At 63.1% G+C, this 56,124-nt stretch carries 53 protein-coding genes and 1 pseudogene (2 of these 54 only partly in view); 38 read left to right on the plus strand and 16 right to left on the minus strand.

Going from position 1 to position 56,124, the window contains the following annotated elements:
- Nucleotides 1-214: the end of a RidA family protein gene (locus tag ABIB91_RS20155; RefSeq protein WP_354164836.1), read on the plus strand. Its footprint begins 245 nt before the window's first position; only the last 214 of its 459 coding nucleotides appear in the window; its start codon lies beyond the left edge, outside the window; its stop codon occupies nt 212-214.
- Between the two features lie 46 nt (nt 215-260).
- On the opposite strand, the gene ABIB91_RS20160 is transcribed toward ABIB91_RS20155, so the two are convergent.
- On the minus strand, nt 261-989 hold the full coding sequence (locus tag ABIB91_RS20160; RefSeq protein WP_354164839.1) for a CBS domain-containing protein: 729 nt from the start codon (nt 987-989) through the stop codon (nt 261-263).
- Between the two features lie 208 nt (nt 990-1,197).
- Between ABIB91_RS20160 and ABIB91_RS20165 the strand changes: the two genes are divergently transcribed.
- Nucleotides 1,198-3,045 carry a PHA/PHB synthase family protein gene (locus ABIB91_RS20165; protein ID WP_354164842.1) on the plus strand — a complete coding sequence of 616 codons (1,848 nt, stop codon included), beginning with the start codon at nt 1,198-1,200 and terminating at the stop codon, nt 3,043-3,045.
- Here the strand turns inward: ABIB91_RS20165 and ABIB91_RS20170 are convergent.
- Both ABIB91_RS20170 and ABIB91_RS20175 read right to left on the minus strand, forming a co-directional pair.
- Complete coding sequence (locus tag ABIB91_RS20170) at nt 3,042-4,013, minus strand: CHAD domain-containing protein (protein WP_354164845.1); 972 nt, start codon at nt 4,011-4,013, stop codon at nt 3,042-3,044. The two genes, ABIB91_RS20165 and ABIB91_RS20170, sit on opposite strands and share 4 nt — an antisense overlap.
- A gap of 12 nt (nt 4,014-4,025) precedes the next feature.
- Nucleotides 4,026-5,558 (minus strand): bifunctional aminoglycoside phosphotransferase/ATP-binding protein, encoded by a 1,533-nt coding sequence (locus tag ABIB91_RS20175; protein ID WP_354164849.1) that lies wholly within the window; start codon nt 5,556-5,558, stop codon nt 4,026-4,028.
- Between the two features lie 194 nt (nt 5,559-5,752).
- Between ABIB91_RS20175 and ABIB91_RS20180 the strand changes: the two genes are divergently transcribed.
- Both ABIB91_RS20180 and ABIB91_RS20185 read left to right on the plus strand, forming a co-directional pair.
- Nucleotides 5,753-6,592 (plus strand): universal stress protein, encoded by an 840-nt coding sequence (locus ABIB91_RS20180; RefSeq protein WP_354164852.1) that lies wholly within the window; start codon nt 5,753-5,755, stop codon nt 6,590-6,592.
- A gap of 69 nt (nt 6,593-6,661) precedes the next feature.
- Nucleotides 6,662-9,355 carry a bifunctional acetate--CoA ligase family protein/GNAT family N-acetyltransferase gene (locus ABIB91_RS20185; protein WP_354164855.1) on the plus strand — a complete coding sequence of 898 codons (2,694 nt, stop codon included), beginning with the start codon at nt 6,662-6,664 and terminating at the stop codon, nt 9,353-9,355.
- A 9-nt stretch (nt 9,356-9,364) separates the two neighbouring features.
- Here ABIB91_RS20185 and ABIB91_RS20190 read toward each other — a convergent pair whose 3' ends face one another.
- Nucleotides 9,365-9,853 carry a phage holin family protein gene (locus tag ABIB91_RS20190; protein ID WP_354164858.1) on the minus strand — a complete coding sequence of 163 codons (489 nt, stop codon included), beginning with the start codon at nt 9,851-9,853 and terminating at the stop codon, nt 9,365-9,367.
- The gene (locus ABIB91_RS20195) at nt 9,854-10,129 is read right to left on the minus strand and encodes a hypothetical protein (protein ID WP_354164861.1); all 276 of its coding nucleotides are present in this window, start codon (nt 10,127-10,129) and stop codon (nt 9,854-9,856) included.
- A gap of 175 nt (nt 10,130-10,304) precedes the next feature.
- Between ABIB91_RS20195 and ABIB91_RS20200 the strand changes: the two genes are divergently transcribed.
- From ABIB91_RS20200 to ABIB91_RS20210, 3 genes are read left to right on the plus strand one after another with little or no spacing between them, the layout of a single operon-like run.
- Nucleotides 10,305-11,441 carry an MlaE family ABC transporter permease gene (locus ABIB91_RS20200; RefSeq protein WP_354164864.1) on the plus strand — a complete coding sequence of 379 codons (1,137 nt, stop codon included), beginning with the start codon at nt 10,305-10,307 and terminating at the stop codon, nt 11,439-11,441.
- A 2-nt stretch (nt 11,442-11,443) separates the two neighbouring features.
- Nucleotides 11,444-12,211: an ABC transporter ATP-binding protein gene (locus tag ABIB91_RS20205; protein WP_219682423.1), complete on the plus strand. Its 768-nt coding sequence runs from the start codon at nt 11,444-11,446 to the stop codon at nt 12,209-12,211.
- 3 nt (nt 12,212-12,214) lie between these two features.
- Nucleotides 12,215-13,318 carry an ABC-type transport auxiliary lipoprotein family protein gene (locus tag ABIB91_RS20210; RefSeq protein WP_354164867.1) on the plus strand — a complete coding sequence of 368 codons (1,104 nt, stop codon included), beginning with the start codon at nt 12,215-12,217 and terminating at the stop codon, nt 13,316-13,318.
- Between the two features lie 6 nt (nt 13,319-13,324).
- Here the strand turns inward: ABIB91_RS20210 and ABIB91_RS20215 are convergent, their stop codons facing one another.
- A complete protein-coding gene (locus ABIB91_RS20215; RefSeq protein ID WP_354164872.1) occupies nt 13,325-13,642 on the minus strand; it encodes a c-type cytochrome in 318 nt (105 codons plus the stop codon).
- A 148-nt stretch (nt 13,643-13,790) separates the two neighbouring features.
- On the opposite strand from ABIB91_RS20215, the gene ABIB91_RS20220 reads away from it, so the two are divergent.
- The gene (locus ABIB91_RS20220) at nt 13,791-14,501 is read left to right on the plus strand and encodes a helix-turn-helix domain-containing protein (RefSeq protein ID WP_354164875.1); all 711 of its coding nucleotides are present in this window, start codon (nt 13,791-13,793) and stop codon (nt 14,499-14,501) included.
- Between the two features lie 497 nt (nt 14,502-14,998).
- Entirely contained in the window at nt 14,999-15,727 is a 729-nt protein-coding gene (locus tag ABIB91_RS20225) for a Crp/Fnr family transcriptional regulator (protein ID WP_007601607.1), read from the plus strand.
- Here the strand turns inward: ABIB91_RS20225 and ABIB91_RS20230 are convergent.
- Nucleotides 15,724-16,500 (minus strand): cyclase family protein, encoded by a 777-nt coding sequence (locus ABIB91_RS20230; protein ID WP_354164878.1) that lies wholly within the window; start codon nt 16,498-16,500, stop codon nt 15,724-15,726. The genes ABIB91_RS20225 and ABIB91_RS20230 overlap by 4 nt on opposite strands.
- Before the next feature lie 324 nt (nt 16,501-16,824).
- On the opposite strand from ABIB91_RS20230, the gene ABIB91_RS20235 reads away from it, so the two are divergent.
- The 4 genes from ABIB91_RS20235 (at nt 16,825) to ABIB91_RS20250 (ending at nt 20,545) form a co-directional block, all read left to right on the plus strand.
- Entirely contained in the window at nt 16,825-17,796 is a 972-nt protein-coding gene (locus ABIB91_RS20235; protein WP_085349491.1) for a TRAP transporter substrate-binding protein, read from the plus strand.
- 86 nt (nt 17,797-17,882) lie between these two features.
- Nucleotides 17,883-18,431: a TRAP transporter small permease gene (locus tag ABIB91_RS20240; RefSeq protein WP_354164881.1), complete on the plus strand. Its 549-nt coding sequence runs from the start codon at nt 17,883-17,885 to the stop codon at nt 18,429-18,431.
- The gene (locus tag ABIB91_RS20245; protein WP_007601611.1) at nt 18,422-19,714 is read left to right on the plus strand and encodes a TRAP transporter large permease; all 1,293 of its coding nucleotides are present in this window, start codon (nt 18,422-18,424) and stop codon (nt 19,712-19,714) included. The genes ABIB91_RS20240 and ABIB91_RS20245 overlap by 10 nt, the downstream gene beginning before the upstream one ends.
- 24 nt (nt 19,715-19,738) lie before the next feature.
- Complete coding sequence (locus tag ABIB91_RS20250) at nt 19,739-20,545, plus strand: SDR family NAD(P)-dependent oxidoreductase (RefSeq protein ID WP_354164885.1); 807 nt, start codon at nt 19,739-19,741, stop codon at nt 20,543-20,545.
- A 9-nt stretch (nt 20,546-20,554) separates the two neighbouring features.
- On the opposite strand, the gene ABIB91_RS20255 is transcribed toward ABIB91_RS20250, so the two are convergent.
- The 4 genes from ABIB91_RS20255 to ABIB91_RS20270 are packed head-to-tail and all read right to left on the minus strand — an operon-like array spanning nt 20,555 to nt 24,824.
- Complete coding sequence (locus ABIB91_RS20255; RefSeq protein ID WP_219682426.1) at nt 20,555-21,253, minus strand: molybdate ABC transporter substrate-binding protein; 699 nt, start codon at nt 21,251-21,253, stop codon at nt 20,555-20,557.
- Complete coding sequence (locus ABIB91_RS20260; protein WP_354164888.1) at nt 21,250-23,385, minus strand: xanthine dehydrogenase family protein molybdopterin-binding subunit; 2,136 nt, start codon at nt 23,383-23,385, stop codon at nt 21,250-21,252. The genes ABIB91_RS20255 and ABIB91_RS20260 overlap by 4 nt, the downstream gene beginning before the upstream one ends.
- Complete coding sequence (locus tag ABIB91_RS20265) at nt 23,382-23,852, minus strand: (2Fe-2S)-binding protein (protein WP_354164891.1); 471 nt, start codon at nt 23,850-23,852, stop codon at nt 23,382-23,384. The genes ABIB91_RS20260 and ABIB91_RS20265 overlap by 4 nt, the downstream gene beginning before the upstream one ends.
- Nucleotides 23,853-23,867: 15 nt before the next feature.
- Nucleotides 23,868-24,824 carry a tripartite tricarboxylate transporter substrate binding protein gene (locus ABIB91_RS20270; RefSeq protein WP_354165200.1) on the minus strand — a complete coding sequence of 319 codons (957 nt, stop codon included), beginning with the start codon at nt 24,822-24,824 and terminating at the stop codon, nt 23,868-23,870.
- Between the two features lie 250 nt (nt 24,825-25,074).
- Between ABIB91_RS20270 and ABIB91_RS20275 the strand changes: the two genes are divergently transcribed.
- Complete coding sequence (locus ABIB91_RS20275) at nt 25,075-27,165, plus strand: molybdopterin-dependent oxidoreductase (protein ID WP_354164894.1); 2,091 nt, start codon at nt 25,075-25,077, stop codon at nt 27,163-27,165.
- 133 nt (nt 27,166-27,298) lie between these two features.
- Nucleotides 27,299-28,081: an enoyl-CoA hydratase/isomerase family protein gene (locus ABIB91_RS20280; RefSeq protein WP_354164897.1), complete on the plus strand. Its 783-nt coding sequence runs from the start codon at nt 27,299-27,301 to the stop codon at nt 28,079-28,081.
- Between the two features lie 48 nt (nt 28,082-28,129).
- On the opposite strand, the gene ABIB91_RS20285 is transcribed toward ABIB91_RS20280, so the two are convergent.
- Nucleotides 28,130-29,239 carry a site-specific integrase gene (locus tag ABIB91_RS20285; RefSeq protein WP_354164900.1) on the minus strand — a complete coding sequence of 370 codons (1,110 nt, stop codon included), beginning with the start codon at nt 29,237-29,239 and terminating at the stop codon, nt 28,130-28,132.
- Between the two features lie 1,623 nt (nt 29,240-30,862).
- On the opposite strand from ABIB91_RS20285, the gene ABIB91_RS20290 reads away from it, so the two are divergent.
- From ABIB91_RS20290 to ABIB91_RS20315, 6 genes are all read left to right on the plus strand, one after another.
- Nucleotides 30,863-31,813, plus strand: coding sequence for an ArdC family protein (locus ABIB91_RS20290; RefSeq protein ID WP_354164903.1), 951 nt, complete (start codon nt 30,863-30,865; stop codon nt 31,811-31,813).
- A 108-nt stretch (nt 31,814-31,921) separates the two neighbouring features.
- Nucleotides 31,922-32,164, plus strand: coding sequence for a hypothetical protein (locus ABIB91_RS20295; RefSeq protein ID WP_354164906.1), 243 nt, complete (start codon nt 31,922-31,924; stop codon nt 32,162-32,164).
- Nucleotides 32,164-33,225, plus strand: coding sequence for a DUF7146 domain-containing protein (locus ABIB91_RS20300; RefSeq protein WP_354164909.1), 1,062 nt, complete (start codon nt 32,164-32,166; stop codon nt 33,223-33,225). Before ABIB91_RS20295 ends, ABIB91_RS20300 begins: the two co-directional genes overlap by 1 nt.
- Nucleotides 33,226-33,556: 331 nt before the next feature.
- Nucleotides 33,557-34,480, plus strand: coding sequence for an SLOG family protein (locus ABIB91_RS20305; protein ID WP_354164912.1), 924 nt, complete (start codon nt 33,557-33,559; stop codon nt 34,478-34,480).
- Nucleotides 34,481-34,614: 134 nt separating this feature from the next.
- Nucleotides 34,615-34,902 carry a hypothetical protein gene (locus ABIB91_RS41720; RefSeq protein ID WP_502916999.1) on the plus strand — a complete coding sequence of 96 codons (288 nt, stop codon included), beginning with the start codon at nt 34,615-34,617 and terminating at the stop codon, nt 34,900-34,902.
- A 748-nt stretch (nt 34,903-35,650) separates the two neighbouring features.
- Nucleotides 35,651-35,971 carry a DUF736 domain-containing protein gene (locus ABIB91_RS20315; protein WP_354164915.1) on the plus strand — a complete coding sequence of 107 codons (321 nt, stop codon included), beginning with the start codon at nt 35,651-35,653 and terminating at the stop codon, nt 35,969-35,971.
- A 96-nt stretch (nt 35,972-36,067) separates the two neighbouring features.
- Here the strand turns inward: ABIB91_RS20315 and ABIB91_RS20320 are convergent, their stop codons facing one another.
- Nucleotides 36,068-36,304 carry a helix-turn-helix domain-containing protein gene (locus ABIB91_RS20320; RefSeq protein ID WP_354128455.1) on the minus strand — a complete coding sequence of 79 codons (237 nt, stop codon included), beginning with the start codon at nt 36,302-36,304 and terminating at the stop codon, nt 36,068-36,070.
- Nucleotides 36,305-36,449: 145 nt separating this feature from the next.
- Between ABIB91_RS20320 and ABIB91_RS20325 the strand changes: the two genes are divergently transcribed.
- The 5 genes and pseudogenes from ABIB91_RS20325 to ABIB91_RS20345 all read left to right on the plus strand — a co-directional run bounded on the left by ABIB91_RS20325 (nt 36,450) and on the right by ABIB91_RS20345 (nt 38,982).
- The gene (locus tag ABIB91_RS20325) at nt 36,450-36,722 is read left to right on the plus strand and encodes a DUF2285 domain-containing protein (protein WP_354128454.1); all 273 of its coding nucleotides are present in this window, start codon (nt 36,450-36,452) and stop codon (nt 36,720-36,722) included.
- 165 nt (nt 36,723-36,887) lie between these two features.
- The gene (locus tag ABIB91_RS20330) at nt 36,888-37,082 is read left to right on the plus strand and encodes a transcriptional regulator domain-containing protein (protein WP_231142577.1); all 195 of its coding nucleotides are present in this window, start codon (nt 36,888-36,890) and stop codon (nt 37,080-37,082) included.
- 169 nt (nt 37,083-37,251) lie between these two features.
- Nucleotides 37,252-37,662 carry a DUF2285 domain-containing protein gene (locus ABIB91_RS20335; protein WP_354236284.1) on the plus strand — a complete coding sequence of 137 codons (411 nt, stop codon included), beginning with the start codon at nt 37,252-37,254 and terminating at the stop codon, nt 37,660-37,662.
- A 133-nt stretch (nt 37,663-37,795) separates the two neighbouring features.
- Nucleotides 37,796-38,077: a helix-turn-helix transcriptional regulator gene (locus tag ABIB91_RS20340; RefSeq protein WP_247412053.1), complete on the plus strand. Its 282-nt coding sequence runs from the start codon at nt 37,796-37,798 to the stop codon at nt 38,075-38,077.
- A gap of 22 nt (nt 38,078-38,099) precedes the next feature.
- Nucleotides 38,100-38,982 (plus strand): annotated as a pseudogene (locus tag ABIB91_RS20345) (replication initiator protein A).
- Nucleotides 38,983-39,569: 587 nt separating this feature from the next.
- Here ABIB91_RS20345 and ABIB91_RS20350 read toward each other — a convergent pair.
- A complete protein-coding gene (locus tag ABIB91_RS20350) occupies nt 39,570-40,619 on the minus strand; it encodes an IS110 family RNA-guided transposase (protein ID WP_354164920.1) in 1,050 nt (349 codons plus the stop codon).
- A gap of 281 nt (nt 40,620-40,900) precedes the next feature.
- Between ABIB91_RS20350 and ABIB91_RS20355 the strand changes: the two genes are divergently transcribed.
- From ABIB91_RS20355 to ABIB91_RS20390, 8 genes are all read left to right on the plus strand, one after another.
- Nucleotides 40,901-41,365, plus strand: a complete 465-nt coding sequence (locus ABIB91_RS20355; protein ID WP_354164923.1) for a DUF2840 domain-containing protein — start codon at nt 40,901-40,903, stop codon at nt 41,363-41,365.
- A complete protein-coding gene (locus tag ABIB91_RS20360; RefSeq protein WP_354164926.1) occupies nt 41,362-41,874 on the plus strand; it encodes a S26 family signal peptidase in 513 nt (170 codons plus the stop codon). Before ABIB91_RS20355 ends, ABIB91_RS20360 begins: the two co-directional genes overlap by 4 nt.
- Nucleotides 41,871-42,758, plus strand: a complete 888-nt coding sequence (locus ABIB91_RS20365) for a lytic transglycosylase domain-containing protein (protein ID WP_354164929.1) — start codon at nt 41,871-41,873, stop codon at nt 42,756-42,758. The genes ABIB91_RS20360 and ABIB91_RS20365 overlap by 4 nt, the downstream gene beginning before the upstream one ends.
- A gap of 199 nt (nt 42,759-42,957) precedes the next feature.
- The gene (locus ABIB91_RS20370; protein ID WP_354164932.1) at nt 42,958-44,022 is read left to right on the plus strand and encodes an IS110 family RNA-guided transposase; all 1,065 of its coding nucleotides are present in this window, start codon (nt 42,958-42,960) and stop codon (nt 44,020-44,022) included.
- Between the two features lie 549 nt (nt 44,023-44,571).
- Nucleotides 44,572-46,335, plus strand: a complete 1,764-nt coding sequence (locus ABIB91_RS20375) for a relaxase/mobilization nuclease domain-containing protein (RefSeq protein WP_354164935.1) — start codon at nt 44,572-44,574, stop codon at nt 46,333-46,335.
- 28 nt (nt 46,336-46,363) lie between these two features.
- On the plus strand, nt 46,364-48,349 hold the full coding sequence (locus tag ABIB91_RS20380; protein WP_354164938.1) for a conjugal transfer protein TraG: 1,986 nt from the start codon (nt 46,364-46,366) through the stop codon (nt 48,347-48,349).
- 6 nt (nt 48,350-48,355) lie between these two features.
- On the plus strand, nt 48,356-48,784 hold the full coding sequence (locus ABIB91_RS20385) for a CopG family transcriptional regulator (protein ID WP_354128445.1): 429 nt from the start codon (nt 48,356-48,358) through the stop codon (nt 48,782-48,784).
- 112 nt (nt 48,785-48,896) lie between these two features.
- Nucleotides 48,897-50,231 (plus strand): MFS transporter, encoded by a 1,335-nt coding sequence (locus ABIB91_RS20390; protein ID WP_354164941.1) that lies wholly within the window; start codon nt 48,897-48,899, stop codon nt 50,229-50,231.
- A 10-nt stretch (nt 50,232-50,241) separates the two neighbouring features.
- Here ABIB91_RS20390 and ABIB91_RS20395 read toward each other — a convergent pair whose 3' ends face one another.
- Nucleotides 50,242-51,561 (minus strand): type II toxin-antitoxin system HipA family toxin, encoded by a 1,320-nt coding sequence (locus ABIB91_RS20395; protein ID WP_354164943.1) that lies wholly within the window; start codon nt 51,559-51,561, stop codon nt 50,242-50,244.
- On the minus strand, nt 51,561-51,812 hold the full coding sequence (locus ABIB91_RS20400; protein ID WP_354128442.1) for a helix-turn-helix domain-containing protein: 252 nt from the start codon (nt 51,810-51,812) through the stop codon (nt 51,561-51,563). The genes ABIB91_RS20395 and ABIB91_RS20400 overlap by 1 nt, the downstream gene beginning before the upstream one ends.
- Nucleotides 51,813-52,249: 437 nt before the next feature.
- On the opposite strand from ABIB91_RS20400, the gene trbB reads away from it, so the two are divergent.
- The 4 genes in view from trbB to trbE are tightly spaced (at most 10 nt apart) and all read left to right on the plus strand, a layout consistent with a single transcriptional unit that may run on beyond the window.
- Nucleotides 52,250-53,164: a P-type conjugative transfer ATPase TrbB gene (gene trbB, locus ABIB91_RS20405; protein ID WP_354165206.1), complete on the plus strand. Its 915-nt coding sequence runs from the start codon at nt 52,250-52,252 to the stop codon at nt 53,162-53,164.
- A gap of 1 nt (nt 53,165) precedes the next feature.
- A complete protein-coding gene (locus ABIB91_RS20410) occupies nt 53,166-53,489 on the plus strand; it encodes a TrbC/VirB2 family type IV secretion system protein (RefSeq protein WP_219685390.1) in 324 nt (107 codons plus the stop codon).
- Nucleotides 53,489-53,752 (plus strand): VirB3 family type IV secretion system protein, encoded by a 264-nt coding sequence (locus ABIB91_RS20415; protein ID WP_354164947.1) that lies wholly within the window; start codon nt 53,489-53,491, stop codon nt 53,750-53,752. Before ABIB91_RS20410 ends, ABIB91_RS20415 begins: the two co-directional genes overlap by 1 nt.
- A 10-nt stretch (nt 53,753-53,762) precedes the next feature.
- Nucleotides 53,763-56,124, plus strand: the 5' portion of a protein-coding gene (gene trbE / locus ABIB91_RS20420; RefSeq protein WP_354164950.1) for a conjugal transfer protein TrbE. Its footprint extends 80 nt past the window's final position; 2,362 of the gene's 2,442 nt are visible here — the first part of the coding sequence; its start codon is at nt 53,763-53,765; the stop codon falls past the right edge of the window.

The raw sequence follows: 56,124 nt of genomic DNA on the forward strand, positions 1-56,124 counted from the left end.
CGCGGAGGCCGGTGCGCGGCCCGAGCATCTGGTGCGCCTGACCTGGTACGTCGTCGACATGGACGAGTACCTGGCGAACCTGAAAGAGCTCGGCAAGGCCTACCGCACCATCTTCGGCGCGCACTATCCGGCGATGGCGCTGGTTCAGGTCGTCCGCCTCGTCGAGAAGGCGGCGCGCGTCGAAATCGAAGCCACCGCCGTCATTCCGCGCTGAACTGCGATCGGTGCGCGCTCAGCTTGCCTTGGTCAGCTTGCCTTGGTCAGCTTGCCTTGGCGAGGTCATCGTCCTCGGGTGAGTTCAGATATATTCCTGACATGGTGTCGACCCAGCAGAGATGGTCATGCACCTTCTTCACGCCGTTGACGTTCTCCGCTGCGACGACCGCGGCCTGTCGCACGCGCTCCTCGGTGATGACGCCGCTGAGATGAACGATTCCGTCGCGGACGATGACGTTCAGCCCGAACGGGCACCAGTCGTTCTTCTCCATGGTATCGATGATGCGGCTGCGAATGTGATCGTCGTCCGCGGTCGGGTCGGGGACGTCTCGGGCGAGGTCCGCCACCGCCTGGAGCAGGTTCGCGCGCGACACGATGCCGACGATCGTGTCGCCGCGGATCACCGGCAGACGCTTCACGTTGTTCCGTTCCATGAGGTCGACGATCTCGGCGAGCGCCGTATCCTCGGTGATGGTCACTGGTGAACGGGTCATCACCTCCGAGACCTTGCGGCCGTGCTCGTGGACGAAGTCGCTGGCCGATTTGCCGGATCCGAGAATGAACCGCAGCCAGCGTCCTCGCTTGCGTCCCGTGCCGATTTCGCTGCGGCGGATGAAGTCGCCTTCCGAGACCACGCCGACCAGCTTGCCGGCATCGTCGACGACGGTGAGACCGCTGACATGCCGCTTCAGCATGATGTTTGCCGCCTCCACGATGCTGGTGTCTGGGGTAACCGAGATGACCGACCGGGTCATGATCTGATGGGCGCGCATGCCGGACTCCGCTGGCTTGTCGAATGTCGATGCGCGGAGCCTAGCTCTGGCGTCGTGCTGCGGCTTGACGCAGGTCAAAGGATGAATCGGGCTCTTCCCGGTTGAGCAATCGTGATCGATGCCCGGACTTGATGCAGCTCAACGCGCATCCGAAGCCTCGCCATATCCTGCTGCCACGCCGCCAAGAAGCGGGCAGGAACATTCAGCCATGAGCGTCGTGCAGATATTTCCAAGACCCGAAGAGCCGTCCGCGCAGGCTCTCTCCGTCAGTCCTGTTGTTGAGCCCGAAGCCTCTACGACGGCCCCGGAAGCCCTGGCTGGAAGGCCCGTCGCCGCCGATTCCCTGCCCGTATCGGAGCCATACCCTCTTGACCGCGCGTTTCATGCGATGCTGGCGCGGTTGACGGGCGGGATTTCGCCGCTGGCCTTGTCGCTCGCCTGGCTCGATTGGAGCTCTCATCTGGCTGCGGCGCCCCAGCGTCAGGTGGAGATGTCGCGCAACATGCTTCGCGACATGGGCCAGTTTGTGGAAGCCGCCGCGCATGCGACGTCGCAAAAGCCGTGGTCCGTGATTGCGCCGCAGGGGCGGGATCGTCGCTTCAGGGGGCCACAGTGGGAGGCCGCACCGTTCAATCTGCTTGCGCAGGCATTCCTGCTCGGAGAGCGCTGGTGGCACGATGCCACGACCGGCGTACGCGGCGTGTCGCACGCAAATGAGGCCATCGTCGAATTTTCGATGCGCCAGATGCTTGACATGCTGGCGCCGTCGAATTTCGCGGCGACCAATCCGCAAGTGCTGGAGAAGGCGTTCCGGAGCGGCGGGGAGAATTTCGTATTCGGCTGGCAGAACTGGTGCAGCGATCTGATGCGCCTGCTCTCCGCCGCAAGGCCAGCGGGTGACGAACAGTTCATCGTCGGCAAGACGGTCGCGGCTTCGCCGGGCAAGGTCGTTTACCGCAATGAGTTGATCGAGCTGATCCAGTACCAACCCACGACTGCGCAAGTGCGACCCGAGCCGATCTTGATCGTGCCCGCCTGGATCATGAAGTACTACATCCTCGATCTGTCGCCGCAGAATTCTCTGGTGAAGTATCTGACCAGTCAGGGTTTCACCGTATTCGCGATTTCCTGGCGAAATCCGGATGCCAAAGATCGGGATGTTGCTTTCGACGACTATCGCAAGCTGGGTGTCATGGCGGCGCTGGACATGATCGGCCGGATCCTGCCGGGCCGGAACACCCATGCACTCGGCTACTGCCTGGGCGGCACATTGCTGTCGATCGCCGCGGCCGCGATGGCACGCGATGGCGACAAGCGACTGTGCACGATCACCCTGCTTGCCGCACAGACGGATTTCACCGAGGCCGGCGAGCTGACGCTCTTCATCAACGAGAGCCAGGTCGCCTTTCTCGAGGACCTGATGTGGCAGCGGGGCTATCTGGACACGACGCAGATGGCCGGCGCGTTCCAGCTGTTGCGCTCCAATGAACTGATCTGGTCGCGGCTGTCGCATGACTATCTGATGGGCGAGGGTGCGCCACCGAGCGACCTGATGGCCTGGAACGCCGACGCCACGCGGCTGCCCTTTCGCATGCACTCGGAATATCTGCGAAAGCTATTCCTGGGCAACGATCTGGCCGAGGGCCGCTATCGTGTCGAGGACAAGAGTGTTTCGCTTTCCGACATCCATGCGCCGATGTTCGTGGTCGGCACGCTCGCCGATCACGTGGCGCCGTGGCGATCCGTCTACAAGATCCACTACCAGGTCGATGCCGACGTGACCTTTGTATTGACCGGCGGCGGCCACAATGCCGGCGTCGTCGCGGCGCCGGACGAGTCCGGCCACAGCTATCAAGTGCTGATCAAGGCCGCCGATGCGCCCTATGTTGGCCCGGACGAATGGTTGAAGCTGGCGCCGCGAGTCGAGGGATCGTGGTGGCCGGAATGGGCCGAATGGCTGGCCGCACGCTCCGGGTCGCCCTGCGATCCGCCGCAGATCGGAGGCGGAGACCTTGACGGTCTGCCGGACGCGCCAGGAGACTACGTCCACACCTAGTCCTCAGGCTGCGCATTCGGCGCAAGGTTGGCGGAGCGGAACGGCTTGGCCTTGTCGAGTTTCCGGTAGGCACGCGAGGCGGTCCGCAACAGTTTCTTTTCGCGCTTGCGGTTGAGGAAGCGAATGCCCGCCTCGGGGACGGCCTCGTTCAATGACGCCGCCAGGGTTTGCCCTCGCGCATCGTCATTCAACTGTCCGAGGGACTTTTGCGCCTTGCGCAACTGCTTGAGGATCGACTTTTGCTTCGTCAGCGACTCGTCGGCGAACAGGTCCTCCAGCGACTCGATCGAATAGGTCAGCCGCTTGTTGAGAAGCCGCAGCTTGTGCCGTTTCTCGACATCGAGCTTGTGGAGCTTGCGTGCTTTCTTGAGCAGCGTCTTTTCCCATTCCGTGAGTTTCGCTGTTGCGTGGTCGGCGAGCGTGCAGCGGCGTAGCCTGATAGCTTCCTTGCTGCGCCGGGTCGACCAGGGGCCGCTCTCGATCCAGGCTGACGTCTGCTCGACGAGACGGCGATACCGCGCGGATTGCAGCGCGCGCGTCAGCAGGCGATGGCTCTCGGCACGCTTCTCGTCCCAATGCTGGAGCTCGGCAATCACCGTCAACTCGCCGCCACTCTCGGCGATGACCCGCTCGATCGCCACGTCCAGATCCCGCACCATGCCGAGCTGGCTGTTCAGCCACTGCAGTTCGGTCCAGACCTCCGGCCGAAGGGCATCATCGACTATCGGCGAGAAGAAGCGGATGGCGGTGCGCAAATGTGTCAGTGCAATCCGGATCTGGTGCAGTGCCTCCGGATCGCCGCGGCAGGTGCCGTCATGCTGGGCGAGAACGGCGGCGAGGTGACGGCGGGCGACGATCCGGAACGCCGTGTCGCAGACCATGCCGGGGCTGAGGCGGCCGGGCAGGGCATTGCGCCTCGCCGCAGGCTTGACGCGCGCGGCCGTCGAACTCGTGCTGGGTCGCGCCATTTGCAGATTGCCTTACTTGCTCTCGGCGATCGCGTCCCGGCAGTTCTGGAGCGTCTGCTCTTGCGTCCCGGATGCATCGATGGTCGCCCAACCGATATGGCCGATATTATAGTGCTCTTGCCGCTCGGCAACCTCCTGCGTGGCGTCGGATGCGTCGCCCCGGCGGCCGCCGATCCGCGCCTGCCGGGTCGCAAGATCCGCAATCAGAAATAGGCCGCTCAGCGGCACGTTGCGCTCGCGCGCCAGTGCGGCGACCGCGCCTCGTTCGCCCTCGCGGGCGAACACGCCATCGATGATCGCTGAATGGCCTTGCGCCAGCACCCGCCCGGCGTGCCGAGCCAACATGTCGTAAACGCGGGCCGTGACCTCCGGCGTGTATGCGGATGCCGGCAGCCGGTCCGTGTCGTCGACCCCGAACATCTGCTTGCGGACGAGGTCGCTGCGCAGCACGACGGCCCCCGGTTGCGGCGTAACGTCCGGCGCGAGCGCGCGTGCCAAGATCGTCTTTCCGGTGCCTGACAGTCCGCCGACCGCAATCAGCCGGGGAGCCGGCGGCTGGATCAGCGCGCGGGCGAGGCCAAAATAGCGCCGTGCCCTGTCGAGAATGCTGGGATCACCGGAATGCGGCGGCTTCAGCCGTGCCAGCGCGACCTGGGCGCGGATCGCCGCCCGGATGGACATGAATAGCGGCAGTGCGGAGAGCGCGTCGAGATTTTCGACCGGAGTCGCGGCGAGATAGCGGTTCAGCACGATGTTGGCCGCCCGTGGTTGATCGTGGTGCACCAGGTCCATTAATCCGAATGCGAGATCGTAGAGCACGTCGGTGGTTGCCATCTGGGCGTCGAACTCGATGGCGTCGAACAGCACCGGCCGCTCGTCGATCGCCACGATGTTCGCGAGATGCAAATCGCCATGGCAGCGGCGCACGAAGCCTTGACGGCCGCGCTCTTCGAGCAAAGGCCGGAGGCGGAGGAACATTGCGTGCGAGTCTCTGCCCAGTTCTGCGATCTCTTCGCCTTCGAAATGATTGCCGGTCCGCAGGCCATTGCAGTTGCCATCGATCAGCCCAGGGATGGAGGAAACCCACGCGTTGCCGCCGGCGCGAACAGCCTGCGCATGGGAAGCCACGATCGCATCGGCGACGGCCGAGGCAAAAGTGTCATCCAGCGCTCCGGCCTTGGCCAGATGATCCAGCGTCCGGCTTTCGTCGAAGCGCAACATCTCGACCGCAAACTCGATCGGCCGGCCGCTTCCGTCGACCTTCACCGATCCATCTGGCTCTTCCGTGATCGCCACGACGCGGTGATAGATCTGCGGCGCCAGCGGCCGGTTGATCCTGATCTCCTCCTCACACGCCGCCTTGCGCTTCTCGAGCGTTGAATAATCGAGGAACGGAAACTGCACGGCGCGCTTGATTTTCAGGGCGCGTCTGCCTTTGAGGAAGACCGAAGCTGCGTGCGTATCGATCCGCCTCACGTTTGGATGATCCGCGGGATTGGTGAGCGCCGCAAAGATCCGGTCCTGGGTCGCAGAATCGTCTGTCATTCCAGCTGGTACGTCCAGATGCGTCGGAAGGCGGCTCGCCCCGCGATCAGGGTAATCCATAGAAGCAGATCACGGCCAGTCCTTGACTTCGGTCAACGCCTGTCTCCTTTCCGATCGGTCGGAGTTCTTGGGCTTGACGAGGATCAAGCGTCCCAACCAAAGCCGGCCTATTCTGGCGCCTGAGGAGAATCCCGATGCCGATCAAGGACGTCTTTCTGCCGCTCGTCGGCCAGTCACGCGGCCCGGCCCTTGCTGCGATCGAGAAATGCGTGGCCGTTGCCGCCGACCTCGGCGCCAGGATCACCGCGCTTGCGCTCGAAGAGGATGTTTTCGTGCGGCCGAAGGTGATGCTCCCCGATGATTCCGATGCGGCCGAGCCAAACGGCTCGCTTGGGGCGGGCGACAGTCAGGATCTCCTGGGTGCGTTCACCCGCGCAACCTCCCGCACCGGCATTCGCGCTCAAAGCCGGTCGGCCAAGGTGCCGGCAGACCAGATCGCGACAGTCCTGGCCGAGCACGGGCGCTTCAGCGATCTCACGCTGGTCCCCGTGAAGCCGCACGACAGCCGAACCGAGCACATCATCGAGACGCTCCTGTTCGAATCCGGGCGGCCAGTGCTGCTCTGCCCGGAGCAGCATGTGGACGAACTGCGACCGGAATTCGAGAATGTCATGATCGCCTGGGACCACTCCGCGCGTGCGGCGCGTGCGATCGGCGACGCGCTGCCTATCCTTCAGGCAGCAGCCCTAGTCCGCGTGGTGACTGTGGCGGACGACAAGTCTGACGCGATCGTGCAATCCGGGACGGCTCTCGTCGATCACTTGAGGGAACACGGGGTCTACGCCTCGTTTGAAACCACGAACGGCAGCGGCAGCTCGATCGGTAAGGTGCTCGGAAGCTGGGCGAATTCCCATGCCATCGATGCGATCGTAATGGGCGCTTACCATCATTCGCGCCTGAACGAGATCGTTTGGGGCGGTGTGACAAAGACCGTCATTGGCGAGCCACCGTGCTGGGTTATGCTCTCGTACTAGGCGGGTGGCCAGTTTATCGGCCTGATCGTCAACCATCGGAACCGCCACCGACCGGGCGCATTTGCTTTCATGTCAACCTATCGTCTGAAGAACCTGCTGTCGCCGCGTTCGGTCGCGCTCGTCGGTGCGAGCGCCCGCCCGGTCTCCGTTGGACGCGCCGTTCTGGAGAACATCCGCAAGGCTGGGTTCACGGGACAGTTCGGCCTCGTCAATCCGCGCCATGCGGAGATCGGCGGCGTCGCGGCCGTGGACAGCCTCGATCAATTGCCGTTCGTGCCCGAGCTTGTGGTTATCACCGCGCCGGCGCGCGCGGTTCCGGGCATTGTCGATCAAGCCGGGCGGCGCGGCTCGGCGGGCGCCCTGATCGTCTCGGCCGGGCTCGGTCACGGAGCGGGGTCCCTCCACGAGGCCGCCATCACTGCAGCCCGCAAATACGGCATGCGGCTGATCGGGCCGAACTGCTTGGGCATCATGATGCCCGGCGTGAGCCTCAATGCCGGTTTTGCTGCGCACATGCCGGGGCCGGGGAATCTCGCGCTGATCTCGCAATCAGGCGCGATCGCGGCCGGCATGGTCGATTGGGCCGCGCAGCGCGGCGTCGGCTTCTCCGGCATCGTCTCGATCGGCGATCAAATCGACGTCGATATTGCCGATCTGCTCGACTATTTCGCGATGGATCACAAGACCCGCGCGATCCTGCTCTATATCGAAGCCATCAAGGACGCGCGCAAGTTCATGTCGGCCGCGCGTGCCGCGGCGCGCGTGAAGCCCGTTGTCGTGGTGAAGTCCGGCCGAATGGCGCAGGGCGCGAAGGCGGCCGCCACCCATACCGGTGCGCTTGCGGGCGCCGACGCCGTCTATGACGCGGCGTTCCGCCGCGCGGGCGTCCTGCGGGTCTCCGATCTGCGCGAGCTGTTCGATTGCGCCGAGACGCTCGGGCGCGTCGAGTCGCCGGCGGGAAAGCGCCTCGCCATCCTGACCAATGGCGGCGGCATCGGTGTCCTCGCTATCGACCGGTTGGTCGAGCTCGGCGGCATTCCGGCGAGCCTCTCGGCGGACGCGCGCAAGAAACTCGACGACGCGCTGCCGCCGACCTGGTCCGGCGCAAATCCCGTCGACATCGTAGGTGATGCCGATGCGTCGCGCTATGCGGCGGCACTCGACGTGCTGCTTGCCGATCCCGACAACGACGCGGTCCTCGTCCTCAACGTGCAGACCGCGATTGCCTCGGCTGCCGATATCGCAACGATGGTGACCGAACGCGTCAAGGCATATCGCGAGAAGCACCGCAGTTGGGCCAAGCCCGTGCTCGCCTCGTGGATCGGAGCAGACCAGAACATCATCGAAACACTGTCCGGCGCGGGCATCCCGAACTATCCGACCGAGGATGACGCCGTGCGCGGCTTCATGTACCTCGTGAGGCATCGCGAAGTCGTGGAGGAGTTGAGCCAGGTTCCACCCGCAATGCCCGACACTTTCGTGCCGGACGCACGTGCCGCAAAACAGATCGTAGCTGCCGCCATCGCAGACGGCCGGCAATGGCTCGAACCCGTCGAGATCAAGCACCTGCTCGAAGCCTACGATATCGCGATGGTGCCCACTTACGCCGCGGCCGATGTCGAGCAGGCGGTGGCCTACGCGGAAGACATCTTTGCGCAAGGCGCCACCGTCGTGCTGAAGATCATGTCGCGCGACATCGTCCACAAATCCGATGTCGGCGGCGTCGTGCTCAATCTGACGACGGTCGAGGCGGTGCGCGCCGCCGCCATCGACATTCTCGCACGGGCGAGCAAGCTGCGTCCGCAAGCCCGCATCGAGGGCGTCATCGTGCAGGCGATGGTCGTCAAGGCGAAGGCGCGCGAGTTGATCCTGGGCCTCGCCGACGATCCCACCTTCGGCACCGTCGTGGTGTTCGGCCGCGGCGGGACCGCGGTCGAGATCATCAACGACAAGGCGCTTGCGCTGCCGCCGCTCGATCTGCAACTGGCCCGCGACCTGATCGACCGCACGCGCGTGTCACGGCTGCTTCGCGCTTACCGGGACGTGCCGGCCGTGAAGCCCGACGCCGTCGCCATGGTCCTGGTCAAGCTGGCGCAGATGGCCGCCGACATTCCCGAGATCCGCGAATTCGACATCAATCCGCTGCTGGCGGATGAAACCGGCGTGACCGCGGTCGATGCCCGCGTCGCAGTCGGGTCGCCGCAACGGAAGTTCGCCGGCTCCGGCGCCGCCAACTTCGCCGTTCGGGCCTATCCGTCGCAATGGGAGCGCCGCCTCAAGCTCAAGGAGGGCTGGCGGATCTTCGCGCGGCCCCTGCGTCCGGAGGACGAGCCGACCATCCACGCATTCCTGCGTCATGTCACGGCGCACGACCTTCGTCTGCGTTTCTTCGCGCCGATGAAGGAGTTCACCCACGAGTTCATCGCGCGCCTGACCCAGCTCGACTATGCGCGGGCGATGGCCTTTATCGCATTCGACGAGGCGAGCGGCGAGATGGTCGGCGTGGTCCGCCTCCATTCGGACTCGGTCTACGAGAGCGGCGAATATGCAATCCTGCTGCGGTCCGATCTCAAGGGCAAGGGACTGGGATGGGCCCTGATGCAGCTGATCATCGACTACGCGAGATCGGAGGGGCTCAAAGCGATCTCCGGTGATGTTCTCAGGGAGAACACAACGATGCTCGAAATGTGCCGGCAGCTCGGCTTCGAGGTGAAGCCGGATCCCACTGAACCGGATATTTGCGACGTCAGGCTGAAACTCTGAGCGCGACCGCTATGAGCGCGCTTCAGCCGAATTTGCCGCGGCGGAGTCCTTGGCCGTTCTCCGCAAAGTCTTGATCAGGACCGCAATCAGCGGCACCAGCACGGGCAACATCGTGCTGAGCGGATGATGCACGGCGCCCGACATTTGGGCCTGGAATGTGCGTGCCTCGAGTTGAAGCGCTTCGATGGATGCGCCGTGAATCTCGTTGGCGAGTTCGATGTCGCGCCCCGAGGGAGGCCGGCCGGCAATCACAAAGAGAATTGCTGCGATGACAAAATTGACGGCGCCAAGGATGGCCGCCGCGCCAATGGCACTCCAGATCTGCACCAGCGCGAAATAGGCGGACAGCTCCAGCATCAGGAGCCCGAACGCGGCGATCAGCGCCGCAAAGGCGCGCAGGCCGAGGCCGATCAGCAGGTGGCGCAGCCTGATGTCCGCGATGATCCTGTCGGTACGCCAGAGCACACGCAGATGTTTGACGACATTTTCGGTGTTCACCTAGTGCCTCCGCAGCATGAAGCCGGCGACCACGCCGAGCGCGAAGGCCGAGGCCAGTGATGTGATCGGGCGGTCCGCAATGAGGCCCTGAAGCTGCTCCTGCTCCTCGTCGACGGTCTCGCCGAGCTCGGCGAGCGCGGCCCTGATCTGATCGGCAAGCGCCTCCACGCGGTCTTTCGAACTGTCGAACATCTCCTCGCCGGCCGTGCTCAGCAAGCGTGTGACGTCGATCTTCAGCGTGCGCAGTTCTTCGCTCATCCTGTCGCTGTCGAACATCGATCTGATTTCCCCGTTAATGGAATCAAACCTAGGACCCGCCGGCGCGAGCGCGCTTGATTTGCGTCAAGGAGGCAGACGCGTCGTGGTCTTGAGACAGGTCAAGCCGGCTGCCACATGCTGGCCTAGAATGACCGGCTGAATGGGGACCCGGTTGTCCCGATGAGGTGGAAGCGTGAACTCCGAACCGCTGTTGCTGGCAACGCCCTCCGGCGAAGAGCTGAAATTGTGCCCGGCAGGGCCGTGGATTGCCGCGAACGTGTCGATGCTGGAGACATTGTCCCGGTCGGTCGGGGCAGACGTCGATCAATCCAGAGCCGTGACCTTGGACATGTCGGGCGTCAGCGCGCTCGACACGCTGGGCGCCTGGGTCCTGGAAAAGCTGTCGCGCAGGGCTTCATCGTCCGGTCGATCGACCGAATTTATCGGGGTCGCCGACCATTTCAGTGGCCTGATGGACGAGGTGCGTCAGGTCAACCGCCACACGCCGCTGCCGACGCCTGCACCTAACCCGGTTCTGCTCAGACTGAACGATCTCGGCAAGTCCACGGTCGGCGCGCGTGAAGACATCACGATCTTTCTTCAAATGCTGGGCGCGTTGTGCATGGCCGTGATCGGCGTGCTGCGCCGGCCGCGCTCGCTGCGACTGACATCGCTGATCTATCAGCTCTATCGCATCGGCTGGCAGGCCATCCCCATCGTCGTGCTGATCACCTTCCTGATCGGCGCCATCATCGCCCAGCAGGGATTTTTCCATTTCCGCAGGTTCGGCGCGGAGTCCTACACCGTCGACATGGTCGGCATCCTGGTGCTGCGCGAGCTCGGGGTGCTGATCGTTGCCATCATGGTCGCCGGCCGCTCGGGAAGCGCCTACACCGCCGAGCTCGGCTCGATGAAGATGCGCGAGGAGATTGATGCGCTCTCGACCATGGGCCTCGATCCCGTCCACGTCCTGATCCTGCCGCGGGTTGCGGCCCTGGTGATTGCGCTGCCGATCCTTGCTTTCATCGGATCGATCGCCGCACTCTATGGCGGCGGCCTGGTCGCGCAGTTCTACGGCGGCATGGCGCCGGCGATCTACATCGCGCGGCTGCACGAGGCGATCTCGGTCACCCATTTCGAGGTGGGCATCCTGAAGGCGCCGTTCATGGCCCTGGTGATCGGAATCGTCGCCTGCAGCGAGGGCTTGCGTGTGAAGGGCAGCGCCGAGTCGCTGGGACGACAGACCACAACGTCGGTGGTCAAGTCGATCTTCCTGGTGATCGTGCTCGACGGCCTGTTCGCGATCTTCTTCGCCTCGATCGGAATGTGATCATGGGCGAATCGCAAGAGCAGTTCGCGATCCGCGTCCGCGACCTCGTGGTCGGCTTCGGCCGGCAGACCGTGCTCGATCATCTGTCGCTCGACGTGCGCCGGGGTGAGATCCTCGGACTCGTGGGGGCGTCGGGTGGCGGCAAGTCGGTGCTGATGCGAACCATCATCGGCCTCATCCCGCGCCAAGGCGGGACCATCGAGGTCACGGGACGGCCAATCGGCGGCCGCACCGAGGGCGCGGCCACGACATGGGGGATTCTGTTCCAGCAGGGCGCGCTGTTCTCCTCGCTGACGGTCCGGCAGAACATCCAATTTCCGCTTCGTGAAAATCTCGTCCTGTCACAGGAGCTGATGGACGAGATCGCGATCGCCAAGCTCGAAATGGTCGGGCTGCGGGCGCAGGACGCAGATAAATATCCGGCGGAGCTATCCGGCGGCATGACCAAGCGCGTCGCGCTGGCGCGCGCGCTCGCGCTCGATCCGCCGATCCTCTTCCTGGACGAGCCGACCTCGGGCCTCGATCCGATCGCGGCGGGTGATTTCGACGCGCTGATCGCGACCCTGCAAAAGACCCTCGGCTTCACCGTCTTCATGGTTACCCATGATCTGGCGAGCCTGACAACGGTCTGCGATCGGGTCGCTGCTCTTGCCGACGGCAAGATCGTGGCGATCGGTCCGATGCGCGACCTGCTGCAATCCGAGCATCCCTGGGTGCGCGCCTATTTCCATGGCAAGCGCTCGCAGATGCTGCAACACGAGATGAGATGAGACATGGAAACCCGCGCTCCCTACGTGCTGATCGGCAGTTTCGTCCTGGCGGCGATCCTCGCGGTGTTCGGCTTCGTCTATTGGCTGAACAACACCGGCGGCATCGGACCGCGCACGAGCTATCACGTGCAATTCCAGGGCCCGGTGCCCGGTCTTCTGGTCGGCGCCGGCGTGCTGTTCAACGGCATCCGCGTCGGCGAGGTCACTCAGCTCGGGCTTGCGCCGGACAATCCACGCTTCGTCAATGCGACGATATCGGTTGCTTCAACCACGCCGGTGCGCGCCGACAGCAGGGTCGGGCTCGATTTCCAGGGGCTGACCGGCGTGCCGGTGGTGACGCTGGAGGGAGGCGTCATCGTCACCAAATCCGGAGAGACCCCGACCTTGATTGCCGAGGCCGGTGCGGGCCAGAGCATGACGCAGGCCGCGCGCGATGCACTGCGGCGGGTCGACACCGTGCTGGAGGACAATTCGGGCCCGCTGAAGGAGACCATCGCCAATCTCAAGACCTTCTCCGACGGGCTTGCGCGCAACACCGGCAAGATTGACGGCATTTTGGCGGGCTTGGAGAAGATGACCGGCGGCGGAACGCCGGCGCAGAAAGTCACCTATGACCTGCGCACGCCGCAGAACCTCGGTCCTGCGACCAAGACGCTCTCGGCGTCGCTGGCCATTCCCGAGCCGACAGCGGTCGCCATGCTCCAGAGCCAGCGCATGCTGTTCGCTCCCGGCGGCGACAATCCGGCCTTTGCAGACTTCCTCTGGGCAGACAGCATTCCCAAGCTGGTGCAGGCGCGGCTGATCGACAGTTTCGAGAACTACGACATCGCGCACGCGCCGTTGCGCACGGCCGATCTCGGGCAGGCGGACTATCAGCTGCTGATCGACATCAGGCGCTTCCGCATTGCCACGGAGGGGGAGACACGGGTCGAGATCGGACTGTCGGCGCGGATCGTCGACAAGAACGGTAAGGTGATCGCCTCGCGTCTCCTCGACACCAGCGAGAAGCTCGACAAGGTCGAACCGGCCGCGGCGGTCGCAGCGTTCGATACGGCCTTCACGCGCATCGCCAAGGAGCTGATCGGCTGGACGGTGCAGGCGGTGTGACGCCGGCTATTCCAGGGTCTTGAGGTAGGACAGGAGATCGTGGATCTGGTCCGGACTGAGCTCGAAGGCCGGCATGTCGGCGTGGCCGGTGTTGATGCCCTCGGCCAGCGCCTCCCCAAGGCTCTCGATGGGATAGCGCTGGTGCAGGGCCCGCAGCGGCGGTGCGATCTTGAGCGGGCTGCTCGAAGCGCGGTCGATCGCGTGGCAGCGCGCGCAATTGGCTCGCGCAAAGGCTTTGCCGCGTTGTTCGGCGGTCGGGGCTGCCAGGGCAGGCGTCATCAGAAGCAACCCAATCAACCCGCGACGCAGCGTTCCTTGCAGCATGTAAGGTGGCCCCGGTTAAGTCCGGGAGAAGAATAGGGCGGGGATTCCCTCCAAAATTGATCTGGGTCAACCGGCTTTGGCGCAGTGCAGTAAAATGCAGCCGCGCGACGGAATGGGCCTGATGGGCAGCCGGCGCTTGGAGCGGTCGATGAAGCCCGTAGTCACGATTGAGCCGAACTGGCAGCTTTGCAGCGATTGCGCCGTCCGCGCATCAGCGGTTTGTTCGTCGCTGGATGCGGTCGAGCTTCGGGAATTCGAGCATCTCGGCCGGCGCGTCCATTTTTCCTCAGGCGAGACTGTGTTCTCCGAAGAGGACATCACGACCTCGTTCTACAATCTCGTCGATGGCGTCATGCGGCTGTACAAGCTGCTCGCCGACGGCCGCCGGCAGATCGTGGGCTTTGCCTTGCCCGGCGATTTCCTGGGGATGAATATTTCGGGCAGGCACAATTTTTCGGCCGACGCGATCGGCGCGGTGACCGTATGCCAGTTCGCGAAGGCACCCTTCGGCCGTTTCATCGAGCACCGGCTGCACCTCCTCAGGCGGATCAACGAGCTGGCGATTCGCGAACTGAACCAGGCCCGGGACCACATGGTCCTGCTCGGCCGCCGTTCGGCGGACGAAAAGGTTGCGGCCTTTCTGCTCGGCTGGCGCGAGCGGCTGGTCTCGCTGAAGGGGGCATCGGACACGGTCCCGCTTCCGATGAGCCGCCAGGACATCGCCGACTACCTCGGCCTGACCATCGAGACCGTCAGCCGCACGTTCACCAAGCTGGAGCGCCACGGCGTGATCGAGATCATTCATGGCGGGATCAGCCTGCTCGATCCGGCGAAGGTCGAGGCCTTGGCCGCAGCCTGATTCCGACGCAGCGCGGCTCGATTTTGATCGGGATCAATGCATTCGGCCGCGTGCCCCGAATAATGCCTGAAACCACAGGGGAGGGCATCATGCCGGCTGACGCGTTGCTTATGAGCATCATTGTCGTGGCAATCTTTGTCACATTCGCCGGGGCTCTGGCCTGGGCAGACCGGCAAACCAGCGCGGGCCCGCTCAAGTCAGACGTCAAGCGTCGAAGCTCCTGAGATTAGGGTCGCATTTTGTGGCGCCCGCGGCGCGGGCTATGCCGTGCGAACTCGGGACGATTGGCAGCGCCTCAACGCAAGGCGGCGTGCGGCGCTTGCAACTCTGCATCGACCGGGACGCATTGGCTCATCCTTCGGCTGCCGGCTTCGCCCCTGACCGCGGCATTTTCGCCGCGTTTGCCTCAAAAAGGGAGCATGCTTTCCGGTTGAAAAACTGGGCTACACTGACTACGCAGGGACCCCAGTGCCTCGCAGTCTTAGGAGCCCAGTGGCGTGCCTCAGGACAAGACCGGCGACGACCCCCGACAAGCGGCGGGGAATAAATTATCGGTCCTGCGCAAGCACCCGATCTTTGCGGATCTGGAGCCGGAGGCGCTGGATCAGCTCTGCCGTTACGCCAAGCACACCACGGTGAAGCGCGGCGCGACGATTGCTGCCAAAGGCGATCCCGGCAACAATCTGTTCGCGGTGATCACAGGGACGGTGAAGATTTCCTCTTCGTCGCCCGACGGCCGCAATGCCATTCTCAATCTGATTGGTCCCGGAGAGATCTTCGGCGAAATCGCGGTGCTCGACGGTGCCCCCAGGTCGGCCGATGCGACCGCCAACACCAATTGCGAGCTCTACATCATCGATCGCCGGGATTTCCTGCCGTTCGTGAAGAGCCAGCCGGCGCTCGCAATGAAGTTCATCGAGCTGCTCTGCGCGCGCCTGCGCTGGACCAGCCAGCAGGTCGAGCAGGTGATCCTGCAAAATCTGCCGGGCCGGCTTGCGAGCGCGCTGCTCGGCCTCACCGAAGAGCGCAAGTTCGACTCCGGCAGCGGCACGCTCGCCATCACGCAGCAGGAGATCAGCGAGATGGTGGGGATGACGCGCGAGAGCATCAACAAGCAATTGCGCGCCTGGGCGGGCCGCAATTGGGTTCGCCTCGAGCACGGCGCCATCGTCGTGCTCGACATGGATGCCTTGCGCGAACTCGCCGAGAGCGGGCTCGACAGCTAGCTGTCGATGATCGCGACGGCGCGGGTCCAGCCTGCGGAGGCCCGCTCGATCTTCACCGGAAAGCACGAGACGGTGAACCCGGTCGAAGGCAGCTGGTCGAGATTGTGCAGCTTCTCGAGATGGCAATAGCCGATGTGCCGCCCCGCCTTGTGGCCCTCCCAGATCAGGCCGGCGTCTTTCGTTTCGGCATATTTCTTCGCGGTGTGGACGAACGGTGCGTCCCGGCTCCAGCCGTCGGTGCCGGTCAGCCGCACGCCGCGTTCGAGCAGATACATGGTGGCCTCATAGCCCATGCCGCAGCCTGAGCTGACATAGTCGGCTTGACCGAACCTGGCGCCGGCGCCGGTGTTGACGACGACGATCTCCAGCGGCGACAGCGAATGCCGGATCCGCCTCAACTCCTTCTCGACATCGTCGGCGCTCGCCACGTAGCCGTCGGGCAGATGTCTGAAGTCGAGCTTCACGCCGGGCTGAAAGCACCATTCCAGCGGCACCTCGTCGATCGTCCATGACCGCTCGCCGCGATTCATGGTTGGATGGAAGTGCCAGGGCGCATCGAGATGCGTGCCGTTATGGGTCGACAGCGAGACCTGCTCGACGGCCCAGCCCTGGCCGTCCGGCAGCTCCTGCGCCGTCAGGCCGTCGAAGAACTGCAGCATCCGCGGCAGGCCCTGCTGGTGATCGATGTACTGGATCGTCGGGTGATTGCCCGGCGGATCCGCCGTCACGTCGTTTCTGAGCGGCACGGAGATGTCGATCAGCTTCCGCGGCATGGGCATTCCTCGGGATGGTCCGTCTTGTTTCGCAGCATCTTGAGGGGGCCGCACCGGCGTCGTCAAGCAACGCCTATCAACGCTTCCCGCCCCCGACGGACAGATGATTTCGGAAAAACAGGACGGTGGGCCGGTTGTCCGCCCAAAGCCGGTCTGATCCATCGATGCAACTCTAGCATTGATCGATGCCGGATTTGGCTTGGACAGAGAATGCCGCGCGCCCTAGGGACGACAATGGCGCTTGACTTCATCCCGGAAGTGGAGCGACCCAAGGCGGCCCGCAGCATCTGCCCAACGACATAATCAACTCAGGAGGAAGCCCAGATGAAGATACTTACCGGCGTCATCGCAGCCGCTCTGCTGGCGGTCTCAGCCCCCTTGGCGACCGCACGCGATTTCCGTTCCGCCGACATCCATCCCGCCGATTATCCGACCGTCGAGGCCGTCAAGTTCATGGGCAAGCAGCTCGCTGCGGCGAGCGGCGGCAAGCTCGGCGTGAAGGTGTTCCCCAACGGTGCGCTCGGCTCCGAGAAGGACACCATCGAGCAGCTCAAGATCGGCGCACTCGACATGATGCGGATCAACGCATCGCCCTTGAACAACTTCGTGCCGGAAACCATCGCGTTGTGCCTGCCCTTCATCTTCCGGGACACGCAGCACATGCGTACCGTCCTTGACGGGCCGATCGGCGACGAGATCCTGGCGGCCATGGCGCCCGCAGGCCTGATCGGCCTCGCCTATTACGACAGCGGCGCCCGGTCCATTTACACCGTCAAGGCACCGATCAAGTCGCTCGCGGACGTCAAGGGTCTGAAAATTCGCGTCCAGCAATCCGATCTGTGGGTCGGCATGATCCAGAGCCTTGGGGCCAATCCGACCCCGATGCCGTATGGCGAGGTCTATACCGCGCTCAAGACCGGTCTGGTGGACGCTGCCGAGAACAACTGGCCGTCTTACGAGTCCTCGCGCCATTTCGAGGCCGCCAAGTTCTATAACGTCACCGAGCACTCTCTGGCGCCCGAAGTTCTCGTGATGTCCAAGACGGTCTGGGACACGCTGAGCAAGGAAGACCAGGCGATGGTCCGCAAGGCGGCCAAGGAATCGGTGCCCGTCATGCGCAAGCTCTGGGACGAGCGCGAGCAGGCGTCCCGCAAGACCGTTGAGGCGGCTGGCGTTCAGGTCGTGACGATCGCCAACAAGGCGGAGTTCGTCGACGCGATGAAGCCCGTGTACGACAAGTTCGCGGGTGACGAGAAGCTGAAGAGCCTCGTCAAGCGTATCCAGGACACGAAGTAAGGCCATAGCGTCGGCCCGGCGTTGCCGATTGGCGACGCCGGACCGACGCAGTGGAGGCGCGCAAGGAGACTTGCAAGGAGACTTGGATGACAGACCCTCACGTCGCAGACCACGAACTGGACGTAGCCGGACGCCCGTCCACCGCCCTGCTGTCCCGGATCAATGCTCCCGTCGCTCGGCTGGGCATGTATCTGTCGGTGACCGGGCTGCTCGTCATCGTGACAATCGTCTTCTACCAGGTGTTCGGACGCTACGTGCTCAATTCCAGCCCGACCTGGACGGAGAACCTTGCGTTGGTTCTGATCCTGTATGTCACGCTGATCGGCGCCGCCGTCGGCGTGCGCGATGCCGGACATATCGGGATGGATAGTCTGCTGGTGATGCTGCCGGACCACGCACGAGAGAAGATCGAGCTTGTGATCCACGTCCTGGTCGCCGGCTTCGGCGTCGCGATGGCCTATAACGGCTGGATCCTCGGAGCCTCGGTCGGAACGGTCAAGATCCCCAATCTCGGCCTGCCCGAGGTCATCCGCTACGTGCCGCTGATCGCCTCCGGCGTCCTGATCGTCTCCTTTTCAATCGAGCACATTATCGCTCTCCTGCGCGGCGAAGAGGTCGTCCCCTCATGGAACTGATCATTCTCGGCGCCACTTTCTTCGGCTTCCTGGTCCTCGGCGTCCCGGTCGCCTTCGCGATCGGCCTGTCGGCGATTTGCACGATCCTCTACGAAGGCCTGCCGGTCGCGGTCATCTTCCAGCAGATGATGTCGGGGATGAACATCTTCTCCTTCCTCGCCATCCCGTTCTTCGTCTTCAGCGGTGAGCTGATGCTGCATGGCGGCGTCGCCGACAAGATCGTGCAGCTCGCCAAGAATCTCGTCGGACACATCCGCGGCGGGCTCGGTATGTCGAACGTGGTCGCCTGCACATTGTTCGGCGGCGTGTCCGGCTCGCCTGTTGCCGACGTGTCGGCGATGGGGGCCGTGATGATCCCCATGATGAAGAAGGAAGGTTTCGACACCGACTACGCCGTCAACGTCACCACCCATGCGTCGCTGGTCGGAGCACTGATGCCGACCAGTCACAACATGATCATCTATGCGCTCGCCGCCGGCGGCAAGGTCTCGATCGGCGCGCTGATCGCCGCCGGCCTCCTGCCCGCGCTGGTGCTGATGGTGTGCATGCTGGTCGCCGCTTACGCGGTCGCGGTGAAGCGCGGCTATCCGGCCGGCAAGTTCCCGGGCTGGCCCGCGGTTTTTCGCTCGTTCGCCGCCGCTCTGCCCGGCCTTCTGATCGTCGGCATCATCCTGGCGGGCATCCTGTCCGGCGTGTTCACGGCAACCGAATCCGCGGCCGTCGCGGTCACCTATACGATCCTGCTGACGTTCTTCATCTACCGCACCATGACCTTGCCGAACTTCCTGCGCGCTGCGGCCAAGGCGGTGAAGACCACGGGCGTGGTGCTGCTGCTGATCGGCGTCTCCACCATGTTCCAGTATCTGATGGGGCTTTACGAGGTCGCCGACTTCGCCGGCGAGATGATGGGCAAGGTCTCGACGCAGCCCTGGGTCATCTTCCTGCTCATCAACGTCATCCTGTTCGTGCTGGGCACGTTCATGGACATGGCCGCGACCATCCTGATCTGCACGCCCATCTTCCTGCCGATCGCGATGAAGGCGGGCATGGATCCGGTGCAGTTCGGCATGCTGATGCTGATCAACTGCGCGCTGGGACTGAACACCCCGCCGGTCGGAACGACGCAGTTCGTAGGCTGCGCGATCGGCGGCATCTCGGTGGGCGCGGTGATGCGCACCATCCTGCCGTTCTACGCCGCGCTGATCGCAGCTCTGATGTTCGTGACCTACGTCCCCGCGTTCTCGCTGTGGCTGCCCCGCCTGCTGATGGGCTACAAGGGATAGCAGCAACGCAAGGAGACTCTATCCGTGACTGACTATCGCAAGCTCTTCGATCTCACCGGCAAGACGGCCGTAGTGCTGGGCGCTGCCTCGGGCATCGGCAAGTCGTCGGCCGAGGCGCTGGCCGGGCTTGGCGCCCGCGTGATCTGCGCCGATCGCGCGCTTGACGCAGCGGAAGCAACCGCCGCCGGGATTCGTGAGAAGGGCGGCTCGGCCGAGGCGGCTGCGTGCGACGCCGCGAGCGCTGTGGACGTCAACGCGCTGGCCAAGACGGTGATGCAGAAATTCTCGCGGCTCGACATCGCGGTGACGACGCCCGGGCTCAACATCCGCAAGACCATCCTCGACTACACCGAGGAGGATCTCGACCGCGTCCTCAACCTCAACATCAAGGGCACGGTGTGGTTCTTCCAGGCTTTCGGCCGCATCATGGTCGAGCAGAAGGGCGGCAGCATCATTGCCTGCTCCTCGGTGCGGGCGGTGACCATCGAGCCGGGCCTCGGCGTCTACGGCTCGACCAAGGCGGCCATTGGCCTGCTGGTGAAGGGCTTTGCCTCCGAGGTCGGACGCTCCGGCGTGCGGGTCAACGCGATCGCGCCAAGCATCGCCGAGACCGCGCTGACCGGCCCGTTCAAGCAGCGTCCCGACATCTACAATCTCTACGCCGGCCACACCGTGTTCAACCGCTGGAGCAGCGCCGACGAGGTCGCGACAGCCGTCGCTTATCTCGCCTCGGACGCCGCGAGCTATGTCAGCGGCAGCACGCTGTTCGTCGATGGCGGCTGGACCGCCGTCGACGGTCCGCCGACCGGTCTCACCCAGTTGCACAAATAAATCGGCTATCTAGCCGGTAAAGCCGGCGCGCTGGCGCAGATCCCTGCGGTCTGCGCCGGTCAGCAACGCGATCAGCGCGGCCGCCTCTTGCGGATGGGCGGCCCGCGTGGTCACGCCGGCCGTGTACATTGTCACGAGCTCGCAGCCCGGCGGCAGCGCTCCCGACAGCGCGATGCCGTCGGTTGCGATGATCTCGGTGGCCTGCGTGCAGCCGATCGGATGCGCAGCGGCGGACGCCGCAAGCTCCCGCATCGCGGTCGCGCCGTTGGGAAAGATCTTGAGGCGCGACGCGACCTCATAGGCGATGCCGAGCTGATCCAGCACCTTCGCGACGTGCTGTCCCGCCGTCGAGGCTTTCGTATCAGGGACGTAGATCGCGTCGGCGCTGCGCAGCACCTCGCGCAAATCAGCCTCAGTCTTCACGGTCACCTTGGGATCGCGGCTGCGGACCGCCAGCGCGGTCTCGACCCGCCCGACATCAGAGATCGAGGAGGGGATGACGAGCGTCTCTTCGGCAAGCCTTGCAAGCAGCGCCTGCGTCAGGATCACCAGATCGGCCGCCGTCCCCGCGCGCAGCTTGTCCGCCATGATGCCGACGGCGCCGAACTCACCGTCAATGCCGAAGCCGGTCTGCGTCTTGAAGGGATCGCTGAGGCCGCGCACCAGGCCTTGCGCCGCGCCTCCGCTCAAAATGCTCACTGTCGTCACGATGCCAGCTCCATGGCTGCAATGATCTTGTCGCGGGTGATCGGCAGGTCGCGCACGCGCACGCCGAGGCAATCGTAGACGGCGTTGGCGATCGCTGCCGTCACCGGGCCGTGGGCGGCCTCGCCGGCGCCGACCGGCTCGATCTCCGCCCGCTGGACGATCTCGACATCCACCATTGGCACCTCGCTGAAGGTGAGGATCGGATAGTCGGTCCAGGACGTCGATGTGATGCGCGTGCGGTCGAAGCGGACGCGTTCCTTCAACACCCAGCTCGTCGCCTGGATCGCGCCGCCCTCGATCTGGTTGATGACGCCGTCGGGATTGATGGCCTCGCCCACATCGACCGCCAGCGTCAGCCGCTTGACGCGGATGTCTTCAGTGCCTTCGATCTCCGCAATCGCGGCGCAATAGGCCCCCGTGTTCTTGTAGCGGGCGAAGCCGACGCCATGACCGATGCCGGACTGCTTCTGCGGTTTCCATTGCGCACGTCGTGCCGCCGCGCGAATCACCTCCTTAGCCCGTTCCTCGCGCAGATGACGCAGGCGGAACGCGATCGGGTCTTCGCCGCGAAGGGCTGCGATCTCGTCGAGCAGGGACTCGATCGCGAAGACATTGCCTTGTCCACCAAGGGTCCGCAGCGCCGAGGTGCGCACCGGCATGGTCAGCAGCCGGTGGCTCGTGACCGTCCAGGCCGGGAGGTCGTAGAGCGGAACGGAGTTGCGGTCGCCGCCGCCGCCATTGGCCGCGGGCGGATTGGTCGAGATCATGCGCGGGTAGGGGGACGCAATCTCGGTTGCGGCGAGCAGCGCGGGCTGTGCCGCGCGCCCCGGCCGCGCCGCGTGGCCGTTGCTCCAGATCGCATGGCGCCAACCGACGATCTCGTTGTCCGCATCGAGATCGGCCTCGATCTCGATCGCCATCGCCGCGCCGAACGGCGCGTGAGACATCTCGTCGTGGCGCGACCATTGCACCCGCACCGGACGGCCGCCGGCCCCTTTCGCCAGCAGCACGGCATCGAGCGCGACGTCGTCGGCCGCGTTGTGTCCGTAGCAGCCCGCGCCTTCCATGTGCTCGACGACGATGTTTTCTGCTGGCAGCTTGAGCACGATCGCGAGGTCGGCGCGCAGCAGATAGACGCCCTGGCTGTGCGTCCAGACATGGACACGATCGCCGTCCCATCGCGCCATCGCACACGATGGAGCGATCGAGGCATGCGCGATGTAGGGACGGATGTATTGCCGGCGGAGGGGGCGAGCAGCTTTCTCTAGCGTTGCCGCAGTGGTCCTGGTGTCGATCACGGTAGTCTCGACCGGCTGGCTCTTCAGGAATCCGGCGAGATCATCTTCATCCGGTAGCGGCTCGCCGGCCGACCATGTCGCGCCACTGCGCAAGGCTTTCAGCGCGGCTTCCGCCGCTACCTCGCTGTCGGCAATCACGCCGGCAAAGCCGCCGTCGCGGACGATCGCGACGAGGCCGGGAACGGCTCGCGTCGCCGTCTCGTCGAGCGCGATCAGCCTGGCGCCCGAGATGTCCGGCCGCAGCACGCGTCCGTGCAGCAAGTCCGGCAGCGGACAGTCATGGATAAAGCGCGGCCGTGCGAACACCTTGTCGGGAATGTCGACCCGCTGGACCGAATGTCCAGCCACAGTGCGCTTGGCGACCATCTTCGCCGTCGCGCCCGCATTGGCGCCGTGGTCGAGCGAGACGTCACCAGCCAACTCCCAATAGCTGGTCCTGACATTGCCGGGGCCCGAGATCGTGCCGTCATCGATCTCGAGCAGCGATGCATCGACGCCGAGACGTTCCGATGCCGCGGTGAGGAAGCGCTGGCGCACCTGGGCACAGGCGTGGCGCAGCGCGCGGCCCGAGTGCTGGATCGAAAGGCTGCCCGAGGTGACGCCTTCGTTCGGGCTTGCCGCCGTGGAGGCGCGGATCATCTCGATGCGGCCAACATCGACGTCGAGCTCGTCGGCTGCGATCTGCGCCAGGGCCGTGACGATGCCCTGGCCGATCTCGACCTTGCCGGGCGAGATCGCCACACGGCCTTCGCCGATGAGCTTCACCCAGGATGACAGCTTGGGATTGGCCGCAAGGCTGACCGGCAGTGTCGGGGCAGGGGACGGCGCACTCATGATCCCGCCATCTCCGCGGCCGCCCGCAACACGGCCCGGACGATGCGGTTGTGCGATCCGCAGCGGCACAGATTGCGATCAAGAGCGGTTTTCACCTCCGCCTCCGTCGGCGACGGGTTGCGCTTCAGCAGCGCCGCCGCGCTGATCAGCATCCCGGATACGCAATAGCCGCACTGCATCGCCTGCTCGGAGATAAAGGCGCGTTGCAGCGGATGCGGTTGCTCCGCCGTGCCGAGGCCTTCCACCGTGACGACGTCCTTGTCCGCGACCGACCACATCGGCATGTCGCAGGAGGCCATCGCGCGGTCGTCGACCATGACATGACAGGCGCCGCACTCGCCGGCCCCGCAGCCGAAATGCGGACTTGTAACGCCGAGCCGGCTGCGCAGCACGTCGAGCAGCGTCTGATCCGGATCGGCATCCACGGCCGCCGCCGTGCCGTTGAGCTGGAATTGAATGGTCGGCATTGTCGCTCTACAGCCTCAGGACTTGTCGAACTTCTTGACCACGTCGGCCCATTTTTCGATGTCACCGCGCAGGAACTTGTCGAATTCCTCCGGCGTCATCGACATGGGTGCCGCGCCCTGCGCAGTCCAGAGCTTGACGATGTCGGGCCGCTTCACCATTGCGTTCACGGCGGCATTGAGCTTGTCGATCACAGGTTTCGGCGTGCCCGCCGGAGCCATCAGGCCGAGCCAGATCGTGGCTTCATAGCCTGCGACGCCCGCCTCGATCGCTGTCGGCACGCTCTGTAGCACCGCTGAGCGTTGCTTGCCGGTGGTCGCGAGCGCGCGGACCTGGTTCTCGCCGATGTTCGGCGCCATCGCCGGCACGGCGTCGATCATCATCTGCACCTGCCCGCCGATCACGCCGCTGCGTGCCTCGCCACTGTTGCGGTAGGGGACGTGGACGAGGTCGATGCCGGCCATGGCTTTGAACAGCTCGCCGGCCATGTGATAGGGCGTGCCCTGGCCGGAGGAGGCGTAGTTCAATTTGCCCGGCTGCGACTTGGCGAGCGCGACGAACTCCTGCAGCGTCTTCGCTGCGACTTGCGGGTTCACCACGATGACGAGATCTGAGGAGTTCACCGGTGCGATCGGCGCGAGGTCGCGCATCAGCTCGTATTTGCGCTTATCCGGCGTCAGCAGGGATTCGTTCGCGGTCTGGGTGTTGGACATCATCAACAGCGTGTAGCCGTCGGCGGGCGACTTCGCCGCTTCGACCGTGCCGATGACGCCGCCCGCGCCGGTGCGGTTCTCGATCACGAATGGCTGGCCAAAACTCTCCTGGAGCGCATTGCCGATCTGCCGGGCCGCGACATCGGCCGGCCCGCCGGCGCCGAAGGGGACGACGATCCGGACCGAATGGTTGGGATAGTCCTGCGCCAGGGACGGGCTTGCGGAGCATGCGCAGAGCAGGCCGGCGGCCAGCGCCAGCATGAATTGTCGGGCCGTCACACCCACCTCCCTGTTGTCGTTCTTGTTGGCGGGCACTGTAGCGGCAGGGGAGGCGGACTGTCGACGCCTCACAAAGCCGATGGTGCCTGGAATATCCTGCGGTTTTCGGTGTGGCGGCACCGCTCTTCGCGGTCGCGGCAGGAACCGGCGGCGCATGGTTTGAGCAAATCGCATGGGCCTTGCCGGATAAATACCCTCGGCTGACAGGTATTTTGGTGTTACCAAATTGGACATGAACCAGCACGCCAAGATCGAAATCCGCCATTCGACCTGTCCGCATGATTGCCCGTCGGCCTGTGCCCTCGATATCGAGGTGGTCGAGGGACGCAGCATCGGTCGTGTCCGCGGTTCGAAAAAGCAGACCTATACGGCCGGCGTGGTCTGCGCCAAGGTCGCCCGTTATGCCGAGCGCATCCATCATCCTGAAAGACTGACGTATCCGCTGCGCCGCACGGGTGCGAAGGGCTCCGGCCAATTCGCCCGGATCAGCTGGGACGAGGCGCTGGACGAGATCGCGGATCGCTTCAACCAGGCCGAGCGCGAATTCGGCGCGGACTCAATCTGGCCCTATTATTACGCCGGCACGATGGGGCTGGTGATGCGCGACGGCCTCAACCGCCTCACGCATGTGAAGAAATATTCGCGGTTCTATCAGACCATCTGCGCCAATGTCGGGCGCATCGGGTTCGCGATCGGCACCGGCAAGATCGCCGGCGTCGATCCGCGCGAGATGGCGCTGTCCGATCTCGTGGTGATCTGGGGCACCAACCCCGTCAACACCCAGGTCAACGTGATGACGCACGCCGCCCGTGCGCGCAAGGAGCGCGGCGCCAAGATCGCGGCCGTCGACATCTACAACAACGAGACCATGAAGCAGGCGGATATCAAGATCATCCTGCGGCCCGGCACCGACGGCGCGTTCGCCTGCGGCGTCATGCACGTCCTGTTCCGCGACGGCTATGCCGACCGCGCCTATATGGACAAGTACACCGATTGCCCTGGCGAGCTCGAGGCGCATCTGAAGACGCGCACGCCCGAATGGGCATCCGCGATCTCAGGCGTGCCGGTGGCGGAGATCGAGGCTTTTGCCAGATTGGTCGGCGAGACCAAGCGGACCTTCTTCCGGCTCGGCTACGGCTTCACCCGCTCGCGCAACGGCGCGGCGCAGATGCATGCCGCGAACTGCATTCCCGCCGTGACCGGCGCCTGGCAATATGAAGGCGGCGGCGCCTTCTTCAACAATTACGCGCTGTGGCACTTCGACGAATCCATCATCGAAGGCCACGACGCCATCGACCCAACTATCCGCGCGCTCGACCAGTCGCAGATCGGCCGCATCCTCACCGGCGATTCGAAAGCCCTGCACGGCAAAGGCCCGGTCAAGGCGCTGCTGATCCAGAATACCAACCCGATGACGGTGGCGCCGGAGCAGGCGCTGGTAGCGCGGGGTTTTGCGCGCGAGGATCTGTTCGTCGCGGTGCACGAGCAGTTCATGACCGAGACCGCCGAGATGGCCGACATCGTGCTGCCGGCGACGATGTTCATGGAACATGACGATCTCTATTACGGCGGCGGCCACCAGCACATCTCGGTCGGGCCGAAGCTGATCGACCCGCCCGGCGAATGCCGCTCCAACCACGAGGTCCTGCAGGCGCTGGCGCCGCGGCTTGGCGCCAGGCATCCGGGATTTGAGCTGACGCCGCGTGAATTGATCGACGCGACGCTGAAGCTCAGCGACCACGGCGACATTGCCGGTCTCGAAGCCGACCTCTGGCGCGACCTGCAGCCGGACTTCCGCACGTCGCATTATCTCGACGGCTTCGCCCATGCCGACAGGAAATTCCATTTCAAGGCCGATTGGGCGCATCCGCCGTTCGGTCAGAAGATGGGCGACTTCGACAAGATGCCGGCGCTGCCGGACCATTGGGCGGTGATCGAGCATTCCGACCAGGCCCATCCGTTCCGGCTTGCCACGAGCCCGTCGCGCAGCTTCCTCAACACCACGTTCAACGAGACGCCGTCCTCCCAAGCGCGTGAGGGCAAGGCGAGCGTGATGATCCATCCCCTGGATGCGGCCGCGCTCGACATCGCCGATGGCGATGCCGTGACGCTCGGCAACACCCGCGGCGAGACCACGCTGATAGCCACGCTGTTCGAGGGCGTGCGGCGCGGCGTGCTGATCGCGGAGTCCGTTCATCCCAACAAGAACCATATCGGTGACCGCGGCATCAACATGCTGACGGGCGCGGACACCATTGCGCCGATTGGCGGCGCCGCATTCCACGACAACAAGGTCTGGATCAGGAAAGCGGTCGCGGCCTGAGCCTGCGCTTCGATCGCCTTCAAGTTTGTGTCGAGGCGTTAAAGCGGCGCCGTACCGCAGATTGCCCTTGCACCTTCGGCCCGAGCTGCCGCAAATGGGCCGCTAAACGGGAGCCCAAGGAAGCGAGCGTACCATGACCGACACCACAGCCGTGATCACCGAGAAGCGCGGCCAGGCGCTCTGGATCACCATCAACCGTCCCGAGAAACGAAACGCGCTGAATGGCGAGGTCATCGCCGGCATCGCGCGCGGCTATCGCGACGCGCATGACGACAAGGATGTCCGTGTCATCGTGCTGACGGGCGCGGGCGACAAGGCGTTCTGCGCCGGTGCGGACCTGCAGAACTCCGGCGCGGCTTTCGCGATGGATCATTCGAAGCCGAATGTCGACTATGCCGATCTGTTGCGCTTGTCGCAGAACGCCACCACGCCCGCGATTGCGCGCGTTGGCGGGGTCTGCATGGCCGGCGGCATGGGCCTGCTCTGCATGACCGACATGGCCGTCGCCGCCGATCACGTCATCTTCGGTCTGCCGGAGGTGAAGGTCGGCGTGTTCCCGATGCAGGTGTTGAGCCTGTTGCAGTCCATCGCCCCGCCGCGCCTCGTCAACGAATGGGCGCTGACCGGCGAGCCGTTCGACGCGAAAGCGGCGCTGGCAGCGGGCTTGCTCAATTACATCGTGCCCGCGGCCGAACTGGATGCCAAGGTCGACTGGCTGATCGGTCGAATCGTCGATAAATCCCCGACCGCGATCCGGCGCGGCAAATACGCGATGCGTGCGATCGCCTCGATGTCGTTCGACGAGAGCATCGCCTACACCGAAAGCCAGATCGCGCTGCTCGCGATGACCGAGGACGCCAAGGAAGGGCTGAAAGCGTTCAGCGAGAAGCGCAAGCCGGTGTGGACGGGAAAATAGGCGATCCTTTCAGCGCATTCGTGGGCGCTGCCGTCGATCGACGCGCCTTTATTCCGAGGAGAGATTGGCGTTGAGCCGAATAAGAAGAGATCTTGTCCGCTCCTCGCGACGCTTTTTTGTGGCAATGATCAACTGCCTGCCAGTACGCTTGGCGTAGGTTGGCAGTTGGCGACTTGATCTATGACGGCCAGCGGCGCGCAACTCTGCATCCGTGAGATCGCTGTCGGCGCCTTCAGTAAATCCTCCGTGTCGGAAGGACCGAAAAGAAAGCTCCTGACGTAGGCCAGCCTCTGTGATAATGGTTTTTACCACACTACGTAGATAGCGAAGATCCTTGCGCGGGGTAATCCATGGTAGCGGGATTGCCGACTGACGATGCGCATGGTCGCGCCGGAATACCAGGCCGGAGAGGCCGGTCCTTTTGATCTCGTCAAGTTCCTCCATAAGTTCAGGGAAGAGAGGGGCGCCAGTTTCGTCCGTTAGGGGCCACCAGGCCTCCTCTCCATTCTTCGGATGCACGATTCTGACGCTGTTTGGCCGCTCGCTGGGGCGATAGTGCGTAATGTCGAAGGCGCCAAAGACGTGCTGCTCTCGTTGCAGCCACTCCCACGACAGTAGAGCAGCTGTTGCGATCGAGCGGTAATCAAGTCTTCTCGCGGCAGCTCTGAACGCGACGAGTTCATCCCAAGTTGCGGTCGGTGTGGGCTCTATCGGCCGCCCGGGTGGATGAGATTTTAATCCCATCCGGGAAAACGGATTGGTCGCTGGTACGATCCTTTCTTGAGCACGCTGACCAACGAACCAAGCCCGGCGGCAGGCGGCCATAACCATATTTGCATAGCGACGGCGCTCGCGAACGACGACCTCTCCACTGTTATCGACTTTCGTCACGAACAATAATTTTCGATAAACTGCGTCGACGAACGCTTTGGTGAAATCGGACAACTGCTTAGACCCAACGCGACTTCCATCTTTCAGCTCGTGATTGGCGAACAGTGCGAGACTTTTTGTGTAGTGCCGCTGTGTAGTGCTTTCGATTTCTGTCCACTTCTGGTGAGCTTGGAAGACGCCGACGAGCCAATCGAACGTGCCGGGTTCGATAGTCGCCGGCACGATGTCGCTTAGACCTCGTGAGTGCCAACTGTCGAACGCCGGCAACAGAACTTTCTCTACCCGCTCGACGGCACTTGCGTAATCGCAGCCCAGAGCTTCAGGGTTTAAATCGCAGCCCTGTCGACGAGACCAGGTTGGGGGTTCAAAGTAGTAGGCTATTCTATTCTTCGCCAATATTTTGCGGCGACAATACCGAGGCAGACGCGGTGCCTTCCCAAGCGATATCACACCAGGCATAAAAGATCTTCCCCCTGCTTAAGATCTCCTTTTCCGATCGACGCTGCGAAGTGATCCATAGTCGCCTTCGACCAAACTGGCTGGCGCAGGCGCCCTGTTCCGCGAAAGCCGATTGGTGGGGGTGCGTCTCCTCGGCTGATCGCGCGCATGAGTTCGCTCGTGTCTACAAAGTCAAGGTAGGCGGCGGCCATGTCCGCCCTCATCATCGTGGGCCAGGTTCTAGCGAGAGGGTAGCGGGCAGGTAGTGCGGTGCGCGGCGAGCCTAAGCGGTTTGATCTGACTGCTGAATGTCCGTGGTGTAACATGTGCTGATTTCACTGACGAACGAGACGGGATCTGATCGATCCAGATTGCTCTTCGCCCCTGGTCGGGGGAGCGAGAGTTCGGATCGCGGATTAAGCGGAGTGTTACGGCCAAAGAGTTTGCACCTCTACTGCGAAGCGCGGCCGGGCGGGAAAAGGCTGGATTGGCGCGCGAAAAGGAAGCCTTCGGTGTGTAGTTCTCCAAGAACGCCAATGTCGCTCGCGAAAGAAAAGGGGAACAGTTGCGGCGCTCCGTTGGCAGGGGCCGGTAGCAGGCAGGCAACTGCTTTGGATGATAGATCAATAGTCAATCCGACAGGTCCGATGGGAGACTTGTATCGAAGCCTTCGGATCGCTTTCGAGCGTCGGAATTTTAACGTGCGGGTTGAACACAGCAGGCTATGATCGCGGGGGGCTGAGTACTGTTGGCCGTCCATTGCTCGAGTGGTTCAATTATTGCTCATGTATAGGGACTGAATAGTTGCAGATATCCGTGAGCTGCAGGCCTCCCGTGATGCGCTTGAACCGGATGGACGATGCAAGGCGGAATGCAACCCGAACTGCGGCGGGATCGGTAAATAGGGACTAAGACTACTTTTCTGCGCGCCGACGAATTCAAGCGACGAAACGAGGTCCTCCGGGCAAGCCCTGGCGAGTTCTGGCGTTTGCGCGCGTGCGGCTGCGCCGCAACGGGCTCTTGTGAACCGAGCCGCGCTGCGTCTCGGCCATCCGGCTTCGATCCCTCGCGCAGGGAGTGCAGAGCTCCTCGCCGGGGGCACTCGGAAAAGGGGCTCGCCTTGCGGCGACCGCTATCACTGCCCCGTTCCCGGGTGCCGCTATTGAACCGGTCTCGTCGCTGCACTCGGACCCGCGTGCCCCTTCGGGTCGCTATGCTCACGCTCTCCGGGTGCCATTTTCCGTTGAGGCGATGCGCCCCTGGCGCACGCCTCGTGGGGCCTGCGGCCCCGGTAGCTCAACTCAATTCCCATGAAGATACGATGCAAGGCGGGCTGCGTCACAGATCTCGCATTCCTTCAAGTAGGAGGAGAGTCAGAGTGTCGGCCGGGTTTTGCCATGACGGGTTACAGGCTGCGAGAGAGGTTCGCGGTCCCCGTCGCGGAGACCCGCGATGTCCAGATATTATCCTCACGCGCGCACCGGTAAGGACCGGGCCAACCTTTATAACAACATCATCAACAAGATCATCGCCGAGTTGGAGGCTGGCCGAGTGCCGTGGGTCCAGCCTTGGGGCACCGCGGCGGCGAAGGCGCCTTTGGCTTTGCCGAAGAGCGCGGCGTCCGGCCGCCAATACAGCGGCATAAACATTCTAGTTCTATGGGGTGCCGCGACCGAACACGGATTTACAGGCCAGAGCTGGCTTACCTTCCGCCAGGCGCTGTCGCTCGGTGGTCACGTCCGCAAGGGCGAGCGCGGCACGACCGTCGTCTATGCCGACCGATTCGTGCCTGCCTGCGAAAAGCGCCGCGCACATGAGACCGGCGAGGTAGCGCAGGCCATACCGTTCCTCAAGCATTTTACGGTCTTCAACTGTGATCAATGCGGCGGCTTGCCTCCAGAGATCGCGACGACGGCGCCGCCCCCGCCGCCGGGCCTGATCGAGCCGCAGGTCGAATACCTGATCAAGGCGACCGGCATCGACTTCCGCATCGGCGGCAACCGTGCCTTCTATATGCCGACGGAAGATTATGTGCAGGTGCCGCCTCCGCAGGCCTATTTTGAACCAATCAATTGGCATCGAACGGCTCTCCACGAGCTGGCGCATGCCAGCGGTCATCCGTCGCGTCTGAACCGTGACCTGTCAGGCAACTACGGTACTAGGAAGTATGCCTTCGAGGAGCTGGTTGCGGAAATCTCGTCTGCGTTCAGTTGCGCCTCGCTCGGCATCGTGCCGACGGTGCGGCATGCCGACTATATCGGCTCTTGGCTTGAAGTCTTGCGCGAGGACAATCGTGCCATTATCCGGGCTGCCTCCAAGGCCAGCAAGGTTGCCGATTATCTGCTTGGCTTTCTCCCAGAACCCGTCGGCGACATGCCGAGGGAGGACCAGCAGGCGGCGTGAGGCTCTGCTCGGTGGGCACCGGCACAAGAGTAAGAGGGGGCAGGGTTGTTTCCGTGACGGGTTGGAGGCCGAGAGAGAGGCTCCCGGCTGCCCGTCGTGGAGCATCGCATGCCAAAAGCTGTCCAAAAAATCACGTCGGCCGATGTCGGAGTGACCGGTGGAAAGCGCATCGAAGTATCGGGATCCAATGTCAAGACGCGCAAGAGCTTGCGAGGGGACGGCCTCTTTGAAGAGATCATCTTCTGTCAGCTCCTCATGTTCGTGCGGATGGGCGCAAGTGGCATAGAGATGCTGTCGAAGGTACGCGACCGGTATCCGGTCGAAGGTCCCCTTTGGCAGGAGGCGGCCTGATGTCCCGCCAAGCTTGCGAGCTGGCACGCCGCCTCGCGCGCGACGCGGAGGCGGTATGCCGACACTATCTCTCCAATGGCAAGCGGGCGGGGCGGTATTGGGTGGTCGGCGACGTCCACAACAACCCCGGCCGCTCACTGTTCGTGCGGCTCCAGGAATCGCCGAAGGGAGCGGCGGGCAAGTGGACCGATGCCGCAACCGGCGCGCATGGTGATCTCCTCGACATCATCCGCGAAACTCTGGCTCTGCGACACTTTCGTGAGGTCGCCGAGGAGGCGAGGCGCTTTTTGAACCTGCCTCGTTCTGAGCAGAAGCCCGCCCCAAGACCTATTCCCCCAGCCGTACCGCCCGGATCGCAGGTAGCCGCCCGTCGGCTCTTTGCGATATCCAGCCCGATCGAGGGGACACTGGCTGAAACGTACCTGCAGCGCCGCGGAATAACCCGCGTCCACCATGATGGCAGCCTGCGCTTCCACCCACGTTGCTACTATCGGCCCGACGACCATCTGCCGACTGAAACCTGGCCGGCGATGATCGCCCGCGTCACGGATCTTGACGGTCGGATCACCGGCGTGCACCGGACCTGGCTCGATCCGGACGGCTTTGATGGTGTTCGGCTCGGCAAGGCTCCGATCGATACCCCACGACGCGCGATGGGCGATCTGATCGGCAACGCCGTTCGGTTCGGCGTGGTGGATGACGTGCTCGCTGCCGGCGAGGGTATCGAAACTATGCTGTCGCTGCGCTACCTGCTGCCGACTATGCCGATGGCGGCAGCGCTTTCGGCTAATCACCTCTCCGCCATGACGCTGCCGTCTAGCTTGCGCCGGCTCTACATTGCGCGCGATGCCGATGCCGCCGGTGATGCGGTGCTGACAATTCTCAGTCAGCGCGCAGCAAACGCCGGCATTGAAGTGGTCGTGCTGTCGCCCCAGCTGGGCGACTTCAACGAAGATCTGCATGTCTTCGGTCTCGAAGCCCTCCGAGCAGCGCTGCGGTTTCAGCTTGTGCCAGAGGATGTCGTTCGCTTCCTGCATTCGTCGACGGTGGCCGCGGAATAGCTCCCGGTCTTCGATCGACGTTGATAGGCCGGTCATAGGCGAGGTCAATACCGGAAGAGGACACGACCTCGGCCTTCTAGGGGACGATCGGACGGCAAGCGGCCCGGGCCGGCAATGGCTAACGTCCGGCTATTTTCCGCCGCGCGCCAGAGATGTGAAGACACATCATGCAGTTGGCCGCGCGCTTTGCATCGCGAAGCAAAATAGCCGGCCTCTGCCATCCTCCGCTGCCGCTTCGGCCCTGTCGGGTTCTGGCCCGGCCCGCCCGCCGTCAGAGGATCGCCACGAAGGCCGCGATGGTCGCGGCCGATCCGGCAAAGGACCTCTTCCCATGACCGACCATGACGACATCGAACCGCCGCATGCCTCTTCCCCGACCGACCACATCCTCACGGAAATACAGCTCTTCGGCTATCGTCCCTTCGACGACCAACCCGATCCAAGACCGCTCCCGGAGGGCAAGATGATCGTCGGCGCCATAGCGGACATGTTTGATGCCCTGGTTGCGACCCTGAACGACACGCGACTTGAGCCGGACCTTGACAATCTGCTCTGGTCGACCGTCAACCTGTTCCATCGTGCCATCGACCGCGTCGAACGCCACCTCGATGACAACGAACAAGCGCAGCATAAGAGCCAGCGCGAGCAGAACGGCTCGGAAGTGCGATCGGTCGAACTCGAGCGCCTGACGGCCGAAGGCATAACGCTGATCGAGCGCCGCAACTGCCTGGAGCTCTTCCGCGACCAGGCCATCGAACAATTTGAGGTCCACACCGGTTCAGCCTGGCGCCCACGATCGGGATCATTGGTCAATCACCGAACGCTCACCGCGGCAATGATCGACTCCCGCGACTTTATCGCCGCCAAGCGTCGTTCCGAGACCGAGGTCATGTTGCCAGCCGGACCGAAAATCGCACTCACCGGTGGGCTCGACTTCAACGACCACAACCTCATCTGGGGCCGCCTCGACAAGGTTCACGCCAAGCACCCCGACCTGGTCCTCCTCCATGGCGGGTCGCCGAAAGGCGCCGAAATGATCGCCTCCAAATGGGCGACCAACCGCAAAGTACCGCAGATCGCCTTCAAGCCCGATTGGACGAAACACGCCAAGGCGGCGCCGTTCAAGCGCAACGATGCGATGCTCGAACTCCTGCCGATCGGCGTCATGCATTTCCCGGGCACGGGAATTCAGGACAATCTCGCCGATAAGGCGAAGCGGCTCGACATTCCCGTCTGGAAGTTCGGCGGCGCATGAGCGCCGTCGCCTCGAAAGACGCCAAGGTGGAGTTGCTCGCCGCAACTCCGCCTCGTTTCATTTTTACATCCAAACTGCGCCGTGGTGGTGGTGGAAGGCGCGATTGATAGATCCATGCACATGGAGCCACCACCATGCTCGCGCTTGGGCTTGTTCTCAACAGACTCGGCATTGGCTTGTTCTGCTGGGCCATCTTTGCGCTCGCGGTGTATGCGCTACCGTTCTTCGTCGCACTCAGTGTCGGGATGTTGGCATTTCGTGATGGTACGGGCGTCTTCGGCGCACTACTTATCGGAATTTCTTCTGGCGCGCTGACGCTTGCCGCTGGTCAGGTCGCCGTCGCCGTTAGTCGGTCTTTGACCTTGCGCGTCGCGATCGCAACCGTATTCACGGTCCCCGCAGCGATCGCCGCTATCAGGTGATTTTTGCCCTATCGCAGATCGGGGTGCCTTCATTGGCTTGGCGCGAGGCGTTCGCATGCCTAGGAGCGGTTTGCATCGGCGGCACAGCATGGACACGCTTGGCCGTTTTTGCGGGGACCCTCCCGTCGGAGTCGGCCGGGGCGGTGGTGAATGCGCCTGAACCAGTTCTCACAGCCGCCGCGCACGAGCGGTGAGGCTTCGTCGCGGTCATCGGCCGAGCAAGACGGCACAGGGCGTCACGTTGAATGAGGGATCGTCGAGCTTGAGCGAGAAGTAACCGCGTTCCCTCCTCGGGCGCTTAAGCAAGCCGTACCGGTCTCTGTCTGGCCCACATAGCTGCGGTGGAGCGGCGCGCTCCGTTCGATCATTCGTTCCGGGACGATGCCGCCCTTTGCGGCAGATTGTTTCTCTTTCTCCGCCGAACCGTACCAACCCCTTGTTCAGCAGAACCGAGATTCGCCAAATCTTCTCCCAAGATTGCGGTTCAGCACGCGGACGCACGTGGCCTCTTTGATGGCTTGATCTGGCCGAAGACCGGCTGCGCCTCGATCGTCTGAGCCGCAACGCCGTTGCTGCGACTTTCTTCCCCTGCGCTTCGCCCATTCCTCGCGAGACAAGAAAGTCGCCACAACGGCGTCCTCCGCTGCGCTCCGGCCCTGAAGCGGGTGCGTCGCCGATCGTCCTCGGCCTTTAGATCGCCATCGAGGCCGCGGTGGTCGCGGGCTCGAAACACAACAGGAGAAGTGACATGGCTAACATCGGTTCCTTCAAGAAGGTCGGCAACGATTTCCAGGGCCAGATCGTCACCCTGAGCCTGCAAGCCAGGGGCGTCCGTATCGTCGCCGAGACCAACCGCTCCAACGACAACGCTCCCAGCCACCGCATCTACGTGGGCCGAGCGGAGATCGGCGCAGCTTGGTCGAAGCGCTCCGAAGAGGGCCGCGATTACCTCTCGCTCAAGCTCGATGATCCCTCGTTCAACGCGCCGATCTACGCCAACCTGTTCGATGATGAAGGCGGCGAGGGCTACACCTTGCTCTGGTCGCGGCCCCGCAAGAGCGGCGAGTAGACCCTCCGCCAAACCCCGTCCGGTCCGCCGGGCGGGGCTTCTCATTCCAGTGCGCATCAGCCGGCACCTGCCAATGGACCGAGCGGCTCGCATGAGCTATTCGACTTGGTCCCGTGTCTTTCGCTTGGGACGAGTCAGCAGGTCGGCAGCCTCTACACCCAGGCTACGCGCCAACCGATCGACAACGTCGATACCCGCCGCATATACGCTTCGTTCGAGCGCGCTGATATAGGTGCGGTCAATATCCGCCCTGTGGGCCAATTCCTCCTGGGACAAACCGCGCGCCTGTCGGAGCTTCCGCAAATTGATTGCAAGTACCTCGCGTATGTCCATACGCGAGAGGGCACGTCCTTGAAGAGTATTTCACCACGGAGTATTCTCGACAAAATGCGCAAGCCTGGTCGTGCAACTGGATATTAACGCTTCGACCTCTTCCGGCCTGCGTGTTAGAAGTCGTCCAATCTAAGGCACGGAATTTATGAAGAATCCGCCGCTTGATCCCGATGTCGCTGACGCCGCGCCCACAGACCAGATCCTGACGGCGTACGACGAACAGCATGTCGTCACGTACATTCGCCTTCTGCAGGCGGAGGGCGAGGGGGCGGACTGGCGCGAAGTGGCTCGAGTGGTCTTGCATATGGACTCAGCGCGAGAGCCGGACCGTGCGCGGAGCGCATATCAGAGTCATCTTGCGCGCGCCAAATGGGTGACTGAGCGGGGGCGTCTCTTACGCGGCACCGACTCAACATAGAAGAAAACCGCCGACTGGCGACTTGCAGGCAGAACTATTTTCTTCCGTTATCCGGTGGTCATTCCAGTGCACCACGTGGTGCCAAACTAGGGGCTTCCTACAACCGCATCGTTTATATTTATTGCGCCGCAATCCTTGTTAGCTGCATGCAATGGGGCGGAAGCAATGCCTGAGTTCGACTGGCGGTCGCCGGATTCGTTTAAGAGCCTAGAGAACGCTGAGATAACTGAAATCGCCTGGGTAGGTCTTCGTATGAACGTGGACTACCAACGTGACTACGATGCGATTATCGCTAACAACTCAGATGGCGCGGTGACTGAGGAATTCAGGAGGAGGTGGGGCCTCTGCTTTCGCCCATGACCCGCAGAGGTCGTTCCACGAGCAGACGATCTTTTGGGCGCCTGAGGTTCTCCCGACCGTCGTCCCGGTCACTGTAACCGCTTCAACGCCTGGTCAAAGCCCAACGCCTCAGCCGCCGCTGGATCTTGCATCTGGTCAGGTGTGCCGTGCCGCTGACGGCTGGCATGCCGTGCTGCAAATCGGTCCGGTGGAGCATCGCATCTGGTCGAAACAGCCGCTGACCGCGGGCGCTCGCTATGCGGCCGAGTTGCCGTTTGACCGCGATTTCGAGGCGCGCGCGCATGCAGCCACGCGGCTGTGGCGCGCGATGAATGGACGCGCGCCAGGACCTCCGTTTCATCGCGTGCCCAAACAGCGGCGCGAACGACTGTGCGCAGCCCTTCGTGCGGTCTCCGCGTATCTCGCCGGCGCGACTTATCGCAGCATCGCAGAAGCTCTGTTTGGCAACGCTCGCATATCGGATCGTGGCTGGAAAACACACGATCTGCGCAGCCGAACCCGTCGCCTTGTACAAATCGGCCTCGCATTTGTGCGCGGCGGCTATCGCAAGCTCCTTCGGCCCAGGCGCAAGGTCGAGTAGCGCCGTTCATTGGGGGCGCCGAAAATCGCCCCCCCGATATTCGGCATCCCCCTCCGAGATCGCGCTTCTCCATGATGACCGCACACACGCCGGCGCCGCCATGCGCGGTGCGTCGTCACCTTGGAGTCCTCAAATGCCCGATGCAATGACCGGACTGCCCCCGCGCTTCCTGCGTACACCGGAGGCCGCGCGGTATCTTGGTCTCTCGGGACGCACGCTCGAGAAGCACCGGACGTACGGCACCGGGCCAACCTATCGGAAGATCGGCGGACGTGTCGTCTACGCCCTGGATGACCTGAAAGCATGGGCTGATCTGGGCGCCAAAACGTCGACGTCTGACCCCGGGAAGGGAACCGTGCTGCCGGCAAAGAAGCATCCGGTGCTGCGCCCGTATGCGGGCCAGGAACGTCGCTGATCGTCGCGTGAGAGCAGTGACCATGCGGCGCAAACAACATTCCGAGCGTGACCACCTTAAGCTCTTTCGGGCGCTCCCCGGGGATCTCGCGCCGCGCGATGCGCAGGATCTGATGGCTTATCCGTTCTTCTCGCTTGCAAAAACGAAGCGGATTGCACCGATCGACTTGCGTGCCTGCGCGATCGCAATTCGTGTCGAAGCGGTGCCGGAACAGGGCATGGCGACCATTTGGGATGCGGACGTTCTGATCTCGGCCGCTTCCCAGATCGTTGAAGCTCGTAACGCCGGCTTGAAGCCGTCGTGCCTGATGGCTGCAACGCCTTACGAAATTCTGACGTTTGTGGGCCGCGGCACCAGCGCAAGCGACTATGACCGTCTGAAGGCGGGTCTCGACAGACATCAGTCAACGACCGTGCTGACGTCGATCCGCCAGCCGGCAGAGCGGCGACGGCATCGCTTCTCCTGGATTAACGAGTGGAAGGAGACGGCCGATGCAAATGGCCGTCCATTTGGGCTCGAGCTGATCCTGCCGGATTGGTTCTATGCCGGCGTCATTAATGACGCGCTCGTGTTGACGATCGATCGCACCTATTTCGATCTCACGGGCGGGCTTGAGCGGTGGCTCTACCGGCTCGTGCGCAAGCACGGTGGATGCCAAGATGGCGGCTGGAGCTTTGATCTTGTGCACCCTCCATGCGAAGTCCGGCATCATCTCGCCGCTCAAGCTCTTTGCTTACGACGTCCGCCAGATCGTCCAGCGCCAGACATTGCGCGGCTATCAGCTCGCGCTCACGCGCGATCCGAACGGTACGGAGCGACCGAACTTCGCACCTACGCCTGTTGATCCCTTAACGGCACGCTTGCGCCGCCGCGGTCTCATTCCAAATTCGGAGGACAACCTGTGAATCAGCTCGTGCTATCGAGGACCGCAACCCTCGTGCTATCGGAGACACGATACTGGTGCTATCGGGGACCGAAATCGAGCTTAAGAGCTTGTTTTTCAGCGCCTTCCCGCTGGTCTAACTTTACTAACATACTGACACTAACTTCCAGTTGTGAATCAGTACGTTGTGAACAAGTCGGCGGCGCGTGCAGCGAGGATGCCTCAGGCCTCGACTCTGTCACGCGCAAAGCTTCGCTGCAATACGATTGTTATCTCCAGTCTGCGCGCGCGAACGCGATCGCGCGCAAATCTTCGCGATCGCTGGCGTCGACATCATTGCCAGGTGCGCGTCACGTCCTTTTGCAGCCACTCGCTCGTCGAGGAGAACTCGCTAACATCCGTGGTTGGCACGATGGCCACCACAAGCCGGAATCTGAGGAAAGGGCGGTCAGGCTAACCAGCGCCGTGCTTGATGGCTTCAAACCTCGTCATGAAGCCGCCGGCAAGAAAAGTTGCGATCTCACCCAGATCCCCGTCTCCTCGGGAGACGCCGCTCCGCCGTGGCGGAAGGAAAAGGCGCGCGTGGAAGCGGCCGGGTCGCGGAGGCCCTTACACCGCCGCAGCGACCCGGCCGCGCTTGCCGCCAGCGCCAAACCGGAAGGTGGTGCCATCGATCCAGATCTTGTGCAGCAGCACGGCGAGCGCCCGCGCCACCGCGGTTGCCGCGCGCTTCAGACCCTTCTTCCTGGCCAGCCGCAGGCCCCAGAGCCGCAGCTTGAAGGTCTTCGGAATGCGCGTCAGGATTGCGATCGCAGCCTCGTACAGCATCGCCCGCGTCAGCTCGTCGCCGCATTTGGAGATGCTGCCGATCCGGTCGGTCTGGCCGGATTGATAGCGCCGCGGCGTCAGTCCGAAATGGGCGCCGACATTGGTCGACTTTTTGAATCGCGACGGATCGTCGACGGTGGCGCGGAATGTCAGCGCCACCAGCGCGCCGACGCCCGGCACCGTCATCATCCGCCGCACCACCTCGTCACCGCGTGCGGCCGCCAGCACCAGGCGGTGCAGTTTTGCCAACTGCAGCCGCATGGCGTTGCGGGCGTCCAGCAGCGGCACGACGATCGCTTCCAATTCCTTCTTCCCGGCCAGGAGATCGCGCACCCGCGCCTCAAAACGGCCGACCGAGATCTCGCCAACCTTGAGGCCGAACGGGCGCAACAGGCCGCGGATCATGTTCTCCATGTCCAGCACCTTGCCGAGCAAAGCCTTGCGCCCGACCAGCAGCGCCCGCAACGTCTGTGCGCTCTCCGACTTGACGTGAACCGCGCGGAACCAGCCGGTCCGCATCATCTGCGCAATGCCCCTGGCGTCGTTGCGGTCGGTCTTGTTCAGCATCGCGTTCAGCGCCGCCTTGGCGTGCCGGGTCTCGATGCAGATCACGGGCAGGCCCTTGTCGGACAGCGCCGTGAACAGCCAGGCACTGTACGAGAACGCTTCCAGCCCGACGCGCTTCAGCTGGATTCCCCATTCCGCCAGGAACAGCTCGATCGCGTCCGGATCGGTCGCGAGTTTCGTCTCCCGGACCACCTTGCCGTCGCCGTCCACCACGCAAATGTTGGTCGCCTCGAGCGACACATCAAGCCCTGCATAGAAGTCCATCATGCGCCTCCACCACCGCCGACCGCCGGACCGCACCACGCGTTCCGTTCGCGAATCGCTGTGCAGCATTTTCGCAGCAGCACGGCCGGCGAGGGGGCACAGGTCAGTACCCCGGCTAACCAGAAATCCTTCGGATTTCTTCTAACGGAGCAGGCCGAAAGCCACGTTGGCGGCGCTCGGCAACGGCAGTCCGACAGTTCAGCCTGCCTTTGCAGGCCACGCACACTCTCCACCGAGCCTCACGCTCACGGCTACCAGCTCCAGCGTCAGGGAGCCGCCGCATGAGCGATCTCACGGAAGTGGAAGTGTTGTGGCTCGAGAAGCGCATCGAAAACCGCATTCGGTTCGGTCGCGTCGTCAATGAACGGAAGCTTGATGTTCACCGGCGTGTACTGTCATTCGCGCCTGGCAGCATCTTTGCCTTCGTCCGTTGGACCTCCAGCGACTTTGGCACGATCATCTCGCGGATTGACATCTTGCGCGCAGTCGCACCAGGACAGCGCTGCTCGACCGTGCCGTATGTGAAGCCGGGCGGAGAGATTTTGCTGCGGCTCTCCGGTTGGCCGAAGGTCGAACGGGTGCTGCAGATGGTCGATGCGGTCGAAGCGCTCGGCATCGATCCCGCCGATGTCGCTCCTGATCATTGGCATCACGTTCATAACCGTCTGTCCGTGAACGAAAATCCGCGTCCGTATACGAAAGCGCGCCATCGGGCCTGGTTTAATCGTCGAAAGGTGATGCGATGACGTGCCGTTTCATCATGCTGATAACGACGTTCGTGGTTGCTGCCGCCCTTGTCACGACAATCTTTCTGGAGCCGCTTCCGCTCTACATCTGGAATGCATCGACGAGCGTACCTATCGGTCTCTATCGCTTGCGATCGGCAAAACTCTTTCATGTCACAGAGCTGGTCGCCATTCAGCCGCCGGAACCACTTGCGACCTTTCTAGACCTGAACGGCTATCTGCCGGTCGGCGTCCCCATGCTCAAGCGGGTCTTGGCGCTGTCGGGGCAGACGGTCTGCAGAAGCGGTCTCACTATTTCGGTCGATGACATTGTAATGGGCGAGGCGCGGGATCGCGACGTTCGCGGGCGGCCGTTGCCGAAATGGCAGGGCTGCCGCGTGGTCGGCGACGGCGAGCTCTTTCTTATGAACTGGCAGTCAAGCGACTCGCTGGACGGCCGATACTTTGGATTCATGCCGTCGTCGGCCGTCATGGGCCGTGCGCTCCCGTTGTGGACGTGGGAGGAATGATGGTGCGTATTGTGCGTTTCTGCCCCGCCATTCCTCTGTTCGATCGATTGCGGGACCATTCCTCCGTCCCGACCAAAGCTTGCAAAGCCGACGCGCGCAGCGGCGGTCCAGGGCGACCGAAAGGCCGGCGCGAAGCTGCTTTTCGCGGGACGGGCGCGAGCGCGCCGGCACGCTTGCATTTGTCCGAGATGAGCCTGTGCGCTGCCGTACTGCTGTTCGTGGCACTGACCGAGACTAACGCTGCTGCTCTCGCCGAGACGCGACCGGCAGACCCTACAGCGAGTTATCGAACTGGCAATTCATTTGCGGATTTCGTTGAGGCCGCCTCGCGTCGTTTCGGCATCCCGGTGCGCTGGATACTGGCAGTCATAGACGTCGAAAGCGCCGGAGAGGTGCGCGCCAAGTCACCCAGGGGCGCCATGGGGTTGATGCAGATCATGCCGGAAACCTGGGCGGAGCTGCGTCTGCGGTACGAACTCGGCAACGATCCCTATGATCCTCATGACAACATACTTGCAGGTACGGCGTACCTGCGCGAACTGCGCGACCGTTACGGTGCGCCGGGCTTGCTTGCAGCCTACAACGCGGGGCCTGCTCGTTACGATGAGCGTCTCGCCGGCCGCCCATTGCCAGTAGAGACCGAAGCCTATTTGCGGAAGCTCGCGCCAGTCATCGGCAGCGACCTTACTACTTCCAGCGCAGTCGCTCGTCTGCGGTCATCCGCGGGAGCGCTCTTCGTTGTGCGGCCTGAAAGCCCAATGAGCGCTGCCAGGCGTCCACTGAAACGGGCTCCGACGATTGCCTCCGTCCACGACGTCTCGGCCATTGTGCCACAAGCAACAGGGTTGTTTGTCGCGAGATCTGATGCGGGAGGCGCGCAATAATGGAACGCGCAAGCTCGCATGCGTTGGCGTGCTCTGGAGAAGAATGGGCGGAATGGGGAGAGCGGTGGGCAAACACGACAGCAGGACGGCTCTTCAAATCGGGCTTCGAGAAACCGGTGCACGACGATAGCCGCCGTGTGGCCGAATCCGGAGCCTGGTGCAACGACTTAGGCGTTCGTTGCAACACAGGAGAGCTCCGATGAAGCTTTACGTTGGGTTGGATGTCGGTCTTGAAGAAACCAGTCTTTGCATCGTCGATGGCGAGGGTCTCACCGTCCGTGAGCTCAAGGTGAGCACCGAGCCAGCGGCGATCCGCTCCGCAGTAGAGGGCTACGCGGATCGCCTCGAGAGAGTGGGGGTCGAGGCATCATCGCTTGGCATCTGGCTGTATCGCGAACTACAGCCAGCGGGGCTCCCGATCATTGTTGTCGAAGCGCGCCACATGCGCGTGTCCCTGTCGACAATGCGGAACAAGACCGACCGGAATGATGCGCGTGGCATCGCGCAGATGATGCGGTTGGGTTGGTACCGCGCCGTCCATGTCAAGAACATCGACATGCAGAAAATGCGCACGCTGCTGACCAGCCGGAAGTTGCTCAAGCGCAAACTGATCGACCTCGAAAACCACATTCGTGGTGCGCTGCGGGCCTATGGGTTGCTCGTTGAAGCCATCGCCCGCAGTGCTTACGAAGCTCGCGTGCGCGAGCTGATCGAGCGCAGCGATCCGATCTTCATAATGACCATCGAAGCGATGTTGGATGTGCGCCGCGCCATTCTTGAGGGGTACGATCGCCTGCATCGTGTGCTGCTGCAGGTGGTTCAGCATGATGCTGTCTGCCGGCGTCTGATGACGGTTCCAGGCGTCGGCCCTGTTGCGGCCCTGTCATTCAAGGTCGGCGTTGATGACCCTCATCGCTTTGCGCGATCACGAACGGTAGGCGCTCATTTTGGCTTGGCGCCGAAACGGCACCAGTCCGGCACGTCGATCGATTACGAGGGGCGGATTAGCAAACAAGGCGATGTCGCCGTGCGCGAAGCGCTTTGCGAGGCGGCCGCAAGCCTGCTGCTGCGGGTCAGGAAATGGTCAGCACTGCGCGCTTGGGGCCTGCGGATCGCCAAACGCTCGAGCATGCTGTGCGCGATCACCGCGGTCGCGCGCAAGCTAGCGAGCATTCTGCACCGGATGTGGGTCAGCGAGACCGACTTCCACGTCGGGTTCGGCGCCAAAGTTACGCAGCGCCTGCGGTTAAAACCGGCACGATAGCTGCGGTGCAGGTGACGACGGATTAGCACTGGGTTTGCGCCCGGCATGTTGAGGAGGAGCGAAATTAGAGATCCGCGCGCGCGGTGAGCGTCCCCTGGCGGGGCCGCGAAACGGGGAATGTCCGCTATCTCTTGCCTGCTGCCGCCCTTCGGCGACGAGAGCGCCGGACTGCTTGGACAGCCCTGTTTACGAACCTGATGAAGAGCATGCGACGGCCGAAGTGCTGAACGCGAAGGAACGCATGGACCCCGCCTGGTGAATGCCGATCGCAAGCGCGGTTGTGGTGACGCTTGCGCGTTGTTGATGCAAGGAGTCGGTGATGGCTGAAGTTCGAAGAGTCGAAGAAAAGCGTAGGAATGAGTTGACTTTGCCCGCGCGATTAGGAAGGCGAGATAAAAGGGGCTCACCGGTCGAACGGCAAGCCATTGACATGGCTTGGGTTCGGGCGTGCCGGTCGGTCGGGGCGCGTGCCGCGCGTTGCATTTTGACGAATGCAATCAAAGGCGTTTTCGGCACCGTGTGCGCTTTTGATCGTTGGGAGGTCTTGCCGTGAGCGTGGGCGACAGCGACCTGCGTATTCGGCCCGGGCGAATCCGTAGCACCCGCGCGCAGAAGCCCAAGAGCTTCATCAACCAGGTGCTACGCGCGGCGAAGAAAGCAGGACACACGTCGAGTCAGGCCGCGGGTGGCAGGCGTTTTGCGGCCCATGGGCGCTCGACGTTTGGCCGCGGCCGGCTCGCCTTTAGTCGCAACCGGTTGTTCAGCCCGGCGCGGCGCGTCGTAGTGAAGGCGCGCATGGTTCGGCACAAAGGGCGAGCCTTCCGCTCAGCCCCACTGACCGCTCACCTGTCATACCTGAAGCGCGACGGCGTGACTCGAAGCGGCGAGAGAGCCGAGATGTTCGATGCCGGCAGCGACCGCGCCAATAGCGCGGTCTTTGCTGACCGCTGCAAGGACGACCGGCACCATTTCAGGTTCATCGTCTCGCCAGAGGATGCCGGCGACATGACCGACCTGAAGGCCTTCACCCGCGACCTCGCGAGGCAGATGGAGACCGATCTCGGCACGCGCCTTGACTGGGTGGCTGTCGATCATTGGAATACCGACAACCCTCACGTCCATCTTCTGGTTCGGGGAGTAGATGAGCAAGGGGCGGATCTCGTGATCTCCCGCGACTATATCAGCCAGGGCCTGCGTTCACGCGCCGAGGAACTGGTTGCGATCGAACTGGGGCCAAAACCCGAGCACGAGATCCGCAATACGCTGGAGATGGAGGTCACGGCTGAACGATGGACGAGGCTCGATCGGGAGATCCGGCTGGCGGCTGATGGGACCGGGTATGTCGATCTTCGCCCGGAGAATCCCGGCAAGTCTGATCCGGAGATCCGGCGCCTGATGGTCGGTCGCCTTCAACACCTGGAGAAGATGGGCCTCGCCGGATCCGCCGCACCGGGGGAATGGATGGTCGGGCTCGAGGCCGAGCGCAGCTTGCGCGACCTCGGCATGCGGGGCGACATCATCAAGACCATGCACCGCGCCTTTACCGAGCGCGGCGAAGCGCGCGGCATTGCCGACTTTGTCATCGAAAGCGGACAGCCTTCGTCTCAGATCATCGGACGCCTGGTCGATCGCGGATTGCACGATGAGCTGACGGGTGAGGCTTACGCCCTGATCGATGGAACTGACGGGCGCGCGCACCACGTCCGCTTGCGAGGGATCGCGGCCTTCGAACATGCGCCACCGATCGGCGGAATCGTCGAAGTCCGGTGCTTCGGTCAAGTCGGCGATCCGCATCCTACCCTGGTGCTCGCGACCCGTTCCGATCTCGATCTCAGGGGACAGATCACCGCAAAAGGCGCGACCTGGCTCGACCACAGGCTCGTCGAACGCGACCCCATGCCGCTTGCCATGGGCGGATTTGGCGGTGAGACCCGCGACGCCATGGAAGCCCGTTCCGAGCATCTGGTTCAGGAAGGTCTGGCGCGGCGGCAGGGCCAACGCATCATCTTCCAGCGCGGCCTTCTGGACACCTTGCGCCGACGTGAACTGGACGAGGTGGCCGCAAAAGTCTCGGCCGACACGAGGCTGCCTCACGTGAAGGCAGCCTCCGAGGAACATGTGGCAGGTACGTATCGCCGTCGTCTGACGCTCTCCTCGGGGCGCTTCGCCATGATCGATAACGGGCTGGGCTTCCAGCTCGTGCCCTGGTCGCGCGAGCTCGAGAAGAGGCTCGGCCAGCACGTCACCGGCGTCGTGAAAGACGGCGGCGGAATCGAATGGGGCTTTGGCCGCAAGCGCGACCTCGGGCCCTAGCTATCTCACCAGTATGGAAGGTTGGTCGATGTCCGGAACCAAGATTCTCTGGGGTCAGGTGATCGTTGTCGGCCTGATCGTTTTGCTCGCCATCTGGGGAGCAACCGAGTGGACGGCTTGGCGGCTCGCCTGGCAGCCCGAACTCGGGCGGCCCTGGTTCGAACTGGCGGGCTTCAAGATCTATTACCCGCCGGTCTTCTTCTGGTGGTGGTTCGTCTACGACGCCTATGCGTCGCACGTCTTTGTTGAGGGCGCCTTCATCGCGGCGTCGGGGACATTCATTTCGATCGCCGTGGCGATTGGCATGTCGGTCTGGCGGGCGCGCGAAGCCAAGAATGTCGAGACCTATGGCTCGGCGCGCTGGGCTGATGCGGAAGAGGTTCGAGCGGCAGGGCTCCTCGGTCCAGATGGCGTGGTGCTCGGTAAGCTTGACCGCGACTACCTCCGCCATGACGGACCCGAGCACGTATTGTGCTTTGCGCCCACGCGGTCGGGCAAAGGTGTCGGGCTGGTCGTTCCCTCGCTGCTGGCCTGGCCGGGTTCGGCCATCGTCCACGACATCAAGGGTGAGAACTGGCAGCTGACCGCCGGCTTCCGCGCGCGGCATGGCCGCGTCCTCCTGTTCGACCCGACCAACCCGAAGTCCTCAGCCTATAATCCGCTGCTCGAGGTCCGGCGCGGAGAATGGGAGGTTCGCGACGTCCAGAACGTCGCCGACGTCCTGGTCGACCCCGAAGGCTCCCTCGATAAGCGGAACCATTGGGAAAAGACCAGCCATTCGCTCCTGGTCGGAGCCATACTCCATGTCCTCTATGCCGAGGCCGACAAGACCCTGGCCGGTGTCGCCGCCTTCCTGTCCGACCCGAAGCAGCCGATCGAAGCGACGCTGAAGGCCATGATGACCACCGCGCATCTTGGGGAGCAGGGTGCTCATCCCGTGGTCGCCTCGACCGCCCGCGAACTCCTCAACAAGTCCGAGAACGAACGTTCAGGCGTGCTGTCCACCGCGATGTCGTTCCTCGGGCTGTACCGCGATCCCGTGGTGGCCCAGGTGACCTGCCGGTGCGACTGGCGGATCGCCGATCTGATCGCAGATAACCGCCCTACCACGCTGTACCTGGTGGTGCCTCCCTCGGATATCTCACGAACCAAACCATTGATCCGCCTGGTGCTGAATCAGATCGGCCGACGCCTGACCGAGGACTTGCACGCCCGCGACCGCCGGCATCGTGTCCTGATGATGTTAGATGAGTTCCCGGCGCTTGGGCGGCTCGATTTCTTCGAGTCCGCCCTCGCTTTCATGGCGGGGTACGGCATCAAGAGTTTCCTGATCGCGCAATCGCTCAATCAGATCGAGAAGGCCTACGGGCCCAACAACGCCATCCTCGATAACTGCCACGTCCGGGTCAGCTTCGCGACCAATGACGAGCGGACCGCGAAGCGCGTGTCCGATGCGCTCGGTACGGCGACCGAAATGCGGGCGATGAAGAACTATGCCGGGCACCGATTGAATCCCTGGCTGGGGCATCTCATGGTCTCCCGTCAGGAGACTGCAAGGCCGCTCTTGACCCCAGGCGAGGTCATGCAGCTTCCGCCGTCGGACGAGATCGTCATGGTGGCGGGTACGCCGCCGATTCGAGCTCGGAAGGCTCGCTACTATGAAGATCGGCGGTTTACCGAGCGGGTCTTGCCGCCGCCCGATTCAGCCGCATCCGGCCGGTCACCGCGAACGGACGGATGGTCTGCATTGGGAGCGCCCAAGCCGGCGTCGCTTCCAACCGAAAGGGGGCGAGCGGAGGAAGATTCGGCGAATAGCGGCCTTCGTCGCGAGCCCGAACTCCCCGATCACGTCGCGATCGCCAAGGAGACGGCCGAACCGACGCCAGCCGAGGAATTTGCCGTCGTTCTTGACGACGACGAGGACGCGGTTCGCCAGTCCCGGCTTCTCCGTCAGCAAATGCGCGGCGTCGCCCGTCAAGCCGCCATGGACCCGAATGACGGCATGGAGCTCTGAGGCAATATGCGCGACCGGATGAACGTGTATTTCCCGCCAGAGCTTCTGAAGCAGATCTCGGATCTGGCCGATCGCCAGAAGCTCTCCCGGTCTGCGATCGTGGAGGCGGCCGTTGCTTCGTTTCTGTCGCCGGATGGATCGGACAGGCGGGAGGCGGCGTTTACCCGTCGCCTGGATCGACTGTCGCGTCAGCTGCAGAGACTGGAGCGAGACGTCGGTTTAACGGCCGAGACGCTGGCTCTCTTCGTCCGTTTCTGGCTGACGGTTACGCCACCGCTACCGAACGGCGCGCAGGCGGCTGCGCAGGCAAAAGGCCGGGAGCGGTTTGAAGGATTTGTCGAGGCGCTCGGGCGTCGTTTGCAAAAGGGGCAGAGCTTTCTGCGTGAGATACCGGAAGATATCGTCCGTCAGGAGCCCGCCGGCGGACCTGACTGATCGCTCTCTATGCGCCATCGCGCGAACCCTTCTTTTTCTACGCCAGCCTACGACCGCAGCAATTTAGCCGAGCCTATAAAAAGCCGAACGCGCTATCGGCTCGAATGAGTTGATGAGCAAGAAGGCCGGCATGCAAGTTACAAGGACGTGGCGTCTCACCGTGCGCGTATTTCTACCGTTTGCTGCTGGCTACTATCTTTCGTATCTGTTTCGGACGATCAACGCTTTGATCGTGAGTGATCTCAGCTCGGATGCCGGGCTTGGGTCAGCCAACCTCGGACTGCTTACGTCAGTCTATTTCCTGGTCTTTGCGGCGGCTCAGGTCCCGGTCGGTATATTGTTGGACCGCTTTGGTCCGCGTCGGGTCCAGAGCGCGCTGCTCTGGTTCGCAGCACTGGGCGCCGGACTGTTCGCCGTATCGACCGGCTTCCTGTCGTTTTTGATCGCGCGTGCGATGATCGGGCTTGGCGTCGCGGGGGCGCTGACGGCAGGACTTAAGTCCATCATCCTTTGGTTCCCCAGGGAGCGAGTTGCCCTGCTCAACGGCTACATGATCATGCTGGGATCACTAGGAGCGGTGACCGCCACAGTTCCCGTCGAACACCTGCTCGCTTGGATGGGCTGGCGGCAGCTCTTTGAGGTCCTGGCGGCTGCGACCGGTGCCACAGCGATCCTCATCTATGTCGTAGTTCCTGAGCAACGCGTTATCCCATCGAAAGCACCAGCCTCCGCCACCCTGGGATCCGTTTTCAGCGACAGGCGCTTCTGGCGGATAGCCCCGTTGTCGGCGACTTGCGTTGGTTCAGCTTGGTCGCTGCAGGGATTGTGGGCATCACCGTGGCTTGCAGACGTGGAGGGCCTCGATCGCGCAGGCCTCGTCAGACAGCTGTTCATCATGTCGATCGTACTCAGCGGCGGTGCCTGGTTGTTCGGCATGACGATCCATCACGTCAAACGAACAGGTCTCACGGCTGAGACGATATTCGCGATGGTGGCCGTGCTATTTATCGCAGCCGAGCTAGCCTTGATCCTGCGAGTACCTCTGCCGTCCATCTTGCCCTGGTCGGTTGTCGCAATCATCGGAACGGCAACTGTGGTCAGCTTTGCCGTGATAGCTGATTACTTTCCGTCGGAGCTTGCCGGCCGTGCCAATGGCGCCTTGAACGTTTTGCACTTTGGTTGGGCATTTCTGGCACAATATGCGACCGGACTGATCCTGGAGCAATGGTCCACGAACGATGGCCATAGGTCGATCTTGGCTTATCAAGTCGCGTTCAGTCTCAACGTAGCGCTGCAGATCGCGGCGTTGGTTTGGTTCGGGCTACCTTGGATCCAATCCTTTGCTTGCTGGATGAAGTCAGTCCCTTCCACCATGCCGGTCAGTGCTTTCGACGTGGTCGAAGCAAGCATTTTCTGCGAGCAATCGGACGGCGAGGTGGAGTGGTGACCCGCGCGACCTAAGCGCCACTCTCCGTCGTGACGAGGCTGTCGAGGCGTTGCTTGGCGCCGGTCGCGATGGATTCTGCCATCGCCTGCGGGAAATCCTTCGGCAGCTTCGCAATCGTTGCGTCGATCTTCGTGCCAGCCGTATCCGCGAGCTCTTCGATGATACCGCGAACCACGCTGTCGGGCAGGCCGCAAGTCTTTGCAGTTTGCACGAAATGTCGGCCGAGAATCGTGTGTACTACGTAGTGGCGACTATTGCCGATCGCCATGGCGAGCTTCATCTGGTTTTGCGTGATCTGCTTGGCATCGAGGCTCGGTTGCGTTGAGATGATGTCGTACAGCGGGGCGAGGACGAATCGTCCGCCGGGCGAGAGGTGGATGCTGAAATTTTTGGCGTGGCCGTCAGTAGCCGCCAGAAGCCAGAAAACGATTTGTGCCTTGAAGAAGGTCGCTTGGTCGGTCGCCGGTGTATCGCTGCCTTTGAGCAGATCAGAGATATTTCGGATGCCCGGGCCGCCGTCCGATTCGTATTTGCGCCCGGGCGGGACGGAAAGCGCCTGACAGCAATCTTCCTGTGGCAGGCGCAGAAGCCGTCCGTCGTGCGCCCATGTGCGGTCGAAGCGCTCGATGGCGAGCACGCGCCGGCCCGCGAAATCAACGATGCGCGACTTGGCGACGGGCAAGTCGAGCGCGGCGACGAGCTTCAGGCAGAGATGCTCGTTTTCAACGCTGTGGGTCAGGTCGACGCCGTTCGGTAACCTGCCGATCTGCGGTTTGATGATGTGCGTGGTGGCGGTCGTACCGTGCGGCACATGCCACTTGTCCTTCCAGTAGAGAAGCGCGGTTTTTTCCTGGGCTCCAGCCAGAGAGATACGAAACTCCTGATCGGGACCGATGCCGAGCGGATTGTTGGCGAGATTGGCAAGGACCGCCGCGATGTCCTGGTCGCTCGCGACGCGAGCGTCAATCGCACCCGCCGCTCCGGGTGCCGTTCCATCCGGAAGGAATTGCAGGGCGCCGACGCAGTCGCGGCCGATCGCGGAAAGCAGGCTGTAAGCATCGGCTCCGCCGGCATGCGCGCGTTCGGCGACACGCCGGCGGATGTCGTCGTTATCGGGAAGCAGGTTATCGAAGACTGCAATGACGGGGTCACCGATATAGCGGTCTTCGCGTAGAGGTATCGATACCGAGACCGGGATGGCGTTCTCCCATCCCAGCCAGGCTTCGTCGTATTGGAAATCGATGGCGCCGCTGCTCTCCCGCCGCAGCCGCCCGACCAGACGAGCATTCAGGTAGACGTTGAGAGGCGCTCGGATAGGACGGCGTCCCATCAGAACAGATCCTCGATGGCTTTGGCCGACACCTTCGTGCGTGGTCGGAGGACCAGTTCCAGGTCGAGCGCGGCCAGCGCATCCATGAGGATGCGCAGTTGCGTCGCTGGTTCGCCGGCCTCCAGCTTCGAGACTGTCGCTTGGCGCGCGTGCATCTTGTCGCCTAGGCCGCTCTGGGTGAGTTTTTTTTGCCGGCGGTGCCGCTTAATGGCGGCGCCAAGCTGCTGAGGGGTTCGAGCGATCGTATCCATTGGAGCTTGATACGCGAACGCGTATAAAATGTCAATATACGTGGATGCGTATATAGAGAAAATATACGAACTCGCGTATGGAACGTCAATATACGCAATCGCGTATAGCGCTTTGGCCCGATCACACCGCAGCGGATGTTGCAGTGATTGAATGAATAGCGCCGGCGCCACGGTCATTACTATGAGCGCGTATGAGGCCGAGTGTGAGCAGCAACTCGCAAGCGACTCGATGCGATTGAGTAAGCCTCAAACATCGGTTCTCGGTCTTTCTTTTTCTACGCCAGTCTACGATCACCGAAAGCGCTCGTTGCGCCAAGCCCATTGGTGCCTTTTCTAATCATCCCCACCTGAGGGCCCGCTGTGGAGGTCCTCATTCGGTGGGGACGTCGGTGGCAATCCATTCCATCCAATCGGAAGCGAATTCGCGCGGTGCGCGAATGCTGCGTAGCGCGCTTGGCGCGGCGATTGCCAGCTACCTCGAGGATGAAACGATCATCGAGGTGATGCTCAACCCGGATGGGCGGTTGTGGATCGATCGGTTGTCGAGCGGCTTGATCGATACAGGCGAAACTTTGTCCGCAGCAGATGGCGAGCGCATTGTTCGCCTGGTGGCGCATCACGTCGGCGCGGAGGTGCATGCCGGCGCGCCTCGGGTCTCGGCCGAATTGCCCGGAACCGGGGAGCGCTTCGAAGGTCTCTTGCCTCCCGTCGTGGCAGCTCCGGCGTTCGCGATCCGCAAGCCCGCTGTCGCCGTCTTTACGCTCGACGACTACGTCGCCAGAGAGATCATGTCCTCGAAGCAGGCCACAATCCTGAAGGGTGCGGTCGCCGCTCGTAAGAATATCCTTGTCGCCGGTGGGACATCGACCGGCAAGACAACGTTGACGAATGCGCTCCTGGCCGAGGTGGCAAAGAGCTCCGATCGGGTCGTTCTGATCGAAGACACGCGCGAACTTCAGTGCAAGGCGCCCAACCTTGTAGCATTGCGGACCAAAGATGGCGTGGCGACGCTATCGGATCTCGTTCGGTCCTCGCTCCGACTGCGTCCCGATCGTATCCCGGTTGGCGAGGTCCGCGGTGCGGAGGCACTCGATCTGCTCAAAGCTTGGGGCACCGGTCATCCTGGCGGCATCGGCACGATTCACGCGGGCACCGCGCTCGGTGCCTTGCGGCGGCTTGAGCAGCTCATCCAGGAAGCCGTCATGACGGTTCCGCGTGCCCTGATCGCCGAGACCATCAACCTCGTCGCCGTCCTTGCGGGGCGCGGCGCCGACCGTCGTCTCTCCGAGCTCGCCATCGTCTCGGGGCTTGGAGCCGCCGGTGACTACAGCCTTTCATCAGCAGGAGACTGACATGCGTCTGCAATTTCGCTTTTTTCGTGGGGCATCGTTGGCGGCTTTCGGCGCGGTGCTCTTGGCAGCACCGCCGGCATGGGCCGCCGGCTCGAACATGCCGTGGGAGCAACCGCTCAATCAGATCCTGCAGTCGGTCGAGGGGCCGGTCGCCAAGATCATCGCCGTCATCATCATCGTCGTCACCGGCCTCACGCTCGCGTTCGGAGATTCCTCGGGTGGTTTCCGCAGGCTGATCCAGATCGTGTTTGGTCTGTCGATCGCGTTCGCGGCTTCGAGCTTCTTCCTGTCGTTCTTCTCCTTCGGCGGCGGCGTGGTGATCTGATGGATGAGCCGGTCGCAGGTTTTGTCGTGCCCGTCCACCGCGCGCTTACCGAGCCCATCCTGATGGGCGGTGCGCCGCGATCGGTCGCGATTGTCAACGGCACGCTTGCGGCCGCGCTTGGGCTCGGACTGCGACTGTGGATCGCGGGTCTGGTCCTCTGGTTCATCGGCCACATGGCCGCCGTCTGGGCCGCCAGGCGCGATCCCGCCTTCGTCGATGTGGTGCGCCGACACCTGCGCATTCCCGGTCATCTCAACATCTGAGCCCTCGGTCATGATGAACCTTGCCGAATATCGTCATTCCAACGCGCGTCTTGCCGACTTCCTGCCTTGGGCCGCCCTGGTCGATGAGGGCATCGTCCTGAACAAGGATGGCTCGTTCCAACGAACGGCGAAATTCCGCGGCCCCGACCTCGACAGCGCAGTGCCGGCCGAACTCGTCGCCGTCGCCGGCCGTCTGAACAACGCCCTGCGCCGCCTCGGATCGGGCTGGGCCGTATTTGTCGAGGCGCAGCGCCATTTTGCGGGAGCCTATCCTCCGAGCATCTTTCCGGATGCCGCATCCGCGCTGGTCGATGCAGAACGCAGGGCCCAGTTCGAAGAAGCGGGTGCACACTACGAGTCCAGTTATTTCCTGACCTTCCTCTATCTGCCACCGGAGGAGGGCGCAGCCAAGGCAGAGCAACTGCTCTATGAGGGGCGCGATCGCTCTGTTGGCGCAGACGCTCGCGAGGTGCTCCGCGGGTTCGTCGACCAAACCAGCCGCGTGCTGGGGCTTCTGGAAGGCTTCATGCCTGAATGCGCATGGCTCGATGATCAGGCCACGCTGACCTATCTGCACTCGACGATTTCGACCAGGCGGCATCGCGTTCGCGTGCCCGAAATTCCCATGTACATCGATGCGCTGTTGGCGGACCAGCCGCTGACCGGCGGGCTCGAGCCGATGCTGGGCTCGGCCAGTCTGCGAGTTCTCACCGTCGTTGGCTTCCCGGGTGCGACCACGCCGGGAATTCTGGATGACCTCAATCGCCTGCCATTCTCGTATCGCTGGTCGACCCGGGCCATCATGCTCGACAAGACCGATGCCACCAAGCTTTTGACCAAGATCCGCCGCCAGTGGTTCGCCAAGCGGAAGTCGATCGGGGCCATTCTCAAGGAGGTCATGACCAATGAGGCCTCGACGCTGCTCGATACCGACGCCCATAACAAGACGCTTGATGCCGACGCTGCCCTGCAGGAACTGGGATCGGACCAGATCGGGCAGGCCTTCGTCACGGCGACCGTAATCGTCTGGGACGGCGATCCCAATGCTGCCGATGAAAAGCTCCGGCTGGTCGAGAAGGTCATCCAGGGCCGGGATTTCACCTGCATGATCGAGACGGTGAACGCAGTGGAGGCCTGGCTCGGCAGTCTGCCCGGGCATGTCTATGCCAATGTGCGGCAGCCTCCGGTGTCGACTCTCAACCTCGCCCATATGATTCCGATGTCGGCCGTATGGGCGGGCGAGGCGCGAGATCTGCATTTTGGCGGTCCGCCACTGCTGTTCGGAAAGACCGAGGGATCAACCCCCTTCCGGTTTTCGCTCCACGTCGGTGATGTCGGCCATACTCTGGTGGTGGGGCCGACAGGTGCTGGCAAGTCGGTCCTGCTGGCGCTGATGGCAATGCAGTTCCGCCGTTACCCGAACTCCCAAGTGTTTGCGTTCGACTTCGGTGGTTCGATCCGCGCGGCCGCGCTCGCCATGGGCGGCGATTGGCATGATCTCGGTGGTGCCTTGTCTGATGGAGGCGATGAAGCCGTCGCGCTGCAGCCGTTGGCCTGGATCGACGACGCTTCCGAGCGCGGATGGGCCACCGAATGGATTGGTGCGATCCTGGCACGCGAAAAGGTCGAGAGCACCCCGGAGGTCAAGGACCATCTGTGGTCGGCGCTGACGTCTCTCGCATCAGCACCGAGGGAGGAACGTACGCTTACGGGCCTGTCAGTCCTTCTGCAATCGAACTCCCTGAAGCGTGCTCTTCAACCCTATTGCCTGGGCGGACCATCCGGCCGGCTGCTCGATGCTGAATTCGAGCGCCTTGGCGAATCCTCCGTCCAGGCGTTCGAGACCGAAGGGTTGATCGGAACGAGCGCGGCGCCTGCCGTGCTGGCGTACCTGTTTCATCGCATTGGGGACCGTCTCGACGGCCGTCCCACGCTTCTCATTGTCGATGAAGGGTGGCTTGCCCTCGACGATGACGATTTCGCCGGCCAGCTTCGCGAGTGGCTAAAGACGCTTCGCAAGAAGAATGCGTCTGTCATCTTCGCCACCCAATCGCTTTCGGACATCGATGGTTCGGCGATCGCGCCGGCGATCATCGAAAGCTGTCCAACACGCTTGTTGCTGCCGAACGAGCGGGCGATCGAACCGCAGATTACGGCGATCTATCGCCGTTTCGGCCTGAATGATCGCCAGATCGAGCTTCTGAGCCGGGCGACGCCCAAGCGTGACTACTACTGCCAGTCGCGCCGGGGCAACAGGATGTTCGAGCTTGGTCTGGGGGAGGTTGCGCTCGCCTTCACGGCAGCGTCATCCAAGACAGACCAGGCTGCCATCGCACAGCTCTTCGCCGAACATGGATCCGACGGCTTCGTGC

Origin of the sequence: Bradyrhizobium sp. JR4.3 (assembly GCF_040547695.1) — a bacterium.
GTDB lineage: Bacteria > Pseudomonadota > Alphaproteobacteria > Rhizobiales > Xanthobacteraceae > Bradyrhizobium > Bradyrhizobium canariense.

Excerpts from the sequence above, each read along its gene's own strand:
- ABIB91_RS20160 (WP_354164839.1), bottom strand. The coding sequence starts at position 989 with ATGCGCGCCCATCAGATCATGACCCGGTCGGTCATCTCGGTTACCCCA.
- ABIB91_RS20290 (WP_354164903.1), top strand. The coding sequence starts at position 30,863 with ATGTCCAGATATTATCCTCACGCGCGCACCGGTAAGGACCGGGCCAAC.
- ABIB91_RS20305 (WP_354164912.1), top strand. The coding sequence starts at position 33,557 with ATGACCGACCATGACGACATCGAACCGCCGCATGCCTCTTCCCCGACC.
- ABIB91_RS20165 (WP_354164842.1), top strand. The coding sequence starts at position 1,198 with ATGAGCGTCGTGCAGATATTTCCAAGACCCGAAGAGCCGTCCGCGCAG.
- ABIB91_RS20230 (WP_354164878.1), bottom strand. The coding sequence starts at position 16,500 with ATGCCGCGGAAGCTGATCGACATCTCCGTGCCGCTCAGAAACGACGTG.
- ABIB91_RS20360 (WP_354164926.1), top strand. The coding sequence starts at position 41,362 with ATGACGTGCCGTTTCATCATGCTGATAACGACGTTCGTGGTTGCTGCC.
- ABIB91_RS20185 (WP_354164855.1), top strand. The coding sequence starts at position 6,662 with ATGTCAACCTATCGTCTGAAGAACCTGCTGTCGCCGCGTTCGGTCGCG.
- ABIB91_RS20325 (WP_354128454.1), top strand. The coding sequence starts at position 36,450 with ATGAAGAATCCGCCGCTTGATCCCGATGTCGCTGACGCCGCGCCCACA.
- ABIB91_RS20245 (WP_007601611.1), top strand. The coding sequence starts at position 18,422 with ATGGAACTGATCATTCTCGGCGCCACTTTCTTCGGCTTCCTGGTCCTC.
- ABIB91_RS20260 (WP_354164888.1), bottom strand. The coding sequence starts at position 23,385 with ATGAGTGCGCCGTCCCCTGCCCCGACACTGCCGGTCAGCCTTGCGGCC.
- ABIB91_RS20275 (WP_354164894.1), top strand. The coding sequence starts at position 25,075 with ATGAACCAGCACGCCAAGATCGAAATCCGCCATTCGACCTGTCCGCAT.
- ABIB91_RS20355 (WP_354164923.1), top strand. The coding sequence starts at position 40,901 with ATGAGCGATCTCACGGAAGTGGAAGTGTTGTGGCTCGAGAAGCGCATC.
- ABIB91_RS20240 (WP_354164881.1), top strand. The coding sequence starts at position 17,883 with ATGACAGACCCTCACGTCGCAGACCACGAACTGGACGTAGCCGGACGC.
- ABIB91_RS20195 (WP_354164861.1), bottom strand. The coding sequence starts at position 10,129 with ATGTTCGACAGCGACAGGATGAGCGAAGAACTGCGCACGCTGAAGATC.
- ABIB91_RS20340 (WP_247412053.1), top strand. The coding sequence starts at position 37,796 with ATGCCCGATGCAATGACCGGACTGCCCCCGCGCTTCCTGCGTACACCG.
- ABIB91_RS20350 (WP_354164920.1), bottom strand. The coding sequence starts at position 40,619 with ATGGACTTCTATGCAGGGCTTGATGTGTCGCTCGAGGCGACCAACATT.
- ABIB91_RS20210 (WP_354164867.1), top strand. The coding sequence starts at position 12,215 with ATGGAAACCCGCGCTCCCTACGTGCTGATCGGCAGTTTCGTCCTGGCG.
- ABIB91_RS20315 (WP_354164915.1), top strand. The coding sequence starts at position 35,651 with ATGGCTAACATCGGTTCCTTCAAGAAGGTCGGCAACGATTTCCAGGGC.
- ABIB91_RS20415 (WP_354164947.1), top strand. The coding sequence starts at position 53,489 with ATGGATGAGCCGGTCGCAGGTTTTGTCGTGCCCGTCCACCGCGCGCTT.
- ABIB91_RS20400 (WP_354128442.1), bottom strand. The coding sequence starts at position 51,812 with ATGGATACGATCGCTCGAACCCCTCAGCAGCTTGGCGCCGCCATTAAG.
- ABIB91_RS20205 (WP_219682423.1), top strand. The coding sequence starts at position 11,444 with ATGGGCGAATCGCAAGAGCAGTTCGCGATCCGCGTCCGCGACCTCGTG.
- ABIB91_RS20265 (WP_354164891.1), bottom strand. The coding sequence starts at position 23,852 with ATGCCGACCATTCAATTCCAGCTCAACGGCACGGCGGCGGCCGTGGAT.
- ABIB91_RS20410 (WP_219685390.1), top strand. The coding sequence starts at position 53,166 with ATGCGTCTGCAATTTCGCTTTTTTCGTGGGGCATCGTTGGCGGCTTTC.
- ABIB91_RS20380 (WP_354164938.1), top strand. The coding sequence starts at position 46,364 with ATGTCCGGAACCAAGATTCTCTGGGGTCAGGTGATCGTTGTCGGCCTG.
- ABIB91_RS20385 (WP_354128445.1), top strand. The coding sequence starts at position 48,356 with ATGCGCGACCGGATGAACGTGTATTTCCCGCCAGAGCTTCTGAAGCAG.
- ABIB91_RS20370 (WP_354164932.1), top strand. The coding sequence starts at position 42,958 with ATGAAGCTTTACGTTGGGTTGGATGTCGGTCTTGAAGAAACCAGTCTT.
- ABIB91_RS20175 (WP_354164849.1), bottom strand. The coding sequence starts at position 5,558 with ATGACAGACGATTCTGCGACCCAGGACCGGATCTTTGCGGCGCTCACC.
- ABIB91_RS20320 (WP_354128455.1), bottom strand. The coding sequence starts at position 36,304 with ATGGACATACGCGAGGTACTTGCAATCAATTTGCGGAAGCTCCGACAG.
- ABIB91_RS20220 (WP_354164875.1), top strand. The coding sequence starts at position 13,791 with ATGAAGCCCGTAGTCACGATTGAGCCGAACTGGCAGCTTTGCAGCGAT.
- ABIB91_RS20270 (WP_354165200.1), bottom strand. The coding sequence starts at position 24,824 with ATGCTGGCGCTGGCCGCCGGCCTGCTCTGCGCATGCTCCGCAAGCCCG.
- ABIB91_RS20300 (WP_354164909.1), top strand. The coding sequence starts at position 32,164 with ATGTCCCGCCAAGCTTGCGAGCTGGCACGCCGCCTCGCGCGCGACGCG.
- ABIB91_RS20390 (WP_354164941.1), top strand. The coding sequence starts at position 48,897 with ATGAGCAAGAAGGCCGGCATGCAAGTTACAAGGACGTGGCGTCTCACC.
- ABIB91_RS20170 (WP_354164845.1), bottom strand. The coding sequence starts at position 4,013 with ATGGCGCGACCCAGCACGAGTTCGACGGCCGCGCGCGTCAAGCCTGCG.
- trbB (WP_354165206.1), top strand. The coding sequence starts at position 52,250 with ATGCTGCGTAGCGCGCTTGGCGCGGCGATTGCCAGCTACCTCGAGGAT.
- ABIB91_RS20365 (WP_354164929.1), top strand. The coding sequence starts at position 41,871 with ATGATGGTGCGTATTGTGCGTTTCTGCCCCGCCATTCCTCTGTTCGAT.
- ABIB91_RS20295 (WP_354164906.1), top strand. The coding sequence starts at position 31,922 with ATGCCAAAAGCTGTCCAAAAAATCACGTCGGCCGATGTCGGAGTGACC.
- ABIB91_RS20395 (WP_354164943.1), bottom strand. The coding sequence starts at position 51,561 with ATGGGACGCCGTCCTATCCGAGCGCCTCTCAACGTCTACCTGAATGCT.
- ABIB91_RS20180 (WP_354164852.1), top strand. The coding sequence starts at position 5,753 with ATGCCGATCAAGGACGTCTTTCTGCCGCTCGTCGGCCAGTCACGCGGC.
- ABIB91_RS41720 (WP_502916999.1), top strand. The coding sequence starts at position 34,615 with ATGCTCGCGCTTGGGCTTGTTCTCAACAGACTCGGCATTGGCTTGTTC.
- ABIB91_RS20235 (WP_085349491.1), top strand. The coding sequence starts at position 16,825 with ATGAAGATACTTACCGGCGTCATCGCAGCCGCTCTGCTGGCGGTCTCA.
- ABIB91_RS20280 (WP_354164897.1), top strand. The coding sequence starts at position 27,299 with ATGACCGACACCACAGCCGTGATCACCGAGAAGCGCGGCCAGGCGCTC.
- ABIB91_RS20330 (WP_231142577.1), top strand. The coding sequence starts at position 36,888 with ATGCCTGAGTTCGACTGGCGGTCGCCGGATTCGTTTAAGAGCCTAGAG.
- ABIB91_RS20215 (WP_354164872.1), bottom strand. The coding sequence starts at position 13,642 with ATGCTGCAAGGAACGCTGCGTCGCGGGTTGATTGGGTTGCTTCTGATG.